Below are 54,771 nucleotides of genomic sequence, written 5' to 3'. Positions count from 1 at the left end.
CGAACGCCGCGCTCACCGATGGGTTCTTCGAACTCGCCGCGCAGCAGAATCCGCGGCCCACGACCGTGGCGCTCGTCTCCGCGGATGCCGAGTTCTCCCGTAATCCCATTCTCGGCGCCAAGGCTAATGCTGAGAAGTACGGGATCAAGGTCGTCCACGAGGCCACCTACCCGCTGTCGACCGAGGACTTCACGCCCGTCATCGACGCCGTCGCGGAAACCGGCAGCGATCTGCTCTTCCTGTGTTCCTACCTGGACGACTCGATCGGCCTGGTGCGGACCATTCGATCTCACCACTACCGGCCGAAGATGGTCGGCGGTGCCATGATCGGTCCGCAGAACACAGCGGTGAAGACGACACTCGGACCGTTGCTCAACGGCTTCGTGAACTACGAGTACTGGGCTCCGGTCCCCAAAATGATGTTCCCGGGTGTTCAGGAACTGCTGAACACATACCAGGCACGGGCCGGCGAAGCCGGTGTCGACCTGCTGGGGCATTACATGGTGCCGCTCGCGTACGCCCAGATGCAGGTGGTCGCTCAAGCCGTCGAGGCCACCGGCGGTTTCGACGACGAGAGCCTCTCGGAGTACACGCGAGAGGAAGCCTTCCCGACAGTGATGGGTGATGTCCGGTTCGGCGTGAAGGGTGAGTGGTCACAGCCGCGGGTTCTGCAAGTCCAGTTCCAGGAAATTGCCGGCCATGAGGTCGGTCAGTTCCAGAACGGGTCGCGGCAGATCGTGGTGTCGCCACCGGAATCGTCCTCCGGTGAGCTCGTTTTCCCCTACGCGGAAGCTCTCACGGCCGAGTAAGGGCGCCAACCGCACGCGGAACAGCGACTCAAGCGACCGAACTCCCTGACGGACTCCGGTCTCCGCGCGACAAAGACGCCTCGGCAGAAGAACAGGAGCGCAGAGCACCTCCGCTGATCCAAGAGGTGAAGGAGCCATGCACCCGGTCGTCGTGGACGGGCGGCCCGGCCTTGCTGTTCTTGCCCCGGCCCCTTCGCTTGCCGAACGCGCTCCACCAGCCGTTGTCCCGGCAGATCCGCCAGGCGGTCCGCTCGGCCATCGGCTCACCGGCGGCGCGGGCCTCGTCGAGGAGGAAGCGGTGCCCGAACTCGGGATCGTCGCGGTGGGCGTCGAAGAGGGCGTTGGCGCGGTATGCCTCGGCCGTCTCGGCGTCGGTGACCGGCCTGGCCGGCCAGCGGTAGTAGGGCTGGCGGGCCGGCCCGAGTACCCGGCACGTCACCGCCACCGGCACCCGGTAAGGGGCGTCAGCGGCGGCCGGCTCGCGGACGAGCGGGTACATTTGGCCAGCGGGTTCGCCTGCGGCAGATACGCCGCAGCCCTCCTGAGTTCCTTCGTTCTCCTGCTCCGGCAGCCGGATCAGTTTGCTGCAACATCCTTCCAGGCCGCCTCTCAGCAGGCCAGGTCAGGTGTCACCCAACCCCTGCAGCGGTCCCGGACGCACTCATTGCAGATTGACAAAGCATCCCACCGTGCCCTTGGCATCCGGCTTCCGCTGCTCGTCCTTGAGCTTCCCGTCGACGTAGATACGGCAGACTGTGCCCGGTGCCGCGTCGGTGACGGCGACGTCGTTGAAGCCGTACCCGACGTTCTGGCTCTTGCTCCAGGGCAGCTTCACACCGTTCTGCGACTTGCCGTCATTGTCGCCGGAGAAGGCGTAGCTGACGTTACCGCTTCCCTCACCTATCACTTCGAGCCTGACGTCCCAGCTCCCTCCGAACACACCACAGCCAGTGACGGCGGTCAACGACAGGGCTGAGGCTGTCAGCAGCAACTTGGCGACGGGGCTGGTCAGGGAGGGCATCACAGCAACTCCTGTAGGTAGGTGGTTCGCTTGTCGTGCACGGCCTATCTTTCACGCACGACGGCCCGGCCCGGTTCGGTCAGAAGGAGGAATGTGAGGCCTGGAGGCCGGCCGAAAGTACGAAGCTCTCCGCCGCCGGGATACCTCACCCTCCCGGCATACCGAAGCCCACAGGAGCCATCACGACCCGACGTGACCCGCACCGTAGTACTGCAATCACGGTTAGGGGGTCTGGTGTGATTGAGGGTCCTGGTGTTTGTGGATCTCGGTTGGGGATCAAGTCGAGTCGTGGCGTGAGGTGTTGGCAGGGTTGCACGTCGGCGACAAGAACGCGGTGCTGATCGGTGACGACACCGGGTTCTTGAAGAAGGGCACCAGGTCGGCCGGCGTGCGGAGGCAGTACTCCGGCACTGCAGGGCGGACGGGGAACTCCCAGATCGGCGCCTTCCTCGCCTACGCCTCTCGGCGGGGGCGGGCATCCCGGACGATGTGCCGTTCGCTACGAAGACCGAACACTTCCAGGCCATGCTCCAGCGCGCTCTGGACGCGAAGGTGCCGTTTGCCTGGGTGACCGCGGACGAGGCATACGGCCAGGTCGAGCGACTGCGGTACTGGCTGGAGCAGCGCGCGGTCGCGCACGTGCCGGCGACCAAGGTCGACGACACCGTCATCACCAGCGGGGCGCCGAGGTCCGGGTCGACGCCTTGGTGTCCGGCCTGCCCGGGCAGTCGTGGAAGCGGCTGTCCGCCGGTCCGGGCGCCCACGGACAGCGGTTGTACGACTGGGCCCGGGCGCCGATCCGGATCTGGTTTCCCACCGAGATTGCCTACTACGTCTGCTACGGCCCGGTCGGCACACGGCTGAGGGACTCACGGTCTTCGCTACCTGGCTGAATCTCATTGGCAAAGGTTGATGCATCAACGTAAGTCTGATTCAGTTGATGGCTCAACTAGATTGCTCTCCACTCGGACAGGGGTAGCTGGTATGAGCGACAAGAAGGTCATCGCGGTCGCCGGAGCGACGGGCGCACAGGGTGGTGGCACCGCGCGGGCGATCCTCGCCGATCCGGACTCGGGCTTCACGGTGCGCGCGCTGACCCGGAACCCCGACTCGCCTGCGGCCAGGGAGCTTGCTGAGCTGGGGGCGGAGGTTGTCCAGGCGGACTTCTACGACGAGCCGACCGTGCACCAAGCGTTCGAGGGTGCTTACGGCGCCTTCCTCGTCACCAACTTCTGGGCGCATGGCTCGGCGGCCAAGGAGACCGAGGAAGTCAACGTCCTGGTCCGGGCTGCCAAGGCCACGGGGCTGCGTCATGTGGTCTGGTCGACGCTCGAGGACACGCGCGAACTGCTGCCGCTGGACGACGATCGGATGCCCGTCCTTCAGGACAAGTACAACGTGCCGCACTTCGACGCCAAGGGTGAGGCCAATGAGCTCTTCACACAGGCCGGGGTGCCGACGACCTTCCTGAACACCACCTTCTTCTTCCAGGGCTTCCTGCAGGCCATGGCTCCTCAGCGCGCCGAGGACGGCGTGCTGACCCTGACCCTGCCGCTGGAGGACGGCAAGCTCCTCGCCGGGGTGGACGTGGCGGACATCGGCCGCATCGCGCACGCCATCCTCAAGGGTGGTGAGCAGTTCGTCGGCACCACCATCAGCCTGGCCGGCGACCACCTGACCGGTGCGCAGTACGCGGAGAAGCTGGGAGCCGCGCTCGGCGAGCCGGTGCGTTTCCAGTCGGTGCCCTACGACGTCTTCCGTTCCCTGGACATCCCGGCGGCTGCGGAGATCGCCAACATGTTCCAGTATTACGGCGACTTCGACCAGGAGTTCACCGGCGCCCGCGATCTGAACCGGCTGCGCGAGATCAACCCGGCACTGAAGAACTTCGACGCCTGGCTGGCGGAGAACTCCTCGAAGATCGAGGTGAAGTGAATGAGCGCGACACGTACGGCGTCTCATGAGGGCTCGGCGGGAAAGACGAGCGGGCCACTCAGCGGCAAGGTCGCCTTGGTCACAGGCGCGAGCCGTGGCATCGGTGCGGCCATCGCGCGTCGCCTCGCCCGTGAGGGCGCGGCTGTCGCCCTCACCTACCACTCGTCACCCGGCCACGCCGACAAGGTCGTCGCCGAGATCACGTCGGACGGCGGCAGGGCGGTGGCGCTGGCGGCCGATTCAGGAGACGCCGAAGCCGTCCGCGCGACGGTCACCGGCACCGTGGAGGCCTTCGGCCGCTTGGACATCCTGGTGAACAACGCCGGAGGCGCCCACCTCGCACCGATCGGGGAACTTACCGTCGACGACTTCGACCGGGACGTCGCGGTGAACGTACGCTCGGTGTGGGTGGCCACACAGGAAGCCCTGCGGCACATGGGCGACGGAGGCAGGATCATCTCAATCGGCAGCGTCTTCGCCGAGCGGATGCCGATCCCGAACGGCACGACGTACTCCCTCACCAAAGCGGCCATCGGCGGTTTCACCCGAGCGCTGGCCCGGGAGCTGGGGCCGAGGGCGATCACGGTCAACAACATCCAGCCGGGCGCGATCGCGACAGACAGCAATCCGTCCGAAGGGGACCACGCCGATCTGATGATCGGGCTGACCCCGGTCAATCGGTACGCGTCTCCCGATGAGTTGACTGGCCTGATCGTCTACCTCGCCGGCTCCGAGTCGGCCTACGTGACGGGCGCGACGATCAACATCGACGGCGGCTACACCGTCTGACTGCCAGGGCCTGCCACCTTGACGCCCGCGCCGATTCCGGCGTCAAGGTGGCACCAGAGTCCCGTATGCGGACAGAGGGGATCGGTGAACCGTTCCGGGTTTGATCGAGACTCCAGGTCCCACGGGTGCTGTGCAGCCCGTAGCTGCCACGAGGGCGGCGACGGTGGACGTGTCCTCACATCTACCGCCGCCGCCCTCGCTGCGGCCCGTTCGCCGCGGGGGGTGCCGGCTCACTTCACCAGTCGGGCGAACTTCCTGACCTCCTGGGTGAACAACTGAGGCTGCTCGAACGCCGCGAAGTGGCCGCCGTAGGGGATCTGGTCGTTGTAGTAGACCAGGTTGCTGTAGGCGCGCTCGGCCCAGATCTTCGGGCTGCGGACCAGTTCGTGGGGGAAGACGCTCAGCCCGACCGGCAGGTCGAGCTTGGTCAGCTCGGCGGCGCCGTGGTTCTCCCAGTACAGGCGGGCGGAGGAGGCGGCGGTGTCGGTGAGCCAGTACAGGGTGATGTTGTCCAGCATGTCGTTCAGTGACAGGACACCTTCGGGCCGGCCGGTGTTGTCGGTCCAGTCGAGCAACTTCTCATAGATCCAGGCGGCTTGTCCTGAAGGAGAGTCGGCGAGGGCGTAGCCGATGGTCTGCGGACGGGTCGACTGTTCCAGGGAGTATCCGGAGAGCTGGCTGAAGAAGGTCTGGATCTGGGCGAGTGCCGTCTGTTCGGCGGGAGTGATCGTGTCGGTGACCGGCGGGCTGAAGGTGTACTCGGGGAAGTTCAGCTGCACTCCCAGCAGGCCCTTGGGCCGCAGCTTGCCCAGTTGGGTGGTGACGACGCCGCCCCAGTCGCCGCCCTGGGCGATGTACCGGGTGTAGCCCAGGCGTTCCATGAGGGTGGCCCAGGCCGCCGCGATGCGGGCGTTGGTCCAGCCGGTGGTGGCGGGCCGGTCGGAGAAGCCGAACCCCGGCAGCGAGGGGACGACCACGTGGAAGGCGTCCTGTGGGCTGCCGCCGTGCGCCGTGGGGTCGGTCAGAGGGCCGATCGCCTTCACGAACTCCACGAAGGAGCCCGGCCAGCCGTGGGTGAGGATGAGCGGCGTGGCGTTCGTGTGCCGGGAGCGGACGTGCAGGAAGTGGATGCCCAGGCCGTCGATCTGCGTGCGGTACTGGCCCAGGGCGTTGATCTGCCGTTCGAAGCGGCGCCAGTCGTACTGAGTGCGCCAGTACTGCAGCAGGCCGGTCAGCTTGGCGAGTTGGACACCCTGGGAATTGTCGGTGACGGTCTCCTGCTCGGGCAGCCGGACGTGGGCCAGCCGTTGGCGCAGGTCCGTCAGCAGGGCCTCCGGGACGCGCAGGTCCAGCGGTGTGATCCGGCTGGTGGCCTTCGGCAGGTTCAGCGGGCCGACGGCGCCGGCGGAGGTGGTGGCGGAGGCGAGGTCCGTGCCCAGGGTGGCCGGTACGGCGGTCGCCAGTCCGGCGATGGTGGCGGTTCGCAGCAGGCCGCGCCGGGACGTGCCAAAGGAGGGCTCGTCCGCGACCGGACCGGGGTGATGCTGTGAACGCATGATGTGCTCCAACTTCGAAGGGGCGCCGGCCGGCGGAGTACGGACTGCGCGCGGGGAGGTCTGTAGAGGGGTGGCGGGGAGCGGGGTGCTGTTCTGTCCCTGGGGCCGCGGCGCCCGCGGGCCACTGATGCGGGTGGCGGCCACGCACCTGAGTGCGTGGCCGCCCGCAGGGGTCAGGCCGAGGTGCCCAGGGCTTCCTTGAGGCTGGCGACCGCGAGCAGGACCGCATGCTTGGCGCTTCGGGACTGCCGTGCGCCACCTGCGAAAACCCCTCGGATCAGGGCAGGAAAACCACAGATCGGGACAGGAGTGGCGAAAACCCGGGCCTGCCCTGCGCAGGCCGGTCAGGTCACTGGCCGAGCGCGGCCTCCAGGTTGGTCAGCACGCCCAGCCGGCCGAAGAGAACAGTGCCCGAGGGGTAACAGTTGGACGACGCAATCCTGCCGTCGTGCACCCGGAACACGTCACAGCACGGCACCTTGATGGTCTTGCCGCGATAGGTGATGCCGACCGGCTGGTCCGTGAAGGTGCCGTCCTCGGTGAAGGAGGCGATCCGGCCGGGGATGTCCTGGACCTCGGCCACCAGGTAGGCATCTCTGATGGTCTTCTTCGTCGACGTCCACCGGTCCTCATCTCCTGGGAAGATCGCGGGAAATGCGAAAACGCGCGATGGCGTCGGTGCAGCGTGTGATGCCCTCGCCAGGCTCACCCTAGGGAGCACATACATGACACGTCAACCACTTCCTCTGACGCACCTCACACGACGGTGAGGTCGCCGGCGCGGGTACGGGCAAGTCGGTCCGTGGGCCTGGTCACTTCCGGTGGGTGGTGGCGAGGACGGAGGTGAGGTCGTTGACGAGCGCGGTGTCGCGGCTGTCGCCGCTTGCCCAGGCGACGTGACCGTCGGGGCGGATGAGGGTGGCGCGTATGCCGGACCAGTCGGCCGGGAGCAGGTGGGGGGTGCCGGTGTGCACGCGCAGGCCGGGCCGTGCGAGGTGGTGGAGGGGTCGGTCCGGGCTGCTGGTGAGGTCGAGCAGCAGGTAGCTGTCGGCGCGCAGCAAGGCGAACAGGCCGGTGTCGTCGACGGCGAGGTCGCCGGCGCGGGTGCCGGTCAGTCGATGGGCGTCGGGCACGGTCGGCGGGTAGGTGACGGCGAGGGAACTGACCTGTGCGGCGAGTCGGTCGTTGAACTCGGGCAGGGTGGTGATCAGTTGGCTGAGCAGGCCGCGCAGGGCGAGTCCTTCCGGGGTGAAGGCGGTCATGAGGGCGACCTGGGCGCGGCTGGTTTCGGTGAGGTCGACGCCGACCGGGTGGCGTTCGGCGTGGTAGGTGTCCAGGAGGGTGTCGGGGGCCCAGTCGTTGAGGGTGGCGGCGAGCTTCCAGGCAAGGTTGGCGGCGTCCTGGATGCCGATGTTCATGCCGACTCCGCCGGCGGGGAAGTGCTGGTGCGCGGCGTCGCCGGCGAGGAACACGCGGCCGTGCCGGAACTGGGTGGCCAGACGGGTGGCGTTGCCGAAGCGGGAGAGCCAGACGGGATCGCGCATGCCGAAGTCGGTCCCGGCCACGGTGATGACGTTCTCGCGCAGCTCCTCCAGGGTCAGGTCGCCGGGCCAGGTGGTGGTGATGTCGCGGGGGGCGATGCCGACGAGGCGGTGGAGGCCGCCGGGCATCGGGGCGGCCATCAGGGTGCCGGTCGGGCCGAAGTAGCTGTGGCCTGGGGCCGGGGGCTCATCGAGGACGACGTCGCCGAGCCAGCCGAGCACGGTGGACGGAGTGCCGGGGAAGCCGATGCCGGCTGCGTTGCGCACGGTGCTGTGTGCGCCGTCGCAGCCCACCAGGTAGGCCGCCTCGATGCGGGAAGGGCCGTCGGGGGTTCGGAGGTGCACGCGGACCCGGTCGGGCCCCTCGCTCAGGCCGGTGACCTCGTGACCGCGCAGGATGGTCGCTCCCAGTTCGAGAGCCTGCTGCTCCAGCAGGGCCTCGGTGCGCTCCTGCGGCAGGGCGAGCGTGTAGGGGAAGGGGCTGGGCAGGCGGCGGAAGTCCAGCCGGGAGTCCAGTAGGCCGAAGTGCCCGCCGGGCAGCGGCATTCCCTCGCTGATGAAGGGGTGGTGCACGCCGCGGGAGGCGAACGTCTCGATGGTGCGGGGGTGCACGGTCAGGGCGCGGGAGCGGGCGTCGCGCTCGGTGCGCGCTTCGATGACCGCGACGGTGATTCCACAGCGGCGCAGTTCGGCGGCCAGCCACAGGCCCACAGGGCCGCCTCCGGCGACGACGACCTGGTAGTTCATGGTTCTTCTCCCTCACTCGTTGTCTTGGTCGGTGACCAGGAGGTATGCCGAAGTAAACTAGGTCAGTGACCAATAGGCAAGGCAGGGAAGACACCTCAGGCCAACTCACGCGCGCGGCCGTGGTCGACGCCGCGCTGCACGTGCTGGAGGACCGGGGGCTGGACGGCTTGTCGACCCGGGCGGTGGCCGACAGCCTGGGGGTGCGCATGAACACCGTCCTGTGGCACGTGAAGACCAAGGCGCGAATGCTGGAGCTCATGGCCGACGCGGTCGTGGGCGAAATCGGCTATGCGGGCCTGCCCTCCCCGCCGCGGCAACGGGCGCGGGAACTGGCTCGCCGGTACCGGCGAGCGTTGCTCGCACACCGCGACGGCGCCGCCCTGGTGACCGGGACCTACCCGGCCGAGCCGCACACCCTGCACTTCGCCGACCGCCTCGTCGACGCCCTGCTGGAAGCGGGAGCGGACGAGGAGCAGGCGGCCTGGACGGCGTGGACGGTCATCTACTTCCTCCTGGGGCTGGTCCAGGAGGAACAGGCCGCGCCCGACCGGTTCGACGACCGGCTGGCCCGGGCCGTGGACGCCGGCACGCACCCAGCACTGCACCGGGTCGCCGCGCACATGCGGCAGGATGCCTTCGAGGACCGCTTCGCCTTCGGCCTGGAGGCGATCCTTGCCCGCCTGCCCGAATAGGACCGGCGAACGCTCCCGGCCGATGTCCGCCCCGATCACCCGCGCGAGAACCGGCTCTTCGCCGAACCGCCGGCACGGCCTGACCGTGCACGGCCACCTCACCGCATCCAGGACGGCCACTTCGTGCCGCCGCCACGCTCACCGTCCCGCAGGATTCGCCACGCCCTCGCTACGCCACTCTGCAATTTGCCGATGGCTTATAGGTATATGCATACTTGGCGTAGGCTCTTTGAGGGTGAGTGATGGCTATGGTTCGGGCAGGACTGAGCCCGGAGCGGCTGACGCTCGCGGGTGCGGAGCTCGCCGATGAGGCTGGTTTCGACCAGGTGACCCTGTCGGCGCTCGCCCGGCGTTTCGACGTGAAGCCGGCCAGCCTGTACTCGCACCTGAAGAACTCCCACGAGCTCAAGACCCGGATCGCGCTGTTCGCGCTGAAGGAAATGGCCGACAGGGTCGCATACGCCGTGGCAGGCCGCGCGGGCAAAGACGCTCTGACGGCCTTCGCGAACGCCTACCGGGACTACGCCCGCGCGCACCCCGGCCGGTACGAAGCAGCCCGATACCGGCTGGACCCGCAGACCGCCGCAGCCAGCGCCGGCCCCAGGCACGCGCAGATGACGCGGGCGATCCTGCGCGGCTACAACTTGGCCGAGCCGGACCAGACACACGCGGTCCGCATGCTGGGCAGTGTCTTCCACGGCTACGCCGCCCTGGAGGCAGCCGGCGCCTTCGACCACACGGACATCGCCGCACAGGAGTCCTGGGCCTGGACCCTGGACGCACTCGACGCTGCACTGCGAGGAGGGTCTGCCCCCTGACCTGCCATGTTTCTCCCGGTGGCGGGTCCTCACACCGACCCGACACCCCACCCGGAACCAAGAGGCTTGAGGCCATGAGCACCGTAGCCGGCGACTCCGACTCCCTCACCCCCCACGACCTGCGACACCCCGAGCTGACCGGCATGACCCGTGAACAGCTCAGCGACCTGACCCACACCCTGATTCCCCGGCTGGATGAGCACCGCGAGCGGGTCCGCCATGCAGCCCGCGGCGGACCACGCCGCGTCGCCCGCGGCTCAGGCCGCAAACCGACCCTCACACCCGCCGACCAGATCCTGGTCACCATCCTCTATCTGCGGAAACACTCCCGCCAGGAGCTCCTTGGCCGACTCTTCAACACCACCGCCATGACCATCAGTCGCGCAGTGAAAAACGTCCGCCCGCTCCTCGAAGCCGACGATCTCACCGTCACCGCCTCCACAGCCCGATTCCGCACACCGGACGACATCACCGCGTTTCTCGACCCTGACGCATGCGAGATCGAACCAGCATGTTCCTGCGGCCCCGGACGCGACCAGTCGAACTGACGGCCTGAACCGTCGACCGCCCACTGGCGCAGCGCCGCCTGGATCTTCAGTACCCGGCGTTCGGCCTTCCACAAGGCCCACTCCGGAGCGTCGGGAGTTCGACGCCGAGGCGGCGGTGAGTCGCGCTGATGCCGTCCGGCTCGGACTCGCCGACGACGCCGCCGAGGTGACCGCCAGCCAACTACGCTAAGGAGTCGGGGGCTTGATGCACCGTTGAGTTTCTGATCAACAAGGGAAGTGGTCGCTTCGCCCACGCCCCTGGCGACGCCGACGTGTCAACTGCCCACTCGGGCCGCCGTCCCCTGCTTCAGGATGAACTTCCCGTTCCGTCATGATGGCGCGCCTCGGTGAGGCAGTCGTGCAGCCGCCTGCGCGCGTCCCGCAGGTCCGTCAACTGCCGGTCGAGGCGGTCGCGTTCGGCCGCGAGCAGCTCCAGCAGTTCCGGTGACGCCCCACCGGAGTCGGCGAACGGCAGCACCTTGCGAATGGTTCTGCTGGTCAAGCCCATGGAGTAGAGCTGTCGGAGCAACCTGACCCGTTCGACGGCATCGTCCGGATACCGGCGCTGGCCACCGGGATTTCGGGAGGATCGGAGCAAGTCCTGCTGCTCGTAGTAGCGCAGCGCCCTGACGCTTACGCCCGCCTTCGCGGCGACCTCGCCGATCCGCATCGCGACCTCCCGACTCGACTCCACGTCCCGCTTGCACCTGACGTAAGCGTCAGGTTTTAGCGTAGCGGACACCGGTACGAACCATCCCGTCCGAGTTCCGGAGCACGCCTGTGACCAGCACGTCTCCGAACTGACCTCGCAAGACCTCAGGAAGGATCAGCAATGTTCATCAAGAACACGGTCGTGATCGCCGAGAGTGCAGCGTGGCCGGCGTGACCAACATCAACAAAACCGTGGTCGTGCTGGGCGCTACGGGGCAGCAGGGAGGATCGGTCGCCGCGGCGCTGCGGGCCGACGGCTGGGGGGTGCGCGCGGTCGTGCGGGACCCGTCCGGCGACCGGGCCCGGTCCCTGTCCGCCGTCGGCGTGGAAACCGTGCGCGGTGACCTCGGTGATTCGGACTCGCTTCGCGCGGCCTTCTCCGGCGCCCATGGCGTCTTCAGTGTCCAGCCGAACTCCGGCCAGGCCGGCGCCGACGTGACCAACGAGGACGAGGTCCGCTTCGGCGCGGCCGTGGCCGAGATCGCCGAGCACTGCGGCGTCGCCCACCTCGTCTACAGTTCGGCGGTCACCGCTGGTTCGACAACGGGCGTCGCCCATCTCGACACCAAGAGCCGTATCGAGGCCCATGTCAGGAACCTGGACATCGCCGGCACCATCATTCGGCCGGCCACGTTCATGGAACTCCTCGTGACCCCCGGAACGGGCCTCGACCGGGGACATCTGTCCTTCCTGATGCGCCCCGACCAGGCCATGCAGTTCATCGCCGTACGCGATATCGGCCGCATCGTCGCCGCGGTCTTCGGCTCACCCGATCGCTACGCCGGCCGCACCATGGAGCTTGCCGGTGACGCTCTCACCGGCAATGACCTGGCCGAGCACCTGACCCAGGCCGCTGGTCGGACGATCAGCTACAGCCGCCTGCCGACGACGCTGTCGGCACAGGACGAGGTCATCGGCACATTGAAAGCACTCGTGGACGACGGCAGGCTGGCGGGAAACGCGAACCTCGACGCGTTGCGCGCGGAGTTCCCCTTCCTGCTGCGCTTCGACCGCTGGCTGGCGGGCCCTGGCGCGGGCCCCCTCGCTCAGGCGCTCCGTGCCTCGGACACGGGCATCGCCCTGCGCTGACGAGGCTTTTCCGGGTGGGCTCGGCCGTAGTGGGCGGACGGTGGCCGTCCGCCCGGTTGGCCGCGACGGCCTCGGCGGCGTCCTGCGACCAGTCGGCCAGGCCGATCGCGTCAGCCACTGGATCCCGGAATCCGAGCGCCGCCGACACCTCCTGGACGATACGTAAAGAACCGTGGACTCTGGATCATGGATAGGTGTCCCCGATCTCCCGCAACATTGATGTCGAACGGATCGGCATGGAGCGAGAGTTGGAGACACCGCGGGGCAGCCTTGGCCCGGCGGACTGAAGACATTTCCCGGTAGGCCCGACCGGAATCGGTGCCAGTGCATCGACCGCATATTTGGGAGTTTTACCTATGTTTGTCCGCTCTGCGGCTTTCACGTTCACTGGTGCTTTGACGCTGCTCGCCGGAGCCGCCGCGCCCGCGCCCGCGCCCGTGGCCCATCCCGTGCACAAGCCTGCTGACGCCTCGCAGGCGCAGCCGGTTTCCTACGGACCGCAGTACGCGGCGGCCCATGTCTACCTTGAACCCGGGACCATGCCCGCCTTCGTCCGCAGCTGGGAAGCCACGTTCGGCGGGTCCCACTACGACTTCGTGGACGATGTGAATGTGACGCCCACGCCCAGCAAGGCACTGTCGACCTTCATCACCTCCCCGGTCGGGCACTTGAGCGTCTTCGACTACCACACCCCCAAGCCGCACCCCTTCGGCGAGGAACGGACGGGATGGGGCGTCACGGACGTCGACAAGGCAGTGAAGGCAGCGCAGCGCAGCGGGGCATACGAACTGGTCGCGCCGTTCGACGACCCCGTGGGGCGGGACGCTGTCATCCAGTTCCCCGGCGGACTCAACACTCAGCTGTGGCTGAACTTCACCTCGCCCACGCTGCCCGAGCTGACCACCACGCCGGAGAACCGCGTGTACATCACCGCAGGCACCCTTCGCCCCTTCCTCTCCTCTTACCTGCAGTTCACCCACGGCCGGATCGTGAAGGACGAGAAAAGGGCCGACGCCGCCGAGGTGGGGGAGCCGAACCAGGTCATGCACCGGATCAGCATCACCTCCCAGTTCGGGAAGACCGTGGTGTTCGTCACCGATGGGCACCTGCCGCACCCCTACGGTGAGGAGTCCATCGGCTACGAGGTCGCCGACCTGGACAACGCCATCGCGAAGGCGAAGGCGACCGGCGCCGATGTCCTCGCAAAACCGCACACCGCGAACGGACGCACCAGCGCCGTCGTGCGCTTCCCCGGCGGCTACGTTGCCGAAGTCCACCAGAACGTCTCCTGAACATCCCTCACCCTGCCGCCTGGCCACCGGAGTTGCTTCGATGGCCCCCGGCCGGCGTGAGGATCACAACGCCCAGGCGGACAGGTCGGACGCGGCTTGGACGAGAGGATTCCGGTCCGGGCGCCCCGAGCCGCCGACGGGCGTCGAAAGTCGTTCAGTGCGGCGGCCCCGCCTGTGAAGGCGGTCCCTCCGGCGGAGAGGAAGTCAGCCCACGGGGAAGTTGTAGTTGACGATCCCCTCCACCATGAGAGCGACCGCACCGGCCAACGGGTTGGCGGTTCCTGCGCCCACGACGTTGGGCAGCTTGTGCGCCTCGCTCTCGGCGACGGCCACCATGCCCCAGAACGCGTTGAAGCCCGAGGGATCCGTCGGCTTGTCGGTGGCCGCCCCCACGGTCAGGACGCCCCCCGCCTCAGTGACGGCCAACGCGCCCATCTGCCGGAGCGTGTCGTGATCCCGCTCCTCGGCGGCCACCACGATCCAGCCCGCCACCTCCACCTGCCGTAAGGCGTCAAGGAGCGTGCCAGGCGTGTCCGCCCCCGAGACAACGATGTCGGGCAGGACGAGGGCCACCGGCCCCTGTGTCATCGGCAGGGCGGACCGGATCGCCCCGTCGAGACCAGGTCCGAACGACTCGTCCTGGTAGACGAAGACCATCTGGAAGGTGTCGGCATAGCGAGCGAGGTAACTCACCGTGTCCAGCTTGTGTGTTCCGAACACCCACGACCAGGCGCACACTGAGTCCGCTCTTGGCAAGCTCGACGACGGCTTCCAGGCTGCGGTCCAACACGGTGACCCCGGGAGCCAGACAGTGCAACTCCTTCGGGTAGGGCGCCCCGAAACGGGTTCCGTATCCAGCGCAGGGCAGGATGACTGAGACATCAGGTACGGGTGTGGATGAACTCGGCATCGAGTGGCACTCCGGTCGTGTGGACGATAGGGGAACTTGCACACCTCGCCGAGCACAGACTGCCCAGAGCCGGCCGATGCCGAACCTCCGGCTCCACGTGCGCCCGAAGGCACAAGTCCGCTGCGAAACAGTCGAGTTGAGCGACGCAACCAAGCATGATGGTGCGAGACGACCATCGCTCGCCCTGGCCGCCACGCGGCCTACACTGCTGCCGGTCATTTCCGACGACCACCGAGACGACGACTGAAACGCATGGAAGACCCCACGAGGGAGGACACCGAATGCGGGTGCTGTTGTCCACATACGGGACACGTGGCGACGTCGAACCGCTAGTGGCACTCGCCGTGCGGCTACGGGCGCTCGGCGCGGAAGTGCGGATGTGCGCTCCGCCGGACGAGGAGTTCGCCGATCGGCTCGCGGGTATCGGTGTGCAACTGGTGCCGGTCGGGCCATCTGTCAGGGAGTTGATGCGCGGGAAGACCCTGCCCTCGGCGAAGGACCTGGCCCGCTACAGGAACGAGTTGGTCGAGACACAGTTCGACGCCTTCCCCGCGGCGTTCGACGGATGTGACGTGGTGGTGGCGGCAGGCCTGGGGCAGGTCGCCGCGCGATCCGTGGCCGAGGCCGCGGGCATCTCCTACGTGTACGTGAGCTATGCGGCGGTCCATCTGCCGTCGCCGTACCACGCGCCACCACCGCGGCCGGGCTGGCCGGAGCCCGAGGCCGCCGACAACCGGACACTGTGGGAGTCGGATGCCCAGAACGTCGACGCGCAGTTCGGCGAGGCACTCAACAGCCACCGGGCAGCGCTCGGTCTGCCGCTGGTGGACAACGTGCGCGACCACATCCTCACCGAACGTCCGTGGCTGGCGGCGGACCCGGTCCTGGGGTCGTGGCGGGAGACGCCCGGCCTCGACGTCGTACAGACAGGCGCATGGACGCTCGCGGACGAACGGCCCCTCCCGGCGGACTTGGCGGGGTTCCTGGACGCGGGCACCCCACCGGTCTATGTCGGCTTCGGCAGCATGTTCCCGGCCGAAGGCATCGGAGGCATGACCGTCGAGGCGATCCGTGCTCAGGGGCACCGCGTGCTCGTGTCCCGCGGTTGGGCGGACCTGGATCTCGTGGACGACGGGGACGACTGCTTCGCCATCGGCGAGGTCAGCCATCAGAACCTGTTCGGCAAGGTGGCCGCCGTGGTCCACCACGGGGGTGCGGGTACGACGCTGACGGCGGCCCGCGCGGGTGTGCCGCAAGTGGTGATCCCTCTCCAACTGTCGGACAACCCTTACTGGGCCGGCCGGGTGGCGGCACTGGGCCTCGGTGCGGCCCTCGACGCACCGACCACGACCGTCGAATCTCTGGGCATCGCGCTCAAGGCAGCCCTGTCAGCCGAGACCCGGGCGCGTGCGAAGTCCCTGGCCAGCCGGCTCCGCACCGACGGAGCGGAGGTGGCCGCGCGTCGGTTGGTCGATGAGTCCCGCTGAAGGACGCTGGACCGTACTGCTCGGACCGATCCGGCCGGAGGAGCCCTGGGCGGGGCGAACCCGTCCGGGGCTTCGGCAAGTGGCCACCGTGGCCCTGCGATTGCTCGTGCCGCGTCTGAACCGCCCCTCGGTTGCTAGCGTTCGAGATCATGGATGACGGCGTGTACATGGGCAATGCGGGCAAGGACGCGACAGTGAACCGGGGGTGGCTGCTCGGGCACTTCATGGAGCAGGGCGATCTCCGCCACAGTGACGCGGTCGAGGTGAAATGGGGTGTTCATCCACGAGGTGAGCAACGAGCACAGTGGGTGCGGGGCGAGGTGCGGACAGCTCTGCTGGTTCTCATCACCGGACGCTTCCGTATGGAGTTCCCCGGCCGCAGCGTGCTGCTGGAGCGGCAGGGCGACTACGTCGTCTGGGGCCAGGGGGTGGACCACTCCTGGTGCGCCGAGGACGACTCCGTGGTCATGACCTTGCGATGGCCTTCTGTCTCTGGGTACGCCGTCCCCTGATGCCGCATGCCGAGCGTAGCGTCTGCGGGCTGGAGGCTGACCTGGTAGGCGGTTGAGCCGGCTGACCAGGCGGCGGGTGGCGCGGGTCTTGCCGGTGCGTTCGAGGAAGTGGTCGCCACCGAGGTCGGCGTACTCGATGTCGCGGGCGAACATGTGCCAGATCGAGACGAGGATGGAGTGCTGCAGGGCGACCAGCGCCCGTCGGCGGCCGCGGCGCCCGACCAGGCGCCGGTAGCGGGAGGCGAGGTGGCCGGACGAGGGGAAGCGGCTGATGTCCGCGCCGATCTCGGCGAGGACCACCTCGGCGGTGTGTGCGCTCACCCCGGGAATGGTGGCCGGCAGCTCGACCGGCCGCTGAAAAGGCCTGAGTCCGCTCAAGGTTCACCTCGTCGCGGGGGCCGTCATTCCTCCGCGTCGCGGACCAGGAGCGCGATCTGTACCCGGTTCTCGACCGCCAGCTTGGCGAACAGGTTGCTCGTGTGTGCCTTGACGGTCGCGATGCTGATGTGCAGCCTCCGGGCGATCTCCGGGTTGCCCAGCCCGTCCGCGATGGCCCGGGCGGTTTCGAGTTCTCGTTCGGTCAGCGTGGCCAGCTGTCTCCGTGCGGCTTCGCGGGTCGAGTCGCGAGCGTAGGAGGACCGTGGGCCGGTGGCCGCGGCGATCACCCGTGCCGTGGCCGTTGGAGACAGTACGGGGTTGCCCTCCGCGACGGTCCGCACCGCATCGAGAATCCGCGGCGGTGGGGTGTCTTTGAGGACGAACCCGAGTGCTCCTGCCTCCAGCGCGCCGAGCACCAGAGCATCGGAGTCGAACGTGGTCAGCATGAGCACCCGGGGTGGCACCCGGCGGGTGAGGATTTCCCGGGTCGCGCTGAGACCGTCACGGCCGGGCATCCGCACGTCCATCAGCACGACGTCCGGCCGCTGCTCGTCCACCACGGCGATCGCGGCGTCCCCGTCGGCGGCCTCCGCGACGACGGTCAGGTCCGGTTCGCCGTCGATGACAAGCCGCAGCACCACGCGCACCAGCTGGTCGTCGTCGACGATGACGACGCGCACCGGCTCCCGCTCGCTGTCCACTCAGGTTCTCTTTTCGTGCGTGGGGTTCGGCCAGGGTAGTCGTGCGGTGAGGATGTATCCGTTGTCGGGCGTGGGGTGATGGTCGAGTGTTCCGCCGGCGAGGCTGATTCGTTCGCCGAGGCCGAGCAGACCGAATCCCGATGCCGGCGGTCGCACGTTTCTTGTGATGGCTGGGGAGTTGCGGACACTGACCTCCAGTTTGTCGCCTTCTGTTCCTTCGAGGGTGATGTGTATGTGTGCGCCCGGGGCATGTTTGGCGGCGTTGGTCAGTCCTTCTTGGACGATCCGGTAGCAGGTTCGCCCTACGACGTCGGGCGGATCCGCCGTCAGACTGGTGGTGAGCGCGACGTCCAGTCCGGATGCGCGGGCGTCGGCCACCAGGCCGGGGATGCGGTCGAGGGAGGGCTGTGGTGGTTCCGGGCGGGTCGGGTCGGCCCGGAGCACACCGAGGACATCCCGTAGTTCCTCCAGGGCTTGATGGGAGCTGTCGGCGATGGAGCGGACCAGCATGCGGTTCTCCTCGGCTGTGAGGTCGCCGCGGTGGTCGAGCACCCCGGCCTGCATGGCGACCAGGGAGATCCGGTGCGCGAGCACGTCGTGCATCTCGCGCGCGATCCGGTTGCGTTCCAGGGCCCGTGCCTGCGCCGCTCGCGCGGTCTGTTCCCGTTCCGCGCTCTCCGCCCGGTCCCGCAGGGACCGCACTTCGGCACGCCGCGCGCCGATGGCCATGCCCACGGCCGCCGCGATGCCCGCGGTCAGTGCCGAGAACGCGAGCTGGACCCACCACGGGCTGGGCGGGCTCGGGCCCTGGACCGGGTGGAGACCGACGGCGAACTGTGACGCGGTCACGTAGGCCAGCCCGACGACCCCGATCTCCACCGGACGGCGACGGGTGGAGACCGAAGCCAGCGCCACGAGCGTGGCGCCGGTGGCGAGTGCCGACGCGGTCGACGCGATCGCGACCGTCATGGCGACGGCGAGCGGGAACCGCCGCCGCCACACGAGCGCCGTCAAGCAGCCGAGCGCCACCAGCGGATCACCGATCAGGAACCAGGAGCCCGTTTCGGCCGCCTGCCACTTCAGCAGCACACCGGTGGCGAGCCAGACCGGTATGCCCACTGCCGCGGCCGCTGCCAGCCGCCAGGCATGCGGCCACCATCCTCGCCATGGTGCGACGTCCGTGTCCACCTGGCCATTATCGCGACACCGTATGTCCGGTGAGTCGGGCCGAAGGATGATACGCCCTGGACCAAAGTCGAATGACCGTCTCGCCTGTGGTCGAAGGCCCTTCGAGCCGTCGGGCTGATGTCGTGGCCGCGCCGCACGGACAGACTCGTTCACGTGCCGAGACAACCGGACACGAGACGGAGAAGCGCGATGCGCAAGGGTGGCTTCGGAACCCTTGAGGCCGTGGGGATGGTGATCACGGCCCTGGCCGCCCCAGCGGTGATCCGCGGCCTGCTCAACCGGGACTCCGAGCTGCTGTGGGGCATCTTCGACTGGGTCCCGGGCGGCCTTGCCGGCCGGATGACTCTTCTCGGATCCATCGCGCTCGTCGCGATGGTGCTCGGTGGCTGGGCACACACCCACCGGGAACCGGACGCCGGGCGGGCCGGTGATTCCGGAGAAATCCGCTGCCGAGAAACGGCCTGACGCAATCCGGCACGCGGCCAGGCCCTGTCCGCCGGCCGCCACGGGCCGGCCGGACCTGACGGCGGGCGTTCCGAGCCCTCGTTCCGGCGTCCCCATGCGCCCCTTCAGGAGGACATCAGATGCGCAGAACACTCGCCCTCGCCCTTGCCGCCACCGCGGCGGCGGTGACCGCGATTCCGGGAGTGTCGTCGGCGACGACCCCGGACACCGTGCGGTGGGGCCCGTGCCCGGAGGGCATCGCCTCGCCCCGTCTTGAGTGCTCGACGCTCGAAGTCCCCCTGGACTACCGGGATCCCGACGGCCGGCAGATCGAGATCGCGATCTCGCGACTGGCGAGCGAGAACCCCTCGCAGCGCCGCGGCGTGCTGCTGACCAACCCGGGCGGCCCCGGCGGTACGGGACTCGACTACCCGGCCCTTCTCGCCGGCGCAGGGCTGCCCCAGAAGGTGCTGGACTCCTACGACGTGATCGGCTTCGACCCGCGCGGCGTCGGCCGCAGCACGCCGGTGACCTGCGATCTGACACCGGAACAGCAGGCACGCCGCAACTTCCCGCCGTACGCGCACACCGCGGCCGATGTCGCGCGGGAGGCGAGGTACGCGCGGACCGTCGCCGAGCAGTGCGCCAGCTCGCGGACGGCGTGGATGCTGCCGCACACCACCACCGCGAACACCGCGCGCGACATGGACCGGATCCGGGTGGCGCTGGGTGAGCCGAAGCTCTCGTACCTCGGTCATTCGTACGGCACCTACCTCGGTGCGGTGTACGCGACGATGTTCCCCGAGCGCGGCGACCGGGTCGTGCTCGACAGCAGCCTGGGCCCGGGCGGTTACGACGTCACGGCCATGCGGTTGTTCGCGCGTGGAATGGAGGACCGGTTCCCGGACTTCGCGGCGTTCGCGGCCGCGCGTCCCGAGTACGGTCTGGGCACCACGCCGGAGCAGGTGACAGCGAAGTTCTTCGACCTCGCGAAGCGGTTGGAGGCGAAGCCGGTCCAGGGCATCGACGGGACGTTGTTCCGCGGGCTCACGTTCGAGTACCTCTACAGCGATGCGACCCTGCGCCTGCTGGCCGCCACCTGGCAAGCTCTTGAGAGGGACCGGCCTCTGCCCACACTGCCGTTGCCGGAGAACATAGAGAACAGCATGGCCTCCCGCTTTTCGGTGATATGCGGTGACACACGCTGGCCGGGGACGGTCCGGGACTATCAGCGCAACGTCGCGGTCGACCGGCTGAAGTACCCGATGCTGGGCGGGTCCACGGCCAGCATCGGACCGTGCGCGTTCTGGCCGGACAAGCGGGTCGAACCGCCGGTGCGCATCGGTGACCGGGGCCCGTCGAACGTGCTCATGGTGCAGAACGAACGCGACCCGGGGACACCGCTGGCCGGCGCCCGGAAGCTGCGGAACGCGTTCGGGGAGCGGGCCACGATGGTGACGGCCGACCAGGGCGGGCACGGCGTCTATCCGTTCGGCGCCAACACGTGCGCGAACGACACGGTGACGGCATTCCTGACCACTGGGCAACGCCCCCCGCAGGACCTCGCCTGCACGCCGGAGCCGACCAAGTAACGGAAACCGGGACACGTTCGAAGAGCGGCGGCGTCGCCGGACCGCGCGGCGGACCCAGCCCGGGGACGGGCGAGCACTCCTAACGAACAGTCTTTTCGGTGGTTTGTGGGTCCTCGTCTCTCGGTCCGGTGGCATAGGCCAGCGGGGGTGCGATGGCTTGGGCATCGGCTCCCTCGCCGATCCATAGCCCGATGAAGAGTGCCGCGGTCGCCTCCAGGAGTCCGGCTCGTTCGAGAGAGCCGCCGGCCACGGGTTCGCAGCCGACTTGCCGCACCAACTGGTGTACGAGGACGAGAGCCGTTTCGTCGTCTCCACAGACCGGAACGGCCAGTCGCCGCCCGTCAAAGATGGGCGGCGACATACGCCACACGTCCTCGTGGCAGAGATTGAACGCCTTGACCACATGGGTTCCCGGTGCCGCCGCGGCCAGTTGCTGTGCGGCCGAGAGGCCGCTCTGTGTCAGCAGCCGGAAGCCCGGACCAACCGGATTGGAGCAGTCGATCAGCACCTTGCCGTCCATGACCGCTCGTAGTTCCCGCACCACGCTCGTACCGGCGCCGAAGGGCAGCGCGGCCAGCACCACCTGACCGAACTCGGCCGCCGCATGCAGGCTGACAGGCTTCGCGCTGCCCCCGAGGCGCGTCGCGAGTCGCTCCGCCTTGTGCATGTCCCGTCCTCCGACGGCCACGTCGTGCCCGGCCCGGACCCAGTGGGTGGCGAGCGCGTCCGCCATGTTGCCCGTGCCCAGTACGCCGATTCTCATCACGCATTTCCTCCCACGACCTGCTTGGACCATTCGCAACGACGCTAGAGGGCCTGTCGGGCACCATGTGGTACGTGACGACCGACGCTTTCCTCGCCGACTGCCGTGCTCGCCTGGCCTTCGACCTCCTGTCCAACACCTGGAACGCCGTGGTGCTCTGGGCCTTGCGCGACGGTCCCAGACGTCCGGTCGAACTACGCGAGCAGATCGGGGGGATCAGCTCCAAGGTCCTCACCGAGACTCTGCGGCGCTTGCAGTCCAACGGGCTGGTGAACCGGCGGGCACACCCCGGAGCGCCACCGCGCGTTGACTACCAAATCACCGCCCTGGGACGGACTTTGTTGGCGCCCATCGACGCAGTCGGAGCGTGGGCCTTCGAGCATGGCGATGAGGTCATGGCAGCCCGGGAAGCCGAATGCACCGAGGCGGCTGGTGTTACGGGTTTTCCTCCATCCCGCGCAGAGCCGTCCGCAACTCGGCCCGGCCGTTGATGCCCAGCTTGCTGTAGCTCCTCGTCAGGTGGCTTTCGACCGTGCGTCGTGTGACCTGGAGGAGATGGGAGATCTCGGTGTTCGTGTGGCCCCGGGCGGCGAGTTCGGCGACGCGGCGCTCACTTCCCGTGAGGGATTCGGACCCTGTGAATGACGCCGAGGGACGGCGGACTCCCACGGTGCGCAGATCCCTCTCAACGTCGGTACGCAGACGCACCGAGCCCAGCCGCTCCGCATGACGGGCTGCCTCCTGATAGTGCTCGCGCGCCTGCGTCCGCCGGCCCGAGGCAGCCAGCTGCCGACCGTGACTGAGCAGTGCCGAGATCAGATCCCGGGTGTCGGGGGACTGCCGCAGGATACGTACGGCCTCCGCTCCCAGTTCGAGCCCGTCCCGTCCCGCGGTCGCGACGGCTACTGCGTGCAGCGCGCGTCCGACGGACCGAGGAGTGTTCCATGCCCGAGCCAGACGGAGCTCTTCCCGTGCCAGGGCCAGCGCCGCAGAGCGGTCTCCTCTGGCGAGCCGGCACATCGCCGCGGCCGTACGCCACGGCAGGAGAAACGGGCTCATGCCCGCGGCTGCCGAGAGTCGGCGGCCGCAGTCGAGGAAGTCGTGCAACGCCCCCGAAACGTCGCCCTGAGCTGCTCGCAGGACACCACTGGCGTACCGGAAGCGGCTCAGCTCCCACACGTCGCCCCCCGGGTCCAGATCCCCGTCCTGGACCAGCCGTCGCGCCTCCTCGAAGCACCCCAGTTCGGTGAGGGCCTGCAGCGCGAAGGAGCCCGGAGCGGAAGATCCCGGCCGCCGGTCCTGTGCATGGTCCGCGAGCAGCCCCTTGTAGTCCCCCCGGATGAGTGCGATCTCGGCCCGCACCGCGTGCAGTGCCTGTCCGGCAGGGTGCAGACGCATCCAGGAGGACGTCGCCAGTCCCCGCTCCGCGAGGCAGTCTGCCTCATCGAGTTCGTCCGCCCACAGGGCGACGGTGGCCGCGGCGCTCAGGAGGAAGGGCTCCGAGAGGTCGTCGGTGGGCTCGCCCAGTAAGGCGCGCATCTGCGTCATCGCCTTCTGGGCGGTGATCTCTCCGGCGAGAGCGGCATGGCGGACGAGCAGGGCCCGCCCGGCCGAAGGCGCCACGCAGTCACGCATGGCGTCCTTCAGCATCTTCCGGTGCCCCGCCCCCCGCGGGCTCTGATCACGGTCGGTCAACAGCAAAGTGGCGGCCTGTACGCTCCAGGCCGCCGCGGGATGCGTGCCGAGTTCTCGTTTCGTCTCGCGCAGCAGGTCCACGGCGTCCTGGATCTCACCCCGTTCGGTCAGCGCGGTGCCGAGCGCAATGGCGGTCCGGGCCCTGTCCTGCGGTGCGGCGGTCACGAGAAGCGCCTCGTGAAGCTGCTGGAGTCCTGCGGATGCGTTGCCGTGCCGGTACTCCAGGATCCCCAGTTCCTTCAGCAGCCGGTGGCGTGCCGTGTCGGAGTCCGTCTCCGTCAGCGCTCGGCGCAGATAGCGGATCGCGTCCTCGGGGCGGTCCCCACCGGTGGCGGTGCTCGCTGCGTCTTCCAGCGCCCGCAGAGCCCAGCCCTGGCGGACCGGGCCGCTGCGCAGCAGTTGGCGGGCGACTGCCTCCACGTGGTCGCCTCGGCGGAGCATCGTGTCGGCGAACGAGCCGCTGACCGCCTCCCGGCGTTCGCTCGGCCAGTCTCCCAGTACAGCGTCTCGGAGGAGAGGGTGTGCATAGCGCACGGAACCGTCCTCTCCTTCGCGAACCATGCGCAGGCGCCTCATGGCGGTGAGCCAGCCCAGGGTGCGTGCCGGGTCGGTGCCGCACGCCGCGGCGAGGAACCGGGCCAGTTCTCCTGCCGGCTCTCGCAGCCCGTCGTACTCCGCCACTGCCAGGGCCCGGGCCACTTGCCTGGTGACCGCTCCCGCGCTGTTCAACCACCAGCCGACGGCCGCCGGGTATGAGCCGGGATAGAGAGCGGCGGACATCTCGGGAAGGGGTGAGGAGGACTCGGCACCCACATCCTCCAGAAGGGCCTGGAGGAGAAGCGGGTTGCCCGCGCCGGCGCGCACGCAGTCCGCCACCCACGTGGCCGCGGCGGTGGGGGCGGCCGCGCGAACGAGTGCTGATGCGGCGGAGGCGGTGAGGGGACTGAGTGTGTGTGCGATCGCCACGGACGCCGGCAGCGCCCGGTTCAGGCTCGGCGGGGGGAGGGGGATGTCGTACTGACTGCGCTCGGTGACAACGAGGAGGATCCGTGCGGAATCGATGCGGCGGACCGTCTCCGTGAGCCAACTGCGCGATGCCGGGTCGGCGAACTGCACATCGTCCACGGCCAGCAGGACCGGAGATTCGTCGGTGATGGCGTGCAGTGCCTGCCGGAACTCCGCGCCATCCGGCTGTTCTGTCCGGTCGGGTTCCGCTCGGTGTGACATCGTGACGGAACCCATGAGGTGGGAGACGGTGCTGAGAGGCGGCGGTGTCTCCTCGGGTGAGCAGCGCACGCTCAGTACGCGGAACCCGCTGTCTTTCGCGTGCTCGATGGCGGCCTCCAGCAGAGCCGAGCGGCCTGTGCCCGAGGCACCGCGCAATACGACGAGACGGCCGTGGCCGCCGGCGGTCCTGCGTATCTCCGATGCGAGCAGGGCCAGCGCGTCGTCGCGTTCCAGTAGATGTCCCATTGCTTCGTGCCTTCGGTGGTGCCGATCGCCACTGACGGGAGTAGGGGGCGGGCGGTCGTGCGGGTGACCGACATCCCGCCTGAAGTGCAGCAGCAGTTCAGACGTGGTGGCCCGACGCCGCGCGCCGCCGCATGGGCTGCTGCGGGCGGCGCGTTCCGACGCCCACCCAGGTGAGGGGCTTCTCCTCGAACAGCACGTCGTGATCGGCGAGGTCGTGTCCGAAGAGAGGGAACGACATGGTGGGCTCCTGCGCAGGCCGCTCGGTGAGTGTCAATCATCCGCTGATTTAATTGATGTGTCAACCAATGGGGAAGTGGCGGTACTCCGACCGCGTCCGAAGTTGACCGCCCACCGCAGGTTCGTGACCAGGAACCTGATGCGGGCACGGCCGTAGGCCACCAGTCGTGCGGCCGGCATTGCGCCGGGGCCCAGGGGTGGGGGGCCGTAGTGGACTCGTTCCCGGAAGGCGCGCTCGTCGTCGTCCAGGAGGGCGTGGAAGATGCCGGCCCGGCTTCGGAAGCGGCGGAAGACGGTGCCTTTGCCCAAGCCCGCCCGTTCGGCCAGGCCGTCCATGGTCACCTGCTGCACGCCGGTCTCGGTGATCATCTCGCGGACCGTGTTCAGCAGGAGCTGTCGGTTGCGGGCTGCGTCGGCACGCTCGACGACCGTGGTGGTGGACGACTCGCGCATGGTGTGCCCTTCGTGGGGTGTGGGTCAGCGGGTCGAGGGGTGCCGGCGCGGTGTGACGACGGCGTTCGGCAGGCGGCCGGTGCGGAAAAGCGGCCGCCGGGAAAGTCCTGGCCCCGACGGCCTGTGCGAGTTCGGGTGCGTAGCGCTGTCCCTGGGGCGCGGCGCGACCCACGACCGGGTGCCGTGGACGATGGTGGTGTTCGGGGATGGAGACCGCCGGCTCACCGGGGGCTTCACGCGCCGGCAGGGCACCGGCCCGGGGTGCTCCGGTCGGCCGGTCGCCTTCGACGAACGCACCGCAGCGCTGCGGCACCGTGTTTCCACGTTGCTCACCGGGAGTACCTCCCACGCAAATCTGGTTGTCGTATCAACTATGGTGTCACGGGGGCGGGTCGATGGCCACAGCACCCGCACAGACACAGGTCACTTCGAGCCGGGCCCGAAGAGGCTCCGGCGTGACACTCGTCGAGTGTGGTCAAAGCCAGTCGTGTTCGCGGGCGTACCGCGCCGCTTCGTGCCGGGTCTGGGTCTGGGTCTTCCGCATCGCGTTGGAGAGGTAGTTGCGGACCGTGCCCTCGGCGAGATGGAGCTGACCGGCGATGTCGGCGGCGGAGTAGCCGTCGGACGTGGCACGCAGGACGTCGATCTCACGGTCGGTGAGGGGGCAGTCGTCGATGAGGGCGAGTGCGGAGACGTCCGGGTCGATCCAGCGCCGTCCCTCGTGCAGGGTCGCGATGACGGACGTGATGTGCGCCGGTTCGGCGGACTTGCTGACGAATCCCTGGACGCCGAGCTTCAGTGCCCGGCGCAGTACCCCGGGCCGGGCATGCCTGGTCAGCATCAGGATCACCTGGTCCGGCCGGACGCTGCGGATCGCCGAGACGGCGCCGAGCCCGTCGACGCCGGGCATCTCCAGGTCGATGACCAGCACGTCGGGCCGGTACCGCAGGGTGGCGCGGACGGCGTCCTCGCCGTCCTCGGCTTCGGCGAGGACGACGATGTCGCCCTCCAGCGGCAGCAGCGCCGCGAGCGCCTTGCGCAGCAGTGCCTCGTCGTCGGCGAGTACGACGGTGGTCATCGCGCCTCCTGTGCCTCGGGGCCGGACGACGGGAAGGCGGCGGCGGTCAGGAAACGCCCGTTCTTCTGCTCCACTGTGAGCTTGCCCCCGTTGTCGGCCACGCGTTGTTCGAGGACGGCGAGACCGCTGAGTTCCGGGAGCGGCGTGTCCGGTGCGCCGTCGTTGGCGATGGTGATGCCGGACTCGGACAATGTGATCCGGACTTCCCGGGCCTGGGCGTGCCGCAGGATGTTGGTCGTTGTCTCGCGCAGGACTTGGCCGAGCAGTTCGCCCGAGCGCCTGTCCGTGTCCGCGACGCTGCAGATGTGTACCTCGATGCCGGCAGCCTCGAACAGGTTCTTCGCATTCTCCAGCTCAGCGGGGAGGGTGAGCCGCCGCTGCGCGTAGACGAGTTCCTTGGTCTGGGTGATGGTGTCGCCGACCAGCGAGTGGATCTCGCGCAGTTCCTGCTCCGCCCGGCCGGGGTCGCGGTGCACCAGCTTCTGCGCGAGGGCGACCTTGAGCTTCACCACGTGCAGGGTGTGACCCTGGATGTCGTGCAGGTCGCTGGCGAACCGCATACGCTCACGCACGACGGCCAGCTCCGCCTCATGCCGACGCGACTCCTCCAGGTCTTGGACCACGTCGTAGAACCGCTTGTTGGGGAACATCAGCCCCGTCACGATGGCGGTGACGCCCGCGGGGATGATGACATATGTGATCAGCACGTCGCGCGGGTCGTCGTCCGTCATCAGGAGGCGTGCCGCGCCGACGACGGCGACGTAGGCGACCAGGGCGACGGCGGCCGCGCCCCGATGGCGGCGCAGCCGCGACACGACCAACGGGCCCACGATGGACAGGCCGAAGATCGCCTTCCCGCTCCCGGCCACCAGTACACCGAAGAGCCAGACGCCCGCGGTGAGGAACAGGCACGCCGCGGCGGCCCGGGCCAGACTGCCGGCCGCCCAGGATACGAAGGCCACCAGTGCCGCGAGCACCCCCAGGCCCAGGACCACAGCGTCCGACCAGGACTCGGCGTCCAGCGCCACCAGGAGGACTCCACTGGTAGTGAGCACCGGGAGCAACATGATCAGGTTGAGCTGGCGTAGGCGTCCCTGTGTCATCGGCTCGGTAATGTCAGACATGGTTCAGCCAGTATCCGTGCGGAGCTTCGGGTGGGCCAGTGACACTGCGTCATGCATGCCTGCCAGGAATGTCATGGTGCGGACGTGATGCGGTGCCACTACCGAGAGCGCGTCACGGGCACTGGAATCGCGGCATGTCCACCGCAGCAGTCATCGAGGTCGAGAAGCTCAACGTCCGCTACGGCGATTTCCATGCCGTGAAGGATCTGTCGTTCCAGGTGCGGCGTGGCGAGTTCTACGCCTTGCTCGGCACGAACGGCGCAGGCAAGACCTCGACCCTCGAGGTCATCGAGGGACACCGGTCAGCCGAGTCGGGCACCGTCCGCGTCCTGGGACGAGGCCCGCGCGACCGCGCTGCTGTGCGCTCGCGGATGGGCATCATGCTGCAGGAGAGCGGCTTCTCTCCGGATCTCACAGTGAAGGAGTCGGTCCATCTGATCGGCACGCTGACCCGGCGGCGTGACGACGTCGACCGCGTTCTGGGCGTCGTGGGTCTGAGCCGCAAGGCGAGCACCAAGGTGTCGCAGCTCTCCGGCGGTGAGAAACGCCGTCTGGACTTCGCCACCGCCGTGTACGGCGGGCCCGAGCTGGTCATCTTGGACGAGCCGACGACCGGCCTGGACATCCAGTCCCGCGACGCGCTCTGGGCCGCCGTGGACAGGCTGCGCGACGAGGGATCCACGGTGGTGCTCACCACTCACTACCTGGAGGAGGCGCAGCAACGGGCCGATCGTATCGGGCTCATGCACCAGGGGACCTTCCACCGTGAGGGGACCGTCGTGGAGCTGACGCATACCCTGCCGTCGGTGATCACCTTCGCTCTCCCGGCCGGTGCTCCCGAGCCGCCGACGGGAGCTGTGCACGTGGACGGGGCCTTTCGCGTGGAGACCTTCAGCCTGCAGGAGGACCTCTACCGGCTGCTGGGCTGGGCTCACGACGCCGGGGTGGACTTCCGGGAACTGCAGGCCGGTCCGACCCGCCTCGACGATGTCTTCCGCGCCATCACCGGCGGCTGAACCCACCCACGATTCGCCGCGAAGGGACCCGACCCCATGCTCATGATCGCTCGCAGTGAGCTGATCCAGATCTTCCGGAACCGGCTGGTTCTGGTCACCGGCCTCATCGTGCCGGTCGCCGTCAGCGCGTTGTTCGTCTACCGGCACGAGATCTTCGAGGATCTGGCCGGCCTCGGCTACATCGCGGCGATCGTGATGTTCACCGTGATGGCCTTCGGGCTCTACACCACGGCCGTGACCACGCTGGCCTCGCGTCGGCAGAACCTCTTCCTCAAACGGCTGCGCTCCACCGCCGCCGGCGATGCCGGCATCCTCACCGGGCTGCTCCTGCCGGTCACGGTCATCGCGCTGGTCCAGGTGGCCACGATCCTGATCGTGCTGGGCGCGGTCGCCACCGAACCGGCCCAGATCCCGCTCCTCGCCGCTGCGGTCCTGGCCACGCTGGCCATGATGGTGGGCCTGGCACTCGCCACGGCGGGACTCACGAACTCGCCGGAGCATGCTCAGGTGACCACGCTGCCCATCAGCCTGACGGTGATCGCGGTTGCCAGCTGGGTAGGCATCACCGGAACCGAAGACCTCGCCCTGCTCAAGCGGCTGCTTCCCGGTGGCGCCGCCACCGAACTGGTCGTCAACGCCTGGGAGGGCAACGTACCCGTCGCGGACTCCCTGATCCTGCTGGTCCCCACACTGAGCTGGGTCGTCGTTGCCGTTGGGCTGGCGTCTCGCCTCTTTCGTTGGGAACCACGCCGATGAGATCGGCCGGGAGCCGCCGGCCCGCGGAAGCCGGCCGGCCCGCACGCACAGGGTGACGCCGCTCATCACCCTGTGGGCCCGGTCCTGGCTTGACTCTCTCCCCGTGGGAGGGTTCAGGGTCGCGGTCATGAGCAGCGATGATCTCGATGGACGGCTTGCCGTGGTGGCGGGCGGCAGCAAGGGGCTGGGGCTGGCGACGGCACACCGGCTCCGGGACGCAGGGGCGCGGGTCGTCACCGTGGCCCGTACGGCGTCGAAGACGGCCGACCCCCTTTTCGTGCCGGCCGACCTCAGCACCCCCGAGGGGGTCACGGCCGCGGCCGCGGCGGTGGCCGAGCGGTGCGGCGTACCGGACATCCTGGTGCATGTCGTGGGCGGCTCCCGCGCTCCCGCCGGCGGATACGCGGCCCTCGACGACCAGCGGTGGCAGGAGGAGCTTGCGCTCAACCTGCTCCCGGCGGTCCGGCTGGACCGGGCGCTGGTCCCCGACATGGCGGCCCGCGGGTCGGGCGCCGTCGTGCACGTGACCTCGATCCAGCGCCGTATGCCGCTGCACGACTCGACACTGGCGTACGCGGCGGCCAAGAGCGCCCTGGCCACCTACAGCAAGGGGCTCGCGAACGAGCTGGCGCCTGCCGGGGTCCGGGTCAATTCGGTCGCCCCCGGCTTCATCCGCACGGACGGCGCCGAGCATCTGCTGGCACGCCGGATGAGCGAGGGTGGCATCACCCGGCAGGCCGCGCTGGATGACCTGATGCAGGTGCTCGGGGGCATTCCGCTGGGCAGGCCCGCCGAGCCGGAAGAGGTCGCCGAGCTGATCGCCTTCCTGGCCTCGGACCGGGCGAGCGCGATCACCGGCGCCGAGTACGTCATCGACGGCGGCACCGTCCGCACCCTTTGAGCCCGCTCCCCACGACGACACAGGACAAGATCATGCAGAACATCCAGCGGTTCGCCGAGGAGTACTTCGCGGCGGCGACCGACACGGACCGCGAGCGCTGCTTCGCGCTCTTCGGCGACGACGTCGTCGTACACGACGACGGACGAAGCCACCGGGGGCTCGCGGCGGTGCGGCAGTGGCGCACCGCGGTCCCGCCGGTCCGTTACGACCTCCACGAGGTCACCGGCACGGCCGCCGCGTGTCAAGCTGTCGCAGAGGTCTCCGGCGACTTCCCCGGCAGCCCGGTCACCCTCCGCTTCACCTTCGAGCGCGACGCGCAGGGGAAGATCACCCGGCTGGACATCGCACCCTGAACCCCGGACCCGAGCCGGTCCGGACGCGCAGGACGAGGAGGGCGTCATGGCAGAGCGCTGGACGATCGGGGAGTTCTCCCGGATCACCCATCTGAGCATCCGTGCGCTGCGCCGCTACCACGAACAGGATCTCCTCATCCCCCAAGAGGTGGACCCGGCCACGGGCTACCGCTACTACACACCCGCACAGGTCCGGCCGGCGCTGACCATCAGGCGGCTGCGCGAGCTGGACCTCCCCCTGGCGGATCTCCGGCTCTTCCTCAAGGCGGAGGCCGCAGGCGGGGACGGCACGGACCGTGATGCGGCGCAACGGATCGTCGCCGCCCATCTGCGCCGGCTCGAAGACCGGCTCGGCCGCACCCAGCGCGCGGTCGAGGCCCTGCGGGAACTCCTCGACCCGCGGGCCGAGCGGACGGTGAGCCTGGAGGTCCTGCCGCCCCAGCGCGTCCTCGCCGTCGCTCTCGACGTCCCGCGGAAGAGCGATCTGAGCTGGTACGACGCCGCGATGCGCGACCTGGACGCGGCAGCCGGCCGGCGCCCCGTGCTCCCGCCGGGTGGCCGCTACGCGCACGAGCTGTTCACCGAGGGCCACGGCCGGGCCACCGTCTACCTCCCCGCCGAGACGCCGCTGCCTCCGGGCGCACCGGTCACCGTGAAAGAGCTACGGCTGCCCGAACGGACCGCCGCCGTCGCCACCCACATCGGTCCGCACGACGACCTCGACCTCACCTACAGCGCCGTCGGCTCCTTCGCCGCACACAACGACCTGCGCTCCCAGGACGTCGTCGAGGAGATCTATCTGGTCGGCCCACGGGACACCGCCCAGCCCGATCGCTGGCGCACCCTCGTCGCCTGGCTGATCGACCCCACCCCCGTCCGCCCACCGACGTAGGCACGGCACACCTCAGCCCCCTGCGGGGAGGGGGCCCGATGGTGCCAGTGTGTTCTCGTTGAGGTCAGCGACGGTGGTGCAGCCGGTCAGGGCCAGGGCCAGGTCGAACTCGGCCAGCAGGCAGCGCAGTACGTGCCGTACCCCGCTGCGTCCGCCCAGTGCGAGGCCGTACTGGTAGGGGCGGCCGAGCAGCACGGCGTCCGCGCCGAGGGCCAGCGCCTTGAGTACGTCGCTTCCGGTGCGCACGCCGGAGTCCATCAGCACCGGGACGGTGGGCCCGACGGCCGCACGGACGGCCGGCAGACAGTCCAGCGCGGCCATGGTGCCGTCGATCTGGCGCCCGCCGTGGTTGGAGACGATCACACCGTCCATGCCGTGGGCGAGGGCCAGCCGCGCGTCGTCGGGATGCAGGATGCCCTTGAGCAGGATCGGCAGCGCCGTCAGCTCGCGCAGCCAGGCAAGCCCGTCCCAGGTGAGGCCCGGGTTGGTGGAGATGGCCGCCCAGTGGGCCCGTACCGCCGCCGCGTCGGCGTCCGGGGGCAGAGCCGCACGGAAGGCCGGGTCGGTGGTGAAGTTGGCGAGCCCGGCGCCGTGCAGGAACGGCAGATAGCCGTGGTCCAGGTCCGCGGGCCGGTAGCCGAAGTGGGGGCTGTCGACGGTGAGGACCAGAGCGGAGTACCCGCCGGCTTCGGCGCGGCGCACCAGGGACTCGGCCACCTCGGGCTGCGACGGCCAGTACAGCTGGAACCACCGAGGCTGATCGCCCGCGGCCGACGCGACCTGCTCCATGCTGTGGCTGGAGAACGACGACAGGACGAAGGACACCCCTGTGTCGGTGGCGCCGCGCACCGCCGCGAGTTCGCCCCCGGGATGCACGATGCTCTGCGCGGCGACCGGCGCCAGCAGCACCGGCGCGGACAGGCGGTGACCGAGCAGGGACACCGTCAGATCGCGGTGCGTGACGCCGCGCAGCATCCGCGGCACGATGCGCCACCGGTCGAACGCCTCACGGTTGGCGCGCAGGGTGGCACCGGCGCCCGCGTCGCCCGCGACGTAGCCGTACGCGGTGGGTGTCATGACCGTGCGGGCCGCGTCCTGGAGCGTCGTGAGATCGGTGGGCGGCCGGGAGGCGCGACCGTCCGCACCGGCGAGGTAGATGTCGCGGACCAGGCCGGCCGGCGGCTCCGCGGGCCCCAGGGCCAGGCCCTCGTGGATGTGCCGGACGAGCAACGGGGCGATGCCGCCGGTGCGTTCGGTCAGCGCGAAGTGCCCGCCCGCGTGGACCTCCACGGTGTGCCCCGCGGTGGTGTGCCGGCCCCACTCCCGGACCTGCTCCAGCGTGTTCTTCGGATCCTCCTCCCCGAGCAGCACGGTGACGGGAACCGTGAGCGTGGTGTGCGGGTCGCAGTGGTAGCCGCGCAGCACGTTGTGGTCGGCGCGCAGCAGGCGCAGCACCTCGCGGCGGGAGCGCGGATTGCGCAGCAGTACGTCGGACACGCCGCCGAGGCGCCGCAGCCCGGCCACCACGGCGTTGTCGTCCAGGGCGTCGAGGTCGGGCTCCTGCCAGTCCTGCGCGGGCGGCCGGGCGGCGGACACGAACAGCCCCGCCACGCCGTCCCGCTCCTGAAGCAGCCGGGCCGTCTCGAAGGCCGCGATCGCCCCCAGGCTGTGGCCGAGCAGGAACAACGGGAGACCGGTGTACGGGGTCAGGGCGGCGGCCGCTCCGCGGGCGAGCGTGGCGATGTCCTCGGCGCAGGGTTCGCCGTCACGGTCCTGCCGGCCGGGGTACTGCACCGCGAGCAGTTCGATGTCGTCGGGCAGCGCGGCGGACAGTCTGCTGAACGCGGTGGCGGCGCCACCGGCGTGCGGGAAGCACGCCAGGCGGACGCGGGGGCGTTCCCTGCGGTGGTAGGTCCGCAGCCAGCGAGGCGTGCCGTCCTGTGGCGCCGACGGGCAGGCGGTGCGGGGCTCCGCGACAGGGGCGGGTGCGATGGTGCGCTCGGTCATGTCCTCGGTATCCCGTCATGGGTGGTGGAAAGCGGTGGAACGGATCGATGCGGAAACGGGGCCGGCTACCAGTCGACGAGGAGCCGTGACAGCCCGCGGACGGCCATTCCCTCCTTCCAGGTGACCGGCTCCTCGACGGCGGCGAGCCGCAGCGTCGGGAAACGCCGCAGCAGATGTTCGAGGACGATGCGGACCTGGAGCCGGGCCAGGGGAGCGCCCAGACAGCGGTGCACGCCGTGACCGAAGGTCAGGTGCGCGGTGTCATGTCCGGTCAGGCGCAGGGTCTCCGGTTCGGCGAACACCGTGGCGTCGCGGTTGCCGTGCAGCGGGGCGACCATGACGGCCTCACCGGCCTGGACGGTGACGTTGCCGAGCCGCACCGGCTGAACGGCGACCCGCGGGAACGTCAGCGGTGTGGCGGGGTTCAGCCGCAACAACTCCTCGACGGCGGGCGCGATCCGCTCGGGGCGTGCGACGAGTTCCCGGTACACGTCGTGGTCGGTGAGCAGCGACAGCACCGAAAGACCGAGCTGCCCGACGGTGGTCTCATAGCCGGCCATGAGCAGGGTGAGCCCCATGGTGATCAGTTCGTTCGTGGTGAGGGCGCCCCGGTCGTGCGCGCCGATCAGCGCGGTGAGCAGGTCGTCCTGGGGCTGCCTGCGCTTTCGGTCGACGAGGTCCTTCATATAGGTGGCGAGCGCGGTGCGCCGGCGCGCCTTGTCCTGGGGGCTGTCGTCGGTGATGTCGAAAAGGACCTCGACCCGGTCGCGGAAGCGCGCGCTGTCCTCGGGCGGTACGCCGAGCAGTGAGCACAGCACGGCCAGCGGCAGCGGCGCGGCGAGCTGCGCGACGAGGTCGGCTCCGGGGCCGTGCGCGGCGATCTCGTCGAGGTACTGGTCGGTGAGCCGTTCCACGTCGGATGCCATCGCGGCGATCCGGCCGGTGGAGAAGGCGCCGCTGACGATGCGGCGCAGCCTGGCGTGCCGGTCGCCGTCCATGCTCATCATGGAGTCCGCGGCCGGCTCCGCGTCGTTGAACTTCGGCCCGCCGGGCAGCGCCGCGCGCGCCCGGCTGAACCTCTTGTCGGTCAGCACCGCGCGTCCCAGCGCGTAGCCGCGTACCAGCCACATCGTGTCGCCGACGGGTGTGACGAAGCGCACGATGTCATCAGTGCCATCGGTGCCGTCGGTGATGAAGTCCGGAAGCGGCCCCAACGGGGTGTCCGTGCGTGGCGTCGTCATGCGGATCGTCTCCTTGCTCGTCGGTGTCAGCCGCCCAGGACCCGGCGTCCGACGTCGTGCAGCAGGTCGGTCTGCCGGTTGAACGCGATGCGTACGTACTGTTCGCCGCGGGCGGGATCGGCGAAGAAGGCCGGGCCGGGCGCCAGCAACACCCCGGCCTCGTCGAGGAGTTCGAGGACGAACCGGTGGCTGTCGTACCGCCCTGCGGTGAGCGGGCCGACGTCCGCGAACACAAAGCACCCGCCCTCGGCGGGCGCGAACTTCATGCCCTTGCGGGAGAAGATGTCCTGGACCAGGTCCCGGCGCCGGCCCATCTCCCGGGCGGCGGTGCGCAGGTCCATGGAGAGCGCGGCCGTGCCCACCGCCACCTGGAGCGGTGTGGCCGCGCCGTTCGTGGTCACCTCGTGCACCCGCCGCAGCGTCTCGGTGCGGGCCGCGTCGGCGCGCAGGAAGCCGAGCCGCCAGCCGCTGACGGCGTGGCTCTTGGAGAGGGAACCGACGACGATGCTGCGCCCGGCGAGTTGCGGCACGTGGGTGACGGACAGCCGGGGCCGGCCGTCGTAGACGAAGGTGCCGTACACCTCGTCGCAGATGACGGTGGCGTCCCAGCGTTCGCACAGCGCGGCGATCTCGTCGAGTTCCGTGCGCTCCAGGACGCGTCCGGTGGGGTTGGCGGGTGAGTTCAGCAGGACGGCACGGGTACGGGGGCCGAAGGCGGCCGCCAGGTCGGCCGGGTCGTAGCGCCAGCCGGGCGGGTGCAGGGGCACGAAGCGCGGCACCGCACCGGCGACCGCGAGCGCGGCCCTGAACTGCTCGTACCCCGGGTCGAACAGGACGACTTCGTCGCCGGGATCGACGGTGGCGAGCAGCGCGACGCACAGCGCCTCGGTCGCGCCGACGGTGACGGTCAGCTCGGTGCGCGGATCGGTCCCGGGCACCAGCGTCTCGGCGATCCGCTGCCGCAGCGGCAGGTCGCCCGACGGGTGGTCGTACTGGTTGCGTCCGGACCGCATCGCGTCCACGGCGGCCTCGATGAGGTCGGCGGACGGTTCGGGATAGCCGGGTGTGCCCAGGGCCAGGTCGATGGCGCCGCGTTCCCGTGCGAGCAGAAGAAGCTCCCCGAGACTGCTGCCCTGCAACACCGCGGCCCTCGACGAGAGCGCCGGCCGCCGGGCCGTGGATGGGGCCATGTGTGTCCTCCTCTTCACGTGGGTGAGCGGTGCACCGTGTCAGCGGGGCGGCAGCAGGAGCGGGTCCGGGTCGGTGCGCATCCCGGGCAGTTCCTGTACGACATCGCCGATGTCCTCGGCGTACCGGTCCACGGCCTGCTCCAGCACATCGTCCGGGGCGGTCGCCGGGAGGCCGTCGCCGGTGCGTACGGCGTCCAGGGCGCGCCGCAACCCGAGTTCGGCGACGTGCCGGGCGTGCGGCAGGTCCGGTGTGCGGTGGCGCAGGGCGCCCGCGGCCAGGGTCCACATGAGGGCCGTGGCCACCCCGGCGTGCGCGGCGTCCGGTGCGCCGTCCCGGCCGGTCGGCCGGTTCGCGAGGGCGTCCTCGAAGCGCCGCGTGAGCTGCGCTCCGCTGTGGTCGCGGAGCATGGCGGTGACCTGGCCGGTCTGCCGCAGGGCCCGCCGGCCCAGGAAGTCGCACAGCGCCTCGGTGGGCCCCTCGAAGATCCGGTACACGCGAAGGTCCCGGTACATGCGCGCGGCCGTGTTCGCCTCGTCGTAGCCGCGTCCCCCGAGCAACTGCATCAGCCGGTCGGCCGCCTGGACCGCCCATTCGCCACCCAGGACCTTGGCGGCGATGAGGGGTTCGAGACCGACGGTCTGCCCGGCGTCGAGCCGGTCGGCCAGGTCGTACACCAGCGCTTCCAGGATGTCGGTGCGGGCGACGGTGTCGGCGAGCCAACCACGGGTCACGGCACGGTCCTTGAGTGTCATCCCCGAGGTCGTCCGGCGGCCGGCGAAACGCAGTGAGAGCTGCGCGATCCGTTTCAGCGCGCCGAGGGCGAACGCGGACAGGGCCAGGCGTGAGGCACACATCGAGTCCATGGCGACGCCACGGCCGTCGCCGTCCGCGAGGACGTGACGGTCGGGCACTTCCACGTCGGTGAAGCGCATCCTGCTCTGCACCATGCCGCGCTGCCCGAACGACGCGTGTTCCTCGCCGGGGAAGACACCCCGGTCGGCGGTGGGCACGGCCAGCGCGATCAGCGAGGACCGAGCGGTGTGCCGGGTCTGTGTCCGGGCGAGCACGGTGGAGATGCCCGCCCAGGTGCCGTTGCCGATCCAGTGTTTGTCGCCGTTCAGCAGCCAGCCGCCGCCGCCGGGCCCCGGACGGGCCGTCGTGGACAGCTGCGAGAAGTCGCTTCCGGCGCCCGGTTCGGTCTGCGCGTAGGCAGCCAGGGTGCGGCCGGTGGCCAGCAGGGGCAGCCACTCCTGTTTGACCTCGTCCGTGGCCCACACCGACAGCGACCGGGTGCCCGGGAACAGCGAGGTGGTCATCCAGGTGCCCAGACCGGTGTCGATCGCCATCAGCTGCTCGAACACCCGGAACATGTCGCGAAAGCGCAGCGCGGTGCCTGCGTACTCCTCCTCGATGAGCGGCCCGAACAGGCCGTTGATGCCGAAGTCCTGCACGATGTGCGGGGGGATGCACCGCCGTTCGTCGATGAGGAACGAGTTGACACGCCGCGACCCGTAGTCGCGCAGCCAGGCGATCTGGTCGCGGGCGCGGCGGGAACTCACCTCGGGGTCCGCGGTGCGCGTGTGGCGGGCCAGGCCCCAGGACGGGGCCGTGGCCGCGGGGCGTGCGGCGTCCTGCTCAGCCAGCGTGGTCATGCTTCCTCCTTTCAGCTCCCGCGCCTGAGGGGTGGGCACCCGTCAGCAGGGGGAGAGGGCCAGGACGGCGTTCTGGCCGCCGAATCCGCTGGAATTGCTGAGCGCCAGTGCGATGGGCTGGGGCCGGGACCGACCGGAGACGACGTCCAGTTCGATCCGCGGATCGAGGTGTTCCAGGTTGGCCGTCGGCGGCACGGTCCGCTCGGAGATGGCGAGCACCGTCAGGGCCGCCTCGATCGCCCCGGCCGCGCCCATGGTGTGCCCGAGCGCCCCCTTGGTCGAGGTGACGGACGCCCGGTCCCCGAAGAGACGGGCGAGCAGTGCGGCCTCCACCAGATCGCCCTTGGGCGTGCTGGTGGCGTGGGCGTTGATGTGATCGACGTCCGCCACCGTGGCGCCGGCCTCGTCAAGCGCAGTCCGCATCGCCTGCTCAAGGCCGCTGCCCTCGGGATGGGGGGCGGCGACGTGATGGGCGTCGGCGGAGGCGCCGTAGCCGGCGATCCGGGCCAGCGGCCTCGCTCCGCGCGCGGCGGCATGCCCGGCGCGCTCCAGCACGAGGACCCCCGCGCCCTCGCCCAGGACGAAGCCGTCGCGTGCGGCGTCGAACGGCCGCGAGGCCAGCTCCGGTGCCTCACGGCGCGGCGACAGCGCGCTCATCCGGGCGAACGCCGCGGTGATGATCCGGTTCACGGGCGCGTCGCTGCCGCCGGCCACGACGATGTCGCACACACCCGTGCGCAGCAGTTGGGCGCCCAGGCCGATCGCGGTGGTCCCGGACGCACAGGCCGTACAGGCGACGAAGCTGGGGCCGCGTGCCCCCCAGTGCAGGGACAGCTGTCCGGCGAGCATGTTGGGCGCGACCATGGGGACGGTGTGCGCGGACACCGGTTCGCCCCGGGCCAGCCGGAGGGTCTGGTCCTCAAGCGTGCTGACGCCGCCGAAGGCGGTGCCGATGACCACGCCGACCCGTGCGCCGTCCCACTCCCGCGGTCGCAGGCCGGCCATCCGGAGCGCCTCGTCCCCGGCGACGAAGGCCAGGTGGCTGTGGCGGTCCATGCGGCGGGCCAGGTTCGCGCCGAGGTGCGCCACGGGATCGAAGTCGGGCACCTCGCAGGCGAAGTCCACGGCGAGTCCGGTGAGATCCGGGTGGGTGCGGGCCGTGGACTGTCCTGCCAGTACTCCTTTCCAGGTGGCGTCGACGCCGATGCCGGCGGCGCTGACCAGGCCGACACCGGTGACCACCACGGCCTGGTCCGAGCCGGGCCCGGTCATGTCGCGCTGCCCTGCCGCAGCACCGCCACGGCCTCGTCGACAGTCATGGCCGGGTGCAGGGCGTCGTCCTGGAGCCGCAGATCCAGGCCGGCGGCCAGGAAGTCGATCAGTTCCACCACGGCGAGCGAGTCAAGACCGAGATCGGTGAGCGTGCTGGTGTCGGTGATGGTGGACGCGTCGACCTGGAACTTGTCGGTGAGCATCTGCTCCAGGGAAGCGCGCAGTGTGGCTGCCGTGGTCATCAGGACCTCTCTTCGGGACATGGGGTGCTGAGCGACCCCGTACGGGATGGATGAGTGGGTGTGGGGCAGCGGCGGGCACGGGCCGTGCCCGCATGACGTTCGCTGTCTTGGCGGTACTGGCCGCCGCGTCGTGTCCGTGTGCAAGGGCGCGCGGTCCGCCGGATTCAGGGAGCCGGGGGCGGTTCGATGCTGGCGGGCAGCCGCCAGGGCTGAGCCGTCCGTTGGGCCGGCACCGACGCGTCGGCCGGCCGCGGGGCGTGGCAGCTGGTCGCCGTCTTCGGCGGCAGATACACCGGCACCACATCGGGCCAGGTCACGGCGGCCGATCCCCAGGTGAGGCCGCCGCCGAAGGCCGTGAGCACCGTGGGTGCGCCGGGGCGGACCCGGCCGTCGGCCGCGGTGTCCGCCAACGCCAGCGGGATGGAGGCAGCGGCGGTGTTGCCGACTTCGGCGATGTTCCCGTACCGGTAGCGGGTGGCGATTCCCAGGCGGTCGGAGACGGAGTCCAGGATGCGCTGGTTGGCCTGGTGGCCGACGAAGGCCCGCACCGACGCGGGCTGCCAGCCGGCGCGGTCCAGCACCGTACGGGCGGACACGGTCATCCGGTGCACCGCCTGCCGGTACACCTCGCGCCCCCGCATCCTGAGGTACCGCTGCTCCGGCGGCACTTCCTCGCCCCGTCCGGGGCGGCGCGAGCCGCCCACGGGCACCGTGATCAGGTCACTGCCCGCCCCGGCACTGCCCAGATCCACGGCCCGCACGGCGCCCGGCTCGCCGCCCCGGCCGCGGCGCAGCAGTGCGGCGCCCGCGCCATCACCGAAGATCACCGCGGTGTCGCGGTCCTGCGGGTTGATGATCGAGGTGTACACCTCCGCACCGATCACCAGGGGCCGTTCACAGGTTCCGCCTCTCACCAGGGCCTCGGCGAGGGCCAGGGCGTAGACGAATCCGGAGCACACCGCCGCCACATCCACCGCCGGCACCTCGTCCAGACCCAGCCGGTGGGCCACCTCCGGTGCCGTCGCCGGACACGGACGATCGGGTGTCGTCGTGGCCAGCAGCACGAAGTCGGCGTCCCCGCCGCCCGATTCCAGGGCCGCCTGTCCCGCGGCGACCGCCAGGTCGCCGGTGCTCGTCCCCGGCTCGACCATCCGCCGCCGGCGGATGCCCGTCCGCGTACGGATCCATTCGTCGCTGGTGTCCAGGTGGGCCGCCAGGTCCGCATTGGTGACCACATGCTCCGGCAGGCACGCTCCCAGGCCGCATATCACTGCGCGTACAGACATCCAGGCCACATCCCGCTTTCGACGCAGCCGGCACAACACCGGCATCAACAACGTGGGTTCATGACGTACCGCCCGGCATCGGCCGAGAGGTGCGTCCCTGGGGGGGCACCCCAATCCATCACGCCGGCCCAGGTCGCAGCAGGGGTCCGGGCGAGCTGGAGTGTGCACACCGTGAGCGGTTGTGTGCTTGTGAAGCGCGTGGGGGAGCCTGTGAAGGCGCCGTGGGGGACGGTCCTGCCGGAACCGTTTCACAAGCGCGCGAGCGTGCACGGTGTGCACGGCATCCCCGCCCGGAGCCCCTGCTGCGACCGGTCTCCGCGTGGTGCAGTGGGGATTCCTCCACACGGGCCCCGTCGCATCGCGGGCGGCGCGTCTGAGTCGCGCAGCCGCGCACTGAGAGCTAAGGACCGTTCATGCCGGACTTCGACCTCTTCGACACCCTTGCCCGGCCAGAGAACCTGGCCGACCCCTACCCCTTCTACGCCTGGCTGCGCGCCAACCACCCCGTCTATCTGAACCCGGACGGCTTCGCCTATGTCTCCTGCTACGAACACGCGGGGCTGCTGAAGGACCCCGACATCCGGGAGGCGGCGGAAGGCGACTCCCGCTCCTACACCTTGCGCACCATCAACCAGACACTCATCAAGTCCGTGCCGCCGCGTCACACGGAGCTGCGGCGCGCGGGAGCGGCGGCCTTCGACCGGAGCTTCCTCGTGGAGTCCGGCGTCCGGCTCAGAAAGGAAGCGGAGCACCTGGCCGACGAACTCGCCGCCGCCCTCGCCGTGGACGGCTCGGCCGACCTGCACCATCTGTTCTCCCTGCCGTTCACCCAGCGCGCGTCGGCCCTCGTCTTCGGCATACCCGACGACGACTTCGACCTGCTCGCCTCCCTTCCGGCCCGCGTCTTCCAGGCCATCTACCCGAAGAAGACCCCGGCCGACGTCGCGGACGCCGACGACGCCTCCCGCGCCCTGTTCACCTATATGCAGGAGGCCGTCGCCCGCCGGCGCTTCATGCCCGGCTCCGGTTTCGACCGCCTGATCGACGCGTCCGGCGACCTGCACACGGACGACATCGCCCTGCTGTGCTGGCTGCTGTGGTCGGCGTCCTACACCTCCGCCCTCGCCGCCCTCGACCTGGCCGTCCTCACCCTCATCGAGAACCCGGAGACGGTCCCCCTCCTGCACGAGCACACCAGCGCGTGGATCGAGGAGGCGCTGCGCTACCGCAGCCCGCACGTCATCAACTCCATCAACCTCACCACCCGGCGCGAGATGACCATCGGCGGTGTCACGCTCCGGCGGCACACCCCGATCCGGTTCCTGATCGCGGCCATGAACCGCGACGAGACCGTCTTCCCGAGTCCCGACACCTTCGACCCCCGGCGGGGCGGCGCCCCGCACATCGCCTTCGGGAAGGGCATCCACACGTGCATCGGCGCCCAACTGGCGCGCATGGAACTGGTCACGGCCCTCACCACCCTGGCCACCCGCCTGCCCGGCCTCACCCTGGCCGACCGGCCGACCTGGCGCAGCTACACCACCCAGCGCCTGTGCAGCAGCCTTCCCGTGACCGCCCCCTGACCGGCACCACCGGCCGGACCGCGGGCGGATCACCGCGCCGCCCGCGTGCCTCAAGGAGAACGAACGGCTCGGTCCCGCATGCCCTTCCCGCGCGGGCGCCTGGGCCCTGTCGTCAAACGGATCTTGCCCAGAGCAGGATCGAGGCGAGAGAGACCGCTGCTTCGTAGGAGGTGGCGGTCTTGTCGTATCTGGTCGCGCCGGCCACCGCGGCCCGGCCCGCGGCTACTGCCTGGACGGGCTCAGGCGGAGGCGCGGGCGATGGTGCCCGCGGTGAGCGTGGCCAGCATGTCCTGCAGGGCAGTCACGAAGTCCAGCTTGAACGCGGTGAGTGAGGGGTCGGCTTCGTAGGCGGCGAGCATCGCCGGGGAGGGCCGTGCGTGTGTCCACACGGCGCCGACGGCCATGATCATGGCTGCGGTCAACTGCGGTGCGCTGTTGCCCAGCTCAGGAAGGTGCTGGTGGGCCAACGCCGCGATGACGGCGACGTTGGCCACGGCCGCGCGCTTATAGCGGGCGGCCACCTGCGGGGAAACGTTGTGTTCCAGTACGCCCGCCTGTGCGCTCAGCAGGTCACACAGGACCCGGCGTTGGGCGAGGGAGCCCGCGATGACGGCGGCGAACTGCTCCGCGCGCCGGCTCACCGGAGCGTCCTGCTCGATGCCGGCGTGCACAAGGGCAGGCAGGTCGGCCACCCACTGCCGCCAGGCACGGTCGAGCAGCTCCAGCAGGATCGCCTCACGCGATTCGAAGTAGCGCAGCACATTGGACTTCGCCAGCCCGACGCGGCGGCTCAGCTCGTTCAGGCTGATCTCGCCGATGGGCATCTCCTGGAGCATGGCGGCGGTGGTGTCGAGGATGGCCTGGCGCCGCATCTCACGCTGCTCCTCATTGCGCGCGCGCTGGAAGTTCGTCATGCCCCCAGGTTACAGACTGCCGGTCTTTTGACATCAGACCGGTGGTCTTCTATGTTGGCGTTGCAGTCAAACAGACCACCGGTCTGAAAAGGGGGCAGGTCTTGGGCTGCGCACCAGGACCGACGCCCTCCATCGACGAAGTCGTCAACGAGGGCTGTCTCGACGTTGTCGACCAGCTCTGGGCGGACGACATGATCTGGCGCGGCGGCAGCCTGGGAGAACTCTTCCAGCTCGGAATCACGACCCTGCCGAGCGCCGCATGACCGAGCACAAATCAACGAATCCGAGGAGCGTGACAACGGTGAGCCACTGGACCCCCGACGACATCCCCGATCAGACCGACCGCACCGCGCTGATCACCGGCGGGAACGGCGGGATCGGACTCGAGACCGCCCGCGCGCTCGCCCGGCACGGGGCCCGCGTCATCCTGGCCGGCCGCAGCCAGACCAAGCTGGACCAGGCAGCGGAGGCTGTGCGCGCCGCGACCCCCGAGGCCCGGACGGACACCCTCGTGCTCGACCTCTCCGACCTCTCCTCCGTCCGCGACGCGGCCACCCGCATCGCCGAGACCGAGACGGTTGACCTGCTCTTCAACAACGCCGGCGTGATGAACCTGCCCGAGCGGCGGACCACCCACGACGGCCTCGAGATGACGGTCGGCACCAATCACCTCGGCCACTTCGCCTTCGACGCCCAGGTCTGGCCCGCCGTGCGCCGCTCGTCCGCACCGCGCGTGGTCACCGTCAGCGCCATCGCGGCGCGGTGGCCGATGGGCAGGCTGGACGACCTGATGAGCGAAAAGAGCTACCGCGCCATGGGCGCCTACGCCAAGTCCAAGCGCGCCAACATCGTCTACACCCTCGAACTCGCGCGCCGCACTGCAAGCAGCCCCGTTGAGGCGCTTGTCGTCCACCCGGGGTCGGCGATGACCGGTCTGCAGCAGCACGGCAACGGCGCTCTGAGCCGCATAATCACCCCGATCGCCGCACGCCTGCTCATGGGCTCGGCCGAGGGCGCCGCCTGGCCCTCCCTGTACGCGGCGACCAGCCCACACGTCCAGTCGGGCCGGTTCATCGGCCCCGCCGGACGGGACCAGACCTCCGGCACCCCCAAGCCCGCCAAGCTCCCCACAGGCGCCGACGACCCCGCGGAGGGCAGGCGGCTGTGGGCGGCGAGCGAGCAGCTCACAGGTGTCCCCTTCGACCTCGAAGCCGGGGCCGCCATCTAGGGGCCGTCTTTCCGAACGCTACGGTCCCTGGCAAACGGTCTACACCCGCTTCCGTCGCTACGCCCTCGACGGCGTCTTCACCCGAACCCTGCAGCAGATCCAGGCCCGGGCGGACGCGGCCGGCGACATCGACTGGCTGGTCCAGATCGACTCCACCATCGTCCGCGCCCACCAGCACGCCGTGGCCACCGGCCGAAAAGGGGGACCGAGTGGCTGGACGAACCGGACGATCACGCCCTCGGCCGGTCCCGAGGCGGACTGACCACCAAGATCCACCTCGCCTGCGACGGCAGGAACCGGCCGCTGGCCCTCCTGCTCACGGCCGGTCAGCGTCATGACGGCGTCTGTGCTCGTCCATTGTGACCCTAGCGCGGGCGCGGGAACGAGCCGGTACGGGTCAGCCGTTGACGTCGGCCTTCCGCGCCGCGGCGGGCTGCTGGGAGGCGGCCGTGGCGGGCAGCGGGATGCGCTGCGCGAGCTTGTCGCCCTCGACATCGAGATCGGGCAGCAGGCGGTCCAGCCACGCGGGAATCCACCAGGCTCTTTCGCCCGCCAGTGCCATGGTGGCCGGAACGAACGTCATGCGGATGACGAACGCGTCGATGACGATGCCGGCCGCCAGGGCGAACCCGGCCTGCTTGATCATGGGTTGGGCGTTGAAGACGAACCCGGCGAAGACCGAGACCATGATCGTCGCCGCCGCGACGACAACGGCGCTCGCCCGGGCGAAACCCGAGACGGTCGCGTCGAGCGGGCCGGCCCCGTGCATGCGGGCCTCGCGCATGGAGGTGACCAGGAACATCTGATAGTCCATGGCCAGTCCGTAGAGCACACCGGTGACGATGATGGGCAGCAGGCTCACCACCGGCGCGGTCGCCTCCAGTCCGAACAGGCCCTGCATCCAGCCCCATTGGAAGACGGCCGTGGTGATGCCGAAGGTGGCGGCGATGCTGAGCAGGAAACCGGCGGTGGCCATCACCGGAACGACGACGGAGCGGAAGACCAGGAGCAGGACGACCAGCGAGAGCCCGAGGACCGTGGCGACGTAGAGGGGCAGGACGTCGGCGAGCCGGTCCGACACGTCGATCGCCAGGGCGGTGAAACCGGTGACGCCGATGGCGACGCCGTACTTCTGGCTCAACTGCCGGCCGGTGTCCCGCACGGAGCCGACGAGGGCTTTGGTGCCGTCGTCGTTCGGTCCGTCGTCCGGCACGAGACTGAGTACGGCCGTGGTGCCGGAGGTGTTCAGACCGGCCAGGGAAACCGATGCGACGCCCTTGGTGTCCCTCAGGTCGGCGGCGGTCGAGGCGAGGGCGGCGGGCGTCAGCGGCCCCTCGCCCGTGGCGGCACGGGCGACGACCATCAGGGGTCCGTTGTAGCCGGGGCCGAAGGCGTCATCGACCGCTTCGTAGCTCTGGCGCTGCGCGGTGTCGGGGTTGTAGCTGGCGCCGGACGGCAGGCCGAGCTTCATGCTGACGGCAGGCAGCGCCAGAACCAGGGGGATCAGCGTTGCGGCCGCGAGGGCGGAGCGCTTGTGCCGGACCAGACGTGATCCCCAGCGGGTTGCCCGCGGGTGCGCGGCGGCGGTCCGCTGCCGCGCCGTGCGGCGGGCCTTGGCGGAGCAGACGCGTTCCTTGACCAGGCCCAGGAGGGCCGGCAGCAGGGTCAGGGCGAGCAGGACGACGACGGCGATCGTGGCCGCGGCGACCAGGGCCATGGTGCTGAGCAGGGTGATACCGACCACCAGGAGGCCCGTCAGGGCGATCACGACGGTACTGCCGGCGAAGAGGACCGCGCTGCCCGCGGTGCCGATGGCGCGGCCGGCCGCCTCGTGCGCGTCGAGGCCGTCGTCCAGGATCAGCCGCCGCTGCCGGTTGACGATGAACAGCGCGTAGTCGATACCGACGGCGAGTCCCAGCATCAGGGCCAGTACGGCGGTGAGCGAGTGGATCTCGAAGACGGTGGAGAGGGTGAAGGCGCCGCCCACGCCCACGGTGACGCCGACCAGGGCGATCACCAGGGGCAGGCCCGCCGCCACGACCGATCCCAGGGTGACCAGCAAGGCGATGGCAGCCACCACGACGCCGACGATCTCGCCGACGCCGACGATCTCGGGCATCTCCATCATCGACGCCGACGGCAGGACGTCGAGGCGGCCGCGTTCGGCCTGTCGCTCGGCGGCCTGGACGGTGCTGTCGATCGTTCCCGAGGGCAGCTCATAGGTCTGCTCGTCGAACTGGAACTGCATCAGGGCGGTGGACCCGTCCGCCGAGACGACGACCCCAGGCACCGGTCGGCCGTTGTCCTGAAGGGGAGCCGGCGCCCCGCCTCCGGGCCGCCCGGCGCCTCCGGACACCGCGGCCTGGGCCTGGAGCAGGGGACTTCTCTCCTTCTTGGCCAGTTCCGCGGCGAGGGCCGTGCGCGGGTCGATGACGTGGTCGTGACGGTAGACCGCGTCCACCGCGGCGACGAGGGCGGTGCGGCCGTCGCCCCCGTCGACCCGGGCCCCGCTCGGTGCGCGGAAAACCAGCATGCCCTGCCCGCCGGACGCGTCGGGCAGGGACTTCGCCAGATCGTCGATGACGTTCTGCGCGGGGGTGCCGTCGATGCGTACCTCGTTGCTCAGCTTGACGGGATGGGCCGCGAGCAGGCCCACCACGGCGGACACCGCCGCCAGCCAGCCGGCGATGACGTACCAGGGCCTGGCGTAGGCGAAGCGCCCCAGCCGGTACAGCAGCACAGACACATCTGTCTCCTCACTCGCTCGGGGCGCCGCCCGGTGGGCGGCTCGACCCCGGAAGTGAGAGGGTACTATCGAACCGATAGGAGACTATCAATTAGCGGGGCGGGTAGCCTGCGCTCACAACGAGAGGAGTCAGAGGTGCCAAAAGCCGCATCCCGCACACCCCGGCCCCGCCGGGTCGACGCCCGGTCCAGCGTGGAGCGCATCGTCATCGCAGGACGCACCGTGCTCGGCGCGGGCGGCGGCTCCTTGGAGCAGATCGCCGCCGAGGCGGGCGTGGGGATCGCCACGCTCTACCGGCACTTCCCCAACCGGGAGGCCCTGGTGCGGGCCGTCCTCGACGACATCCTTGAGACCGACCTCCTCCCGCTGATCACCGACGAGGCGGCACTCGGTCATCCGCGCCAGTCCCTTCTGAACATCGCCACCCGGCTGCTCGACCTGATCACCGAGGAGCGCGGACTGGTCGCCTTCGCCGGTAACTTCGCCGACGTCGCCGTGGACGCCCTGCAGCGGTTCAGCGCCTCCCTGCACCCCCTGCTGCTTCGCGCGCAGGAGGAGGGCGAGGTACGTGCCGACCTCACCGCGGACGACATCCCGCGCTTTCTCGTCATGGGCATCGCCGGCCTCGCGCTGCCCGGCACCACGCACTCCACCCGCGCACGCTTCATCGCCCTGCTCTTCGACGCGCTCGACCCCGCCGGCGCGACCCCGCTCCCGCCGCTGCTTGCGGAGGAGAACGAGCTTCGGACGGCGATCGGCGGCGTCAGTCGCAGCTGACCTGCGCAGTCGCCGCGCGCCGCGGTCCGGGCTGTGGCCGGTATGCGATCCGAACAGGGGAGCAGTTGTTCCCTGGAACAGGTGATCGTCACCCATGTGGTCGACGAGGCGCCCGTGACCGAACCAAACTAACGGTGTGCGAGCGACGGGCTGCAGACCGTAGCTGACGCACAGGTCCCACACGACAGCTACACCGCTAGGAGCAGCACGACATGAACCTTCTCACCGACGTCCTCGCCGGCCTCATCCACTTCATCGGCTGGCTGGTCTGACGTCCGAGGACGTCCGCGGAAGCGCACAGCGGCGCCGTCTCCCCGTCCCCGGGAGGCGGCGCCGTCCCCTGTTTTCGGACCGGACGGCGCCGTCCCGGTGTTCGGACCGGGCCCGCTCAGGACGGGGTGGGGGAGTGCCGGGGGACGTCGCGCGCAGGGTGCGCGCAGTCGGGGCAGGCGTAGACCTCGTTGTCGAGGACATGGGCGCCGTCCTGGCCGCGCGCCACGCCGGCGGACACGGCACCGGTCACCTTGAGCAGGCTCTTGCCGCACCAGCAGCAGGCCCACCCCGAGTACTGGGCGTAGGTCAGCGAGGCGACGGGCGGCGGCTCGTGCCGCGCGGTCATGGCCGCTCGGCGAGCGGGAGCAGCCGGTGGGCCGCGCGGCACGCAGGGCAGGCGAACCGGGCGCCGCCCGCGCACGGGCCGGAGCCCGCCTCCACGGCGTGGATCAGCCGCAGGTCGTCGGCGAGCCGCCTGCACCAGGAGCACAAACCGCGCTTGCCGGTGTCCTCGTCGTCCTGCGTTTCGGTACAGATCGCCATCGCCGCACCTCCGGTTGGTCGGGCATACGCGGTGTGTGTGCTCGTCGCCGAGGCCAACCGCAACCAGATGTTACCCACGGTACAGGGCTGATCCACCGACAGTCCGCGGTTTCTCCGGGCCGGTGGCACTGCGGCCGCCGCGTGCAGCGGCCCCGCCCATCTGCCCTGTCCTCTCCGTCAGCCGGCGAGCGTGCGACGCACCCAGGCATTGCGGGCGGCGAGGGCGGCCCGGGAGAGGGCGGCGGCGGGAGCGGCGCCGTCGAAGATATGGAAGCCGCCCGCCCACACGTGCAGTTCGGCCTGGACGCCGGCGGCCCACAGACGGGAGGCGTACGCCACGTCCTCGTCCCGGAAGACCTCGGCGGAGCCGACATCGATGAAGGCCGCGGGGAGCCCGGACAGGTCGGCGGCCCCGCCCGGTGCCGGCCGGGCGGGGTCGGTGTCGTGCGGGCCGGGGAATCGGGACGGTTGTCGTGCGAGGTCAGGGGATCAGGACGGTCTTGCCGGGCAGCCGTCCGGCGGCGGCGTCGTCGTGGACGGCGGCAAGATCGGTCAGGGGGCGCCGCTCGGCGACGTGGATCTCCAGGTCGCCGGCGTCCACCCGGGCGACCAGTTCGGCGAGTTGGGCGGCGTCGCTGCGGACGAAGACCCGCACCGTGCGCACACCGCGGCCGGCGTCCTCGGGACCGGGGGTGGTCGTGCTGACGAACGCCCCGCCGTCTGCGACCGGTTCGACGAGGGCCGCGGTCTCCTCCGGGCTGGTGGGCGCGAGGTTCAGCACCGCGTCGAACCGCTGTCCGGCCACCGCCTCAAGCAGCGGGGTCGTGGTGTGGTCGATGATCCGGTCGGCGCCGTAGGCGCGCACGCGGTCGGCGCTGCGCGGGCCGGCGGTGGCGGTGATGGTGGCACCGGCCTGCCGGGCGAGCTGGACGGCATAGCCGCCGACCGCCCCGCCCGCGCCGTTGACCAGGAGGCTCTGCCCGGACTTGAGACCGGCGTGCTCGAACAGCGACTGCCAGGCGGTCAGTCCTGTCGACGGCAGTGCCGCGGCGTCGGCCAGATCGACGCTCTTCGGCGCGGCGGCCAGCGCCTCGGCCGGTACCACGGCGTACTCGGCGGCCGCTCCGGGCCGGTTCATCGGCAGGAAGGCCACCACCGCGTCGCCGGCCTCCCAGCCGCCGACCCCCGCGCCGACCTCCGTGATCACCCCGGCGACGTCGAAGCCCGGGATGTGCGGGAAGGTCAGCGGGAACACCTCGCGCAGGAAGCCCGCGCGGATCGTGGCGTCCACGGGGCTGAACGCGGTGCCGGCCACCCGCACCACCACCTGGCCCGCGCCCGCCGTCGGACGGTCGGCGTCCTCGTACACCAGGACGTCGCTGTCGCCGTACGCGTGGAAACGCACCGCCTTCATGATCACTCCTCTGTCGTCGAGAGTCAGTTGCTTCGAACTCGAAGCACAATGACCCTAACTTGCTTCGAATGCGAAGCAATACCCGACCGTGGCTGTGACGCTCGTCACGGATGACCGGCGGTAGTGCTTTGAATTCGCAGCACATATGCTGAGCGGATGCCCGAGATCCGCCCCGACGCCGACGGTGTCCAGCCGCTCGACCCCGCGCAGCTGACCACCTACTTCGTGCTGCTGGAGTCCGTCAGCCTGCTCCAGTACCGGCTCGAACAGCAGCTGCGCGACGAGGGCGGCATCAGCTATGTGCAGTTCGAACTACTGGCCCGCCTCGCCGACGCCGCGGGCCCGCTGACCATGACCCAGCTGGCGGACGGCGTCGTCTACAGCCGCAGCGGCCTGACCTACCAGGCGGGACTGCTGGAGAAGGCCGGCCTGATCAGCCGTGGCCCCGACCCCGACGACGACCGCGCGACCGCCGTCACCCTCACCGACGACGGCCTCGCCCTCATCCAGCGCGTCCTCCCCGGCCACATCCAGCTCGCCCGCCGCCTGCTGTTCGACCCCCTGACCGACGACGACCTGCACCGCCTCGGCGACATCATGACCCGCGTACGCGACCACATGCGCACCCAGCCGCCCCGCTCCGCCGCACCCCGCACACGCCGCCGTGCCGCCGCCACCCCTGGCGCGACCAGGACGGACGAGTGAGGTCTGCACCACCCGCCACCGCTGTCCGGCCGGCCCGGCACCACTGAGCGCTCTGCCGGATGTGCCGCGCAGTGCCGTCGGTTGTCCGCGGCACCGTCGTGGCTGGTCGCGCAGTTCCTCGCGCCCCTTCGGGGCGCTGCCGGACCGCAAGGGCCTTCGCCTGGCCTGCTCAGACGAACGCGGTGAGCCAGGCGAACGCGGTGAGCCCGGAATCGAGGGCCGCGGCCTTCCCGCCACCGGGTGGCCCCGGCGGGTCCGGTGCCCCACGTGTCCGCCGCCACAGCGTGACACAACGGCGGCGGAGACGTTTTGCTCCATGGGTGTCACCAACTCCCGCCGTCTGCCCGCGTCATGACCGGCCGACTCGTGTCTCAGGTGGGTGACCGAGCGGCGCACCCGGCCGCCCGACCACCAGGAGACAGCGTGATCGCCACCGTCATCGGCGCGGCCTGCCCCTTGGTGCGCTGCGGTGCGGCCGGTGCCCTCGTCGTCCTCGCCCGCCTCGCACACCGGAGGAACCGCATGACAGCCCCGCCCCGCACCCGCCGACCGCAGACGCCGGTCGAGTTCCGCGGACGCAGGGGAGCAGCCGTGAGCCGCCTCTCCGGCTTCCTGCACGCCGCGTACGGCGCGCTGTTCGGGTGGCTCGCCTGGTGCGCCGCGCAGTCCGCCCGCAACCACGCACCCTGGGCATGCGCCGCGTTCGTCGCCGGCTCCTGCTTCGTCCTGGTCGCCGTCATCCGTGAGGGTGACCTCGCGAACGCCCGGCGCCGGGAGGCCCTGCGGGCCCACCGCGACTGCGCCGACGCCAGTGCTGCCGTGGCCGCCGTAGCCCTCGCCGGCTGGTGCTGCACCGCGTGGGCGGCCACCGCCGGCGCGGAGCACGATGCGACCTGCCGGCACCGTGACACATGCGGCAGGACCGCGTGACCGGCTCGTCGGCCGACTCCCGGGAGGCGGGCGGCACTTCGGTGAGCGCCCCCGCCGTCCCGGCCGCTCTCCGTCCCGGCTGCCTGCCGTCCCGGTAGTCCGCCGCCGTCAGCGCAGGGGTACACCGCCGGTCCGGACCATGACGTGGAGGCCCCGCTCACCGCGGATGCGCAGGTAGCCGTGCTGGTAGGCGAGTGCCACGGCATGGGCCCGGCGGCGGGCCTGCAGGATGCCGAGAATGCGGCGGATGTGGGTCTTGACGGTGTTCACCGTCACATACAGCTCACCGGCGATCTCCTCGTTGCTCTTGCCCGCGGCGATGTGCCGCAGTACCTCCTGGCAGCGGTCACTGAGGACGATCGACTCGCGGGGTTCGGGCGAGAGGTTCGTCAGCCAGCCGCGTTCGTACCCCATGGCGACCATCTCGGCACGCTCGTTGGTGCCGAGGCCCTTGCCAAGCCGGGAGACGTGCCGCTGCACCGTGGGCCAGGCGACATGGAGATGGTTGGCGATTTCGGCATTCGTGTGGCCGCGTGCGATACCCGACAGGACCTGGATCTGCCTGCCGCTGGGCTTGAAAACGCGCCCATGGGCCGTTCGCACGATGGTCTCCGGATCGCTGATGGTCACGGTCTTCCTTTCCTGCCGTCTCGTCGCGCACCTGCGTGCTGATCGCCCCCGTGCTGACGCCCCCTCCGGGGGACGGTCGAAGGGGGCTGCCTAGACCAGAGCGCCCAGCGCCGCCGTCATGACGCGCCCACGTGGAGCCGTTCGCGTCATGTCTTCGGCCGCCGTGTCTCAGGACTTCCGAAGCCTCCGGCTTTCCGGAGGACGGGATGCGCCGCACGGGAGGACGAGGAGCCGATGACCGAGCCCAGGAAGTCCGTCAGCAGCGAGGCCCGGAACGGCCGGCGCGGCGGGCTCGGCTGGGCCACCACCCGGGGCAGGACACCGGCGGCCCCGGCCCCGGCCACCGCCGGACCCGACACCGTCCGGCTGCTGCGCCTCGGCCGGGACCCGTTCGCGCACACCCTGACCACGGGGGCCCCGGTGCTGCCCGCGCTCGCGCCCGAGACGGCCGACCTGGTCCACCGCGCCCGACTCGGCGAATGCGGCGCCGTTCACCGGCTGTGCGCGCGGGCGATGCGGCCGGCCGCGAGGATCGTCAGACGCTACCTCGGGCCCACCGAGAAGGACGCGATGGAGGACGTGTTCTTCCACGCCTGCCGGCGGGCGGTCCACGCGTTGCAGCAGACCACCCGGGACGAGAGGACCTTCGACTTCCAGCGGGAGGTGAGGATCGGGGTCAGACTGGCTGCCAGCGATCATGTGCTGCGCCGTACGGCCGTGGGCGGCGGGCGGCACGTCGAGGAGACCCTTCTCGCGTACGACGTCCTGGCCTCGCTCCCCTCGCACCACGCGGACGTGCTGTGGGCGGTCGGCGTCGAAGGCGAACCGGCCGGGCGGCATGCGCCCCGGCTGCTGCGGGCCGGCCAGGACGCCCTGGTCGACGCGTATCTGTGGCGGGGGCTGCACCGCACCGGGCCGGTGGAGGGTCGGGGAGATCACCTGTCGTATCTGACGGCCGCCTCGTATGTGCGCTACGAACTGACGGACGGCCAGATGGCCGAAGTCCACGCCCATCTGGCCGGTTGCGCGCTGTGCAGACTGCTGACCGCGGAGGCCGAGGTCCCCGGGGCCAGCCTGCCGGCCGAGCTGACCCGGTCGGGGACGGCCGCCCGGCCCGCACCGGGTCGGGTCTGGGCACGATGGCGCGGCGCGGCGACGGCGCGCGGAACGTGACACCCGCCGTCCCACACCCTTCGCCAGCGACGCCACGACCCGTCTCGCCCGGCGGGCCACTGACCGTGGGCGGCTGCGACGTCCCGCACGTTCGCCGAATGAGCCGCCTCGCCTGTTGTCACAAGCAGAGCCGCTGTCCTGTCTCTTCTGGTGCAGACCGAATTCATTTGGGTGCCGGCGAGCAACTGACAGCAGAACGCATGCCGCGCCCGTACTCCCGAGAGGAATCCGTTATGAAGGTGGTTGTGATCGGTGGAACCGGGCTCATCGGCTCGCAGCTGGTCGGCAAGCTCAAGGAACACGGGCACGAGGCGGTCGCGGCCGCTCCCAACACCGGCGTCAACACTCTGACGGGTGAGGGCCTGGCCGAGGTCCTTCAGGGTGCGTCGGTCGTCGTGGACGTGTCCAACTCGCCCTCGTTCGATGACGAGGCCGTCATGGAGTTCTTCCGCACCTCCACGACCAATGTGCTCAAGGCAGAGGCGGAGGCCGGCGTGACGCACCACGTGGCCCTGTCCGTGGTGGGCACCGAGCGACTTCAGGGGAGCGGCTACTTCCGCGCCAAGCAGGCCCAGGAGGAGCTGATCAAGGCGTCCGGCGTGCCGTACACCATCGTTCACGCAACCCAGTTCTTCGAGTTCGCGAAGGGCCTCGCCGACGGTGTCACCGAGGGCGACACAGTGCGCCTGCCTGCCGCGAAGATCCAGCCCATGTTCTCCGGCGATGTCGCGGCGGCCGTCGGCCGCGCCGCGGTCGGCACCCCGGTGGGCGGTGTGGTGGAGGTCGGGGGACCCGAGGCGTTCCAACTCGACGAGTTCATCCGCACGGCGCTCGCCGCCAAGAACGACCCCCGCAGTGTCGTCGCGGACCCGAACGCCACGTACTGGGGAGCCGAACTGCAGGAGGACACGCTCCTGCCGGGCCCGGGCGCGCACATCGCCGAGACCCGGTTCACCGACTGGCTCGCGAAGCAGCATTAAGTCCTGCCCTTGCCGGCGGACAAGGGGGCTGGGCCGATGGTGAACTGGAAGCCGGGATCGACACCGTGCTGTCCGCTCCGCGCCGCAGGATCCGCCGCGATCTCGCCCATCTCGCCGACGACCGGTGCTCCGGGGTGTGGATCCGCTCACTGGCCGAGGCGAACTCCGCGACCATGCACGCCCTCGGAGCGGCTTTGCGCACATACTTCGCGCCGGCCCTGCGACCGTACGGGAGCCGGGTACGGGCCGCGTTCGAGGCGATCGCGCCGTGCGCTCGCCCCGGCCGTGTGCGCGGCCGGGCTGCCGTCGTCGGCCGCGCCGGGGACCAGGCCGCCCGGCTCAGCCGCGGTCGTGGAGGGTGACGTGGTAGCCGTCGGGGTCCGCGAAGGTGAAAGTGCGGCCGAACGGTCCGTCGAAGGGCGCTGAGACGATCGTCGTGCCGGCGGCGGCGAGGGCGTCGTGGATGTCCTGGGCGTCGGGGGC

57 protein-coding genes and 3 pseudogenes (2 of these 60 only partly in view) are annotated in these 54,771 nt (G+C 70.2%); 29 read left to right on the top strand and 31 right to left on the bottom strand.

Translation table 11 applies throughout. The annotated features are described in order from the left end of the window. Positions 1-809, top strand: the 3' portion of a protein-coding gene (locus ACIRFL_RS24105) for an amino acid ABC transporter substrate-binding protein (RefSeq protein WP_404031860.1). Its footprint begins 385 nt before the window's first position; 809 of the gene's 1,194 nt are visible here — the last part of the coding sequence; its start codon lies beyond the left edge, outside the window; it ends in the stop codon at positions 807-809. A 28-nt stretch (positions 810-837) separates the two neighbouring features. Here the strand turns inward: ACIRFL_RS24105 and ACIRFL_RS24100 are convergent, their stop codons facing one another. Next, positions 838-1,308: a hypothetical protein gene (locus tag ACIRFL_RS24100; protein ID WP_404031857.1), complete on the bottom strand. Its 471-nt coding sequence runs from the start codon at positions 1,306-1,308 to the stop codon at positions 838-840. Positions 1,309-1,470: 162 nt separating this feature from the next. Next, a complete protein-coding gene (locus ACIRFL_RS24095; protein WP_404031854.1) occupies positions 1,471-1,830 on the bottom strand; it encodes an MmpS family transport accessory protein in 360 nt (119 codons plus the stop codon). Positions 1,831-2,128: 298 nt separating this feature from the next. Here ACIRFL_RS24095 and ACIRFL_RS24090 point away from each other — a divergent pair. Next, positions 2,129-2,439 (top strand): annotated as a pseudogene (locus tag ACIRFL_RS24090) (transposase); the annotation flags it as partial. A 61-nt stretch (positions 2,440-2,500) separates the two neighbouring features. Here ACIRFL_RS24090 and ACIRFL_RS24085 read toward each other — a convergent pair. After that, the gene (locus ACIRFL_RS24085) at positions 2,501-2,647 is read right to left on the bottom strand and encodes a hypothetical protein (RefSeq protein WP_404031897.1); all 147 of its coding nucleotides are present in this window, start codon (positions 2,645-2,647) and stop codon (positions 2,501-2,503) included. Positions 2,648-2,814: 167 nt separating this feature from the next. Between ACIRFL_RS24085 and ACIRFL_RS24080 the strand changes: the two genes are divergently transcribed. Then, positions 2,815-3,765: an NmrA/HSCARG family protein gene (locus tag ACIRFL_RS24080; protein WP_404031851.1), complete on the top strand. Its 951-nt coding sequence runs from the start codon at positions 2,815-2,817 to the stop codon at positions 3,763-3,765. Continuing rightward, positions 3,766-4,554: a 3-oxoacyl-ACP reductase family protein gene (locus ACIRFL_RS24075; RefSeq protein WP_404031849.1), complete on the top strand. Its 789-nt coding sequence runs from the start codon at positions 3,766-3,768 to the stop codon at positions 4,552-4,554. 230 nt (positions 4,555-4,784) lie between these two features. Here ACIRFL_RS24075 and ACIRFL_RS24070 read toward each other — a convergent pair whose 3' ends face one another. The 3 genes from ACIRFL_RS24070 to ACIRFL_RS24060 all read right to left on the bottom strand — a co-directional run bounded on the left by ACIRFL_RS24070 (position 4,785) and on the right by ACIRFL_RS24060 (position 8,398). Then, positions 4,785-6,110 carry an epoxide hydrolase family protein gene (locus ACIRFL_RS24070; RefSeq protein WP_404031846.1) on the bottom strand — a complete coding sequence of 442 codons (1,326 nt, stop codon included), beginning with the start codon at positions 6,108-6,110 and terminating at the stop codon, positions 4,785-4,787. A 349-nt stretch (positions 6,111-6,459) separates the two neighbouring features. Then, a complete protein-coding gene (locus ACIRFL_RS24065; protein ID WP_404031843.1) occupies positions 6,460-6,693 on the bottom strand; it encodes a hypothetical protein in 234 nt (77 codons plus the stop codon). 229 nt (positions 6,694-6,922) lie between these two features. Next, the gene (locus ACIRFL_RS24060; protein WP_404031841.1) at positions 6,923-8,398 is read right to left on the bottom strand and encodes an FAD-dependent monooxygenase; all 1,476 of its coding nucleotides are present in this window, start codon (positions 8,396-8,398) and stop codon (positions 6,923-6,925) included. A 65-nt stretch (positions 8,399-8,463) separates the two neighbouring features. On the opposite strand from ACIRFL_RS24060, the gene ACIRFL_RS24055 reads away from it, so the two are divergent. The 3 genes from ACIRFL_RS24055 (at position 8,464) to ACIRFL_RS24045 (ending at position 10,456) form a co-directional block, all read left to right on the top strand. Beyond that, positions 8,464-9,090 (top strand): TetR/AcrR family transcriptional regulator C-terminal domain-containing protein, encoded by a 627-nt coding sequence (locus ACIRFL_RS24055; protein WP_404031838.1) that lies wholly within the window; start codon positions 8,464-8,466, stop codon positions 9,088-9,090. 248 nt (positions 9,091-9,338) lie between these two features. Next, complete coding sequence (locus ACIRFL_RS24050) at positions 9,339-9,908, top strand: TetR/AcrR family transcriptional regulator (protein WP_404031894.1); 570 nt, start codon at positions 9,339-9,341, stop codon at positions 9,906-9,908. Positions 9,909-9,982: 74 nt separating this feature from the next. Then, positions 9,983-10,456: a transposase family protein gene (locus tag ACIRFL_RS24045; protein WP_404031836.1), complete on the top strand. Its 474-nt coding sequence runs from the start codon at positions 9,983-9,985 to the stop codon at positions 10,454-10,456. A 307-nt stretch (positions 10,457-10,763) separates the two neighbouring features. Here ACIRFL_RS24045 and ACIRFL_RS24040 read toward each other — a convergent pair whose 3' ends face one another. After that, the gene (locus ACIRFL_RS24040) at positions 10,764-11,150 is read right to left on the bottom strand and encodes a MerR family transcriptional regulator (RefSeq protein ID WP_404031833.1); all 387 of its coding nucleotides are present in this window, start codon (positions 11,148-11,150) and stop codon (positions 10,764-10,766) included. Positions 11,151-11,338: 188 nt separating this feature from the next. Between ACIRFL_RS24040 and ACIRFL_RS24035 the strand changes: the two genes are divergently transcribed. Together ACIRFL_RS24035 and ACIRFL_RS24030 are read left to right on the top strand one after the other, a co-directional pair. Beyond that, positions 11,339-12,256, top strand: coding sequence for an NmrA/HSCARG family protein (locus tag ACIRFL_RS24035; RefSeq protein WP_404031831.1), 918 nt, complete (start codon positions 11,339-11,341; stop codon positions 12,254-12,256). A 395-nt stretch (positions 12,257-12,651) separates the two neighbouring features. Then, complete coding sequence (locus tag ACIRFL_RS24030; RefSeq protein ID WP_404031828.1) at positions 12,652-13,548, top strand: VOC family protein; 897 nt, start codon at positions 12,652-12,654, stop codon at positions 13,546-13,548. A gap of 204 nt (positions 13,549-13,752) precedes the next feature. Here ACIRFL_RS24030 and ACIRFL_RS24025 read toward each other — a convergent pair whose 3' ends face one another. Next, positions 13,753-14,241, bottom strand: a complete 489-nt coding sequence (locus ACIRFL_RS24025; protein WP_404031825.1) for a hypothetical protein — start codon at positions 14,239-14,241, stop codon at positions 13,753-13,755. A gap of 498 nt (positions 14,242-14,739) precedes the next feature. Between ACIRFL_RS24025 and ACIRFL_RS24020 the strand changes: the two genes are divergently transcribed. Both ACIRFL_RS24020 and ACIRFL_RS24015 read left to right on the top strand, forming a co-directional pair. Next, positions 14,740-15,945, top strand: a complete 1,206-nt coding sequence (locus ACIRFL_RS24020; RefSeq protein ID WP_404031822.1) for a glycosyltransferase — start codon at positions 14,740-14,742, stop codon at positions 15,943-15,945. 149 nt (positions 15,946-16,094) lie between these two features. Beyond that, positions 16,095-16,457: a signal peptidase I gene (locus ACIRFL_RS24015; RefSeq protein WP_404031891.1), complete on the top strand. Its 363-nt coding sequence runs from the start codon at positions 16,095-16,097 to the stop codon at positions 16,455-16,457. A gap of 401 nt (positions 16,458-16,858) precedes the next feature. Here the strand turns inward: ACIRFL_RS24015 and ACIRFL_RS24010 are convergent, their stop codons facing one another. Both ACIRFL_RS24010 and ACIRFL_RS24005 read right to left on the bottom strand, forming a co-directional pair. Next, positions 16,859-17,536: a response regulator gene (locus tag ACIRFL_RS24010; RefSeq protein ID WP_404031819.1), complete on the bottom strand. Its 678-nt coding sequence runs from the start codon at positions 17,534-17,536 to the stop codon at positions 16,859-16,861. Beyond that, positions 17,537-18,724, bottom strand: coding sequence for a sensor histidine kinase (locus tag ACIRFL_RS24005; protein ID WP_404031816.1), 1,188 nt, complete (start codon positions 18,722-18,724; stop codon positions 17,537-17,539). Between the two features lie 189 nt (positions 18,725-18,913). Between ACIRFL_RS24005 and ACIRFL_RS24000 the strand changes: the two genes are divergently transcribed. After that, complete coding sequence (locus tag ACIRFL_RS24000; RefSeq protein ID WP_404031814.1) at positions 18,914-19,189, top strand: hypothetical protein; 276 nt, start codon at positions 18,914-18,916, stop codon at positions 19,187-19,189. Positions 19,190-19,308: 119 nt separating this feature from the next. Next, the gene (locus ACIRFL_RS23995; RefSeq protein ID WP_404031811.1) at positions 19,309-20,760 is read left to right on the top strand and encodes an alpha/beta hydrolase; all 1,452 of its coding nucleotides are present in this window, start codon (positions 19,309-19,311) and stop codon (positions 20,758-20,760) included. Positions 20,761-20,839: 79 nt separating this feature from the next. Here ACIRFL_RS23995 and ACIRFL_RS23990 read toward each other — a convergent pair whose 3' ends face one another. Beyond that, positions 20,840-21,523 carry an NADPH-dependent F420 reductase gene (locus tag ACIRFL_RS23990; protein WP_404031809.1) on the bottom strand — a complete coding sequence of 228 codons (684 nt, stop codon included), beginning with the start codon at positions 21,521-21,523 and terminating at the stop codon, positions 20,840-20,842. A 74-nt stretch (positions 21,524-21,597) separates the two neighbouring features. Here ACIRFL_RS23990 and ACIRFL_RS23985 point away from each other — a divergent pair, with 74 nt between their 5' ends. Further along, positions 21,598-22,014, top strand: a complete 417-nt coding sequence (locus tag ACIRFL_RS23985) for a winged helix-turn-helix transcriptional regulator (protein WP_404031806.1) — start codon at positions 21,598-21,600, stop codon at positions 22,012-22,014. Here the strand turns inward: ACIRFL_RS23985 and ACIRFL_RS23980 are convergent. The 5 genes and pseudogenes from ACIRFL_RS23980 to ACIRFL_RS23960 form a co-directional block, all read right to left on the bottom strand. Further along, positions 21,959-24,691 carry an AAA family ATPase gene (locus tag ACIRFL_RS23980; RefSeq protein WP_404031804.1) on the bottom strand — a complete coding sequence of 911 codons (2,733 nt, stop codon included), beginning with the start codon at positions 24,689-24,691 and terminating at the stop codon, positions 21,959-21,961. The two genes, ACIRFL_RS23985 and ACIRFL_RS23980, sit on opposite strands and share 56 nt — an antisense overlap. Before the next feature lie 97 nt (positions 24,692-24,788). Then, complete coding sequence (locus ACIRFL_RS23975) at positions 24,789-24,929, bottom strand: hypothetical protein (protein ID WP_404031802.1); 141 nt, start codon at positions 24,927-24,929, stop codon at positions 24,789-24,791. A gap of 119 nt (positions 24,930-25,048) precedes the next feature. Beyond that, positions 25,049-25,381: pseudogene (locus ACIRFL_RS23970) on the bottom strand (TetR/AcrR family transcriptional regulator); the annotation flags it as partial. 475 nt (positions 25,382-25,856) lie between these two features. Further along, positions 25,857-26,459, bottom strand: coding sequence for a response regulator (locus ACIRFL_RS23965; protein ID WP_404031800.1), 603 nt, complete (start codon positions 26,457-26,459; stop codon positions 25,857-25,859). Then, complete coding sequence (locus ACIRFL_RS23960; protein WP_404031797.1) at positions 26,456-27,583, bottom strand: sensor histidine kinase; 1,128 nt, start codon at positions 27,581-27,583, stop codon at positions 26,456-26,458. The genes ACIRFL_RS23965 and ACIRFL_RS23960 overlap by 4 nt, the downstream gene beginning before the upstream one ends. A 134-nt stretch (positions 27,584-27,717) precedes the next feature. Here ACIRFL_RS23960 and ACIRFL_RS23955 point away from each other — a divergent pair, with 134 nt between their 5' ends. From ACIRFL_RS23955 to ACIRFL_RS23935, 5 genes are all read left to right on the top strand, one after another. After that, positions 27,718-28,599 (top strand): ABC transporter ATP-binding protein, encoded by an 882-nt coding sequence (locus ACIRFL_RS23955; RefSeq protein WP_404031795.1) that lies wholly within the window; start codon positions 27,718-27,720, stop codon positions 28,597-28,599. A 42-nt stretch (positions 28,600-28,641) separates the two neighbouring features. Then, on the top strand, positions 28,642-29,355 hold the full coding sequence (locus ACIRFL_RS23950; RefSeq protein WP_404031793.1) for an ABC transporter permease: 714 nt from the start codon (positions 28,642-28,644) through the stop codon (positions 29,353-29,355). Positions 29,356-29,482: 127 nt separating this feature from the next. Next, a complete protein-coding gene (locus ACIRFL_RS23945) occupies positions 29,483-30,256 on the top strand; it encodes an SDR family oxidoreductase (RefSeq protein WP_404031790.1) in 774 nt (257 codons plus the stop codon). Between the two features lie 32 nt (positions 30,257-30,288). Further along, positions 30,289-30,609: a nuclear transport factor 2 family protein gene (locus ACIRFL_RS23940; RefSeq protein ID WP_404031787.1), complete on the top strand. Its 321-nt coding sequence runs from the start codon at positions 30,289-30,291 to the stop codon at positions 30,607-30,609. Positions 30,610-30,655: 46 nt separating this feature from the next. Then, positions 30,656-31,501 (top strand): MerR family transcriptional regulator, encoded by an 846-nt coding sequence (locus ACIRFL_RS23935; protein WP_404031784.1) that lies wholly within the window; start codon positions 30,656-30,658, stop codon positions 31,499-31,501. Positions 31,502-31,513: 12 nt separating this feature from the next. On the opposite strand, the gene ACIRFL_RS23930 is transcribed toward ACIRFL_RS23935, so the two are convergent. From ACIRFL_RS23930 to ACIRFL_RS23900, 7 genes are all read right to left on the bottom strand, one after another. Then, positions 31,514-33,508, bottom strand: a complete 1,995-nt coding sequence (locus ACIRFL_RS23930) for an alpha-hydroxy-acid oxidizing protein (RefSeq protein ID WP_404031781.1) — start codon at positions 33,506-33,508, stop codon at positions 31,514-31,516. Positions 33,509-33,573: 65 nt separating this feature from the next. Further along, a complete protein-coding gene (locus ACIRFL_RS23925) occupies positions 33,574-34,749 on the bottom strand; it encodes a cytochrome P450 (RefSeq protein WP_404031778.1) in 1,176 nt (391 codons plus the stop codon). Positions 34,750-34,775: 26 nt separating this feature from the next. Next, positions 34,776-35,939, bottom strand: coding sequence for a pyridoxal phosphate-dependent aminotransferase (locus tag ACIRFL_RS23920; RefSeq protein WP_404031776.1), 1,164 nt, complete (start codon positions 35,937-35,939; stop codon positions 34,776-34,778). Between the two features lie 39 nt (positions 35,940-35,978). Continuing rightward, on the bottom strand, positions 35,979-37,592 hold the full coding sequence (locus tag ACIRFL_RS23915; protein WP_404031773.1) for an acyl-CoA dehydrogenase family protein: 1,614 nt from the start codon (positions 37,590-37,592) through the stop codon (positions 35,979-35,981). A gap of 42 nt (positions 37,593-37,634) precedes the next feature. After that, a complete protein-coding gene (locus tag ACIRFL_RS23910) occupies positions 37,635-38,864 on the bottom strand; it encodes a beta-ketoacyl-[acyl-carrier-protein] synthase family protein (protein WP_404031770.1) in 1,230 nt (409 codons plus the stop codon). Continuing rightward, complete coding sequence (locus tag ACIRFL_RS23905) at positions 38,861-39,106, bottom strand: acyl carrier protein (protein WP_404031767.1); 246 nt, start codon at positions 39,104-39,106, stop codon at positions 38,861-38,863. Before ACIRFL_RS23905 ends, ACIRFL_RS23910 begins: the two co-directional genes overlap by 4 nt. A 164-nt stretch (positions 39,107-39,270) precedes the next feature. After that, on the bottom strand, positions 39,271-40,392 hold the full coding sequence (locus ACIRFL_RS23900) for a beta-ketoacyl-ACP synthase III (RefSeq protein ID WP_404031764.1): 1,122 nt from the start codon (positions 40,390-40,392) through the stop codon (positions 39,271-39,273). A 413-nt stretch (positions 40,393-40,805) separates the two neighbouring features. Between ACIRFL_RS23900 and ACIRFL_RS23895 the strand changes: the two genes are divergently transcribed. After that, positions 40,806-41,975: a cytochrome P450 gene (locus ACIRFL_RS23895; protein ID WP_404031761.1), complete on the top strand. Its 1,170-nt coding sequence runs from the start codon at positions 40,806-40,808 to the stop codon at positions 41,973-41,975. A gap of 239 nt (positions 41,976-42,214) precedes the next feature. Here ACIRFL_RS23895 and ACIRFL_RS23890 read toward each other — a convergent pair whose 3' ends face one another. Further along, entirely contained in the window at positions 42,215-42,889 is a 675-nt protein-coding gene (locus ACIRFL_RS23890) for a TetR family transcriptional regulator (protein WP_404031758.1), read from the bottom strand. A gap of 41 nt (positions 42,890-42,930) precedes the next feature. Between ACIRFL_RS23890 and ACIRFL_RS23885 the strand changes: the two genes are divergently transcribed. Genes ACIRFL_RS23885 through ACIRFL_RS23875 form a run of 3 tightly spaced genes read left to right on the top strand, consistent with a single transcriptional unit; the run spans position 42,931 to position 44,379 of the window. Continuing rightward, positions 42,931-43,152, top strand: coding sequence for a hypothetical protein (locus ACIRFL_RS23885; RefSeq protein WP_404031755.1), 222 nt, complete (start codon positions 42,931-42,933; stop codon positions 43,150-43,152). A 38-nt stretch (positions 43,153-43,190) separates the two neighbouring features. Then, the gene (locus ACIRFL_RS23880; RefSeq protein WP_404031752.1) at positions 43,191-44,117 is read left to right on the top strand and encodes an oxidoreductase; all 927 of its coding nucleotides are present in this window, start codon (positions 43,191-43,193) and stop codon (positions 44,115-44,117) included. Beyond that, positions 44,080-44,379 carry a hypothetical protein gene (locus ACIRFL_RS23875; RefSeq protein ID WP_404031749.1) on the top strand — a complete coding sequence of 100 codons (300 nt, stop codon included), beginning with the start codon at positions 44,080-44,082 and terminating at the stop codon, positions 44,377-44,379. The genes ACIRFL_RS23880 and ACIRFL_RS23875 overlap by 38 nt, the downstream gene beginning before the upstream one ends. Positions 44,380-44,514: 135 nt before the next feature. Here the strand turns inward: ACIRFL_RS23875 and ACIRFL_RS23870 are convergent, their stop codons facing one another. Beyond that, positions 44,515-46,863 carry an MMPL family transporter gene (locus tag ACIRFL_RS23870; RefSeq protein WP_404031746.1) on the bottom strand — a complete coding sequence of 783 codons (2,349 nt, stop codon included), beginning with the start codon at positions 46,861-46,863 and terminating at the stop codon, positions 44,515-44,517. 135 nt (positions 46,864-46,998) lie between these two features. Between ACIRFL_RS23870 and ACIRFL_RS23865 the strand changes: the two genes are divergently transcribed. Continuing rightward, entirely contained in the window at positions 46,999-47,640 is a 642-nt protein-coding gene (locus tag ACIRFL_RS23865; protein WP_404031743.1) for a TetR/AcrR family transcriptional regulator, read from the top strand. Between the two features lie 388 nt (positions 47,641-48,028). Here the strand turns inward: ACIRFL_RS23865 and ACIRFL_RS23860 are convergent, their stop codons facing one another. The 4 genes and pseudogenes from ACIRFL_RS23860 to ACIRFL_RS23845 all read right to left on the bottom strand — a co-directional run bounded on the left by ACIRFL_RS23860 (position 48,029) and on the right by ACIRFL_RS23845 (position 49,870). Further along, a complete protein-coding gene (locus tag ACIRFL_RS23860; protein WP_404031741.1) occupies positions 48,029-48,259 on the bottom strand; it encodes a hypothetical protein in 231 nt (76 codons plus the stop codon). Then, on the bottom strand, positions 48,256-48,456 hold the full coding sequence (locus ACIRFL_RS23855) for a hypothetical protein (RefSeq protein ID WP_404031738.1): 201 nt from the start codon (positions 48,454-48,456) through the stop codon (positions 48,256-48,258). Before ACIRFL_RS23855 ends, ACIRFL_RS23860 begins: the two co-directional genes overlap by 4 nt. A gap of 177 nt (positions 48,457-48,633) precedes the next feature. Continuing rightward, positions 48,634-48,891 (bottom strand): annotated as a pseudogene (locus tag ACIRFL_RS23850) (alpha/beta hydrolase); the annotation flags it as partial. A 46-nt stretch (positions 48,892-48,937) separates the two neighbouring features. After that, positions 48,938-49,870, bottom strand: coding sequence for an NADP-dependent oxidoreductase (locus ACIRFL_RS23845; RefSeq protein WP_404031735.1), 933 nt, complete (start codon positions 49,868-49,870; stop codon positions 48,938-48,940). Between the two features lie 156 nt (positions 49,871-50,026). On the opposite strand from ACIRFL_RS23845, the gene ACIRFL_RS23840 reads away from it, so the two are divergent. Next, the gene (locus tag ACIRFL_RS23840; protein ID WP_404031732.1) at positions 50,027-50,575 is read left to right on the top strand and encodes a MarR family winged helix-turn-helix transcriptional regulator; all 549 of its coding nucleotides are present in this window, start codon (positions 50,027-50,029) and stop codon (positions 50,573-50,575) included. Positions 50,576-50,998: 423 nt separating this feature from the next. Next, positions 50,999-51,505 carry a hypothetical protein gene (locus tag ACIRFL_RS23835; protein ID WP_404031729.1) on the top strand — a complete coding sequence of 169 codons (507 nt, stop codon included), beginning with the start codon at positions 50,999-51,001 and terminating at the stop codon, positions 51,503-51,505. Positions 51,506-51,613: 108 nt separating this feature from the next. Here the strand turns inward: ACIRFL_RS23835 and ACIRFL_RS23830 are convergent, their stop codons facing one another. Next, positions 51,614-52,135, bottom strand: coding sequence for a response regulator transcription factor (locus tag ACIRFL_RS23830; protein ID WP_404031726.1), 522 nt, complete (start codon positions 52,133-52,135; stop codon positions 51,614-51,616). A 234-nt stretch (positions 52,136-52,369) separates the two neighbouring features. Between ACIRFL_RS23830 and ACIRFL_RS23825 the strand changes: the two genes are divergently transcribed. From ACIRFL_RS23825 to ACIRFL_RS23815, 3 genes are all read left to right on the top strand, one after another. Beyond that, a complete protein-coding gene (locus tag ACIRFL_RS23825; protein ID WP_404031723.1) occupies positions 52,370-53,308 on the top strand; it encodes a hypothetical protein in 939 nt (312 codons plus the stop codon). A gap of 233 nt (positions 53,309-53,541) precedes the next feature. Then, positions 53,542-54,288 (top strand): SDR family oxidoreductase, encoded by a 747-nt coding sequence (locus ACIRFL_RS23820; protein WP_404031720.1) that lies wholly within the window; start codon positions 53,542-53,544, stop codon positions 54,286-54,288. Positions 54,289-54,353: 65 nt separating this feature from the next. Next, complete coding sequence (locus tag ACIRFL_RS23815; protein WP_404031718.1) at positions 54,354-54,650, top strand: hypothetical protein; 297 nt, start codon at positions 54,354-54,356, stop codon at positions 54,648-54,650. Here ACIRFL_RS23815 and ACIRFL_RS23810 read toward each other — a convergent pair. After that, on the bottom strand, positions 54,628-54,771 hold the 3' end of the coding sequence (locus ACIRFL_RS23810; RefSeq protein WP_404031715.1) for a VOC family protein. 225 nt of this gene lie beyond the right edge of the window; the window shows 144 of its 369 coding nt (coding positions 226-369); its start codon lies beyond the right edge, outside the window — the gene reads right to left on this strand; its stop codon occupies positions 54,628-54,630. The two genes, ACIRFL_RS23815 and ACIRFL_RS23810, sit on opposite strands and share 23 nt — an antisense overlap.

Origin of the sequence: Streptomyces sp. NPDC102462 (assembly GCF_044765425.1) — a bacterium.
Lineage (GTDB): Bacteria > Actinomycetota > Actinomycetes > Streptomycetales > Streptomycetaceae > Streptomyces.
Note: the sequence above shows the minus strand (reverse complement) of the source record. Positions and strands in the feature narration are given on the sequence as shown.

Bases quoted from the DNA above. Each gene is read 5' to 3' on its own strand.
- ACIRFL_RS23990 (WP_404031809.1), bottom strand. From the start codon at position 21,523: ATGAGAATCGGCGTACTGGGCACGGGCAACATGGCGGACGCGCTCGCC.
- ACIRFL_RS23925 (WP_404031778.1), bottom strand. From the start codon at position 34,749: ATGACGACGCCACGCACGGACACCCCGTTGGGGCCGCTTCCGGACTTC.
- ACIRFL_RS23995 (WP_404031811.1), top strand. From the start codon at position 19,309: ATGCGCAGAACACTCGCCCTCGCCCTTGCCGCCACCGCGGCGGCGGTG.
- ACIRFL_RS23845 (WP_404031735.1), bottom strand. From the start codon at position 49,870: ATGAAGGCGGTGCGTTTCCACGCGTACGGCGACAGCGACGTCCTGGTG.
- ACIRFL_RS23980 (WP_404031804.1), bottom strand. From the start codon at position 24,691: ATGGGACATCTACTGGAACGCGACGACGCGCTGGCCCTGCTCGCATCG.
- ACIRFL_RS23940 (WP_404031787.1), top strand. From the start codon at position 30,289: ATGCAGAACATCCAGCGGTTCGCCGAGGAGTACTTCGCGGCGGCGACC.
- ACIRFL_RS23960 (WP_404031797.1), bottom strand. From the start codon at position 27,583: ATGTCTGACATTACCGAGCCGATGACACAGGGACGCCTACGCCAGCTC.
- ACIRFL_RS23975 (WP_404031802.1), bottom strand. From the start codon at position 24,929: ATGTCGTTCCCTCTCTTCGGACACGACCTCGCCGATCACGACGTGCTG.
- ACIRFL_RS24015 (WP_404031891.1), top strand. From the start codon at position 16,095: ATGGATGACGGCGTGTACATGGGCAATGCGGGCAAGGACGCGACAGTG.
- ACIRFL_RS24080 (WP_404031851.1), top strand. From the start codon at position 2,815: ATGAGCGACAAGAAGGTCATCGCGGTCGCCGGAGCGACGGGCGCACAG.
- ACIRFL_RS24045 (WP_404031836.1), top strand. From the start codon at position 9,983: ATGAGCACCGTAGCCGGCGACTCCGACTCCCTCACCCCCCACGACCTG.
- ACIRFL_RS23855 (WP_404031738.1), bottom strand. From the start codon at position 48,456: ATGGCGATCTGTACCGAAACGCAGGACGACGAGGACACCGGCAAGCGC.
- ACIRFL_RS23945 (WP_404031790.1), top strand. From the start codon at position 29,483: ATGAGCAGCGATGATCTCGATGGACGGCTTGCCGTGGTGGCGGGCGGC.
- ACIRFL_RS24000 (WP_404031814.1), top strand. From the start codon at position 18,914: ATGCGCAAGGGTGGCTTCGGAACCCTTGAGGCCGTGGGGATGGTGATC.
- ACIRFL_RS23935 (WP_404031784.1), top strand. From the start codon at position 30,656: ATGGCAGAGCGCTGGACGATCGGGGAGTTCTCCCGGATCACCCATCTG.
- ACIRFL_RS24075 (WP_404031849.1), top strand. From the start codon at position 3,766: ATGAGCGCGACACGTACGGCGTCTCATGAGGGCTCGGCGGGAAAGACG.
- ACIRFL_RS23915 (WP_404031773.1), bottom strand. From the start codon at position 37,592: ATGACCACGCTGGCTGAGCAGGACGCCGCACGCCCCGCGGCCACGGCC.
- ACIRFL_RS24070 (WP_404031846.1), bottom strand. From the start codon at position 6,110: ATGCGTTCACAGCATCACCCCGGTCCGGTCGCGGACGAGCCCTCCTTT.
- ACIRFL_RS23955 (WP_404031795.1), top strand. From the start codon at position 27,718: ATGTCCACCGCAGCAGTCATCGAGGTCGAGAAGCTCAACGTCCGCTAC.
- ACIRFL_RS23905 (WP_404031767.1), bottom strand. From the start codon at position 39,106: ATGACCACGGCAGCCACACTGCGCGCTTCCCTGGAGCAGATGCTCACC.
- ACIRFL_RS23890 (WP_404031758.1), bottom strand. From the start codon at position 42,889: ATGACGAACTTCCAGCGCGCGCGCAATGAGGAGCAGCGTGAGATGCGG.
- ACIRFL_RS24060 (WP_404031841.1), bottom strand. From the start codon at position 8,398: ATGAACTACCAGGTCGTCGTCGCCGGAGGCGGCCCTGTGGGCCTGTGG.
- ACIRFL_RS23965 (WP_404031800.1), bottom strand. From the start codon at position 26,459: ATGACCACCGTCGTACTCGCCGACGACGAGGCACTGCTGCGCAAGGCG.
- ACIRFL_RS23895 (WP_404031761.1), top strand. From the start codon at position 40,806: ATGCCGGACTTCGACCTCTTCGACACCCTTGCCCGGCCAGAGAACCTG.
- ACIRFL_RS24100 (WP_404031857.1), bottom strand. From the start codon at position 1,308: ATGTACCCGCTCGTCCGCGAGCCGGCCGCCGCTGACGCCCCTTACCGG.
- ACIRFL_RS23950 (WP_404031793.1), top strand. From the start codon at position 28,642: ATGATCGCTCGCAGTGAGCTGATCCAGATCTTCCGGAACCGGCTGGTT.
- ACIRFL_RS24020 (WP_404031822.1), top strand. From the start codon at position 14,740: ATGCGGGTGCTGTTGTCCACATACGGGACACGTGGCGACGTCGAACCG.
- ACIRFL_RS23910 (WP_404031770.1), bottom strand. From the start codon at position 38,864: ATGACCGGGCCCGGCTCGGACCAGGCCGTGGTGGTCACCGGTGTCGGC.
- ACIRFL_RS23825 (WP_404031723.1), top strand. From the start codon at position 52,370: ATGACCGAGCCCAGGAAGTCCGTCAGCAGCGAGGCCCGGAACGGCCGG.
- ACIRFL_RS23840 (WP_404031732.1), top strand. From the start codon at position 50,027: ATGCCCGAGATCCGCCCCGACGCCGACGGTGTCCAGCCGCTCGACCCC.
- ACIRFL_RS23820 (WP_404031720.1), top strand. From the start codon at position 53,542: ATGAAGGTGGTTGTGATCGGTGGAACCGGGCTCATCGGCTCGCAGCTG.
- ACIRFL_RS24050 (WP_404031894.1), top strand. From the start codon at position 9,339: ATGGTTCGGGCAGGACTGAGCCCGGAGCGGCTGACGCTCGCGGGTGCG.
- ACIRFL_RS23920 (WP_404031776.1), bottom strand. From the start codon at position 35,939: ATGGCCCCATCCACGGCCCGGCGGCCGGCGCTCTCGTCGAGGGCCGCG.
- ACIRFL_RS23900 (WP_404031764.1), bottom strand. From the start codon at position 40,392: ATGTCTGTACGCGCAGTGATATGCGGCCTGGGAGCGTGCCTGCCGGAG.
- ACIRFL_RS23930 (WP_404031781.1), bottom strand. From the start codon at position 33,508: ATGACCGAGCGCACCATCGCACCCGCCCCTGTCGCGGAGCCCCGCACC.
- ACIRFL_RS23860 (WP_404031741.1), bottom strand. From the start codon at position 48,259: ATGACCGCGCGGCACGAGCCGCCGCCCGTCGCCTCGCTGACCTACGCC.
- ACIRFL_RS24095 (WP_404031854.1), bottom strand. From the start codon at position 1,830: ATGCCCTCCCTGACCAGCCCCGTCGCCAAGTTGCTGCTGACAGCCTCA.